This is a genomic window from Micromonospora sp. NBS 11-29, assembly GCF_002140155.1.
GTDB lineage: Bacteria > Actinomycetota > Actinomycetes > Mycobacteriales > Micromonosporaceae > Micromonospora.
The window spans coordinates 58,861-105,341 of record NZ_NAPR01000007.1 but is presented as its reverse complement, the minus strand read 5'-3'; the positions used below and the strand labels follow the sequence as shown (position 1 = coordinate 105,341).

Here is a 46,481-nt window from a genome sequence, read left to right as displayed (position 1 = left end):
AACGGCACCAAACTCATCCTCTGGGCCTGCAACGGCCAGACCAACCAGCGGTGGAGCCTGCGCGGCTGACCCGGACGGCCTGAAGGGGGCAAACCGTGAAGGTGACCGGCTACCGCAGCCTCACCACCACGCACGACTGGGGACGGCTGATCGGCGACGCCAACGGGGTGATGCCCGAGCCCCGTACCGAGGTGCCGGTGCTGATCGTGGAGACGGACAGCGGCCTGGAGGGGGTCGGCGTCGGCGCGCACGACGACGTCGACCGGGTCTTCCGGGCGATCGAGGGCGAGGACCCCCGGGCCGCCCCGGCGCTCTACGACCGGATGCTCGCCCAGGTCTTCAAGACCGGTCACGCGGGCGCCACGTTCGGGGCGATCGGCGCGATCGACATGGCGCTGTGGGATCTGAAGGCGAAGGCGGCCGACGAGCCGCTGTGGCGCACCGTCGGCGCCACGGACCGGTTCGTCCCCGGGTACGCCTCCGGGCTGGACATCGCGCTCGACGACGACGCGCTCGCGGGGCTGTACGAGCGCTTCGCCGACCGCGGCTTCGGCGCCGCCAAGCTCAAGGGCGGCCACGACGTCGAGTCGGACCGGCGCCGGCTGGAGGCGGTCCGGGAGATCCTCGGCCGCAACACCACCCGGCCGGCGCTGATGATCGACGCCAACGAGTCGTGGAACCGCGCGCAGGCGATCCGCTACGTCGACGCCCTGGAACGCACGGTCGACCTGGCCTGGGTCGAGGAGCCGGTCCGCCGGTGGGACGCGGCCGGCCTCGCGGCGGTGCGCCACGGCGTCCGGGCGGCGGTCGCCACCGGTGAGAACCTCACCGGGCTCGAACAGTACCGGCCGCTGCTGGACGCGGACGCCGTCGACGTGGTCCAGGTGGGCAGCGTGTGGGGCATCACCCACTTCCTGCGGGTGGCCGTCGTGGCGCACGGACGGGACCTGCCGGTGAGCCCGGTGGCGTACCACGCCAACCCGCTCGCGCACGCGGCCGCCGCGGTGCCCAACCACCTGGCGTGCGAGGTCCAGGACCTCTCCTGGCCGATCGGGATCGAGGTGGACCAGGAGATCGCGGACGGCGGCATCGTCCTCGGCGACCTGCCGGGGCTCGGCATCCGGGTCGACGAGCGCCGCATCGAGGCCACCCGGGCGTCCAGCCCGCCGGCCGCCGCGCCGGGCGGACCCCACATCCGGCCCGACCGCGCCGGGCTGCGCCTCGTGCCCGGCACCCGTCCGGACGCCCGGTCGACCGCGCCACCGCCCCGCTGACCGGCCGGACCAACGGGCCGGGGGAGCTACTCCCGCTCGCCGCCGCCGGGGCCCGGCTCGTCGGGTGGGCCGGCCAACCGGCGGCGCTGCCAGGATCCGATGATGTGGTCCCGCATGGCGCGTTCGGCACCCACCACGTCCTGGCGGGAGATCGCGTCGACCACCAGCGCGTGCTCGTCCAAGGTGGACTCGAACGCGTGCTCGTACGTCAGGCCGTGAAACCGGTTGCTTTCCATCGCCCGCCGGTAGAGGCGCTTGCAGATGTTCTCCGCCAGCCGGTTGCCGGACAGCTCCATGACCGTGAAGTGGAAGACCACGTCCGCCTGCCGGAAGGAGTCGGTCTCGTGCTGGATCTCGCGCATCGCCGCGAGCGCGTGCTCGACCCGGGCCAGTTCGCCCGGCGTACGCCGGCTCGCCAACGTGCCCGCCATGGCCGCCTCCAGGCTGCCCCGGACGACCGTCAGCTCGTCCAGGACGCCCAGCGACTCGTCGTTGTCGATGAGCGCGGACAGCACCACCGGATCCAGCATGTTCCACGAGCCGGTCCGGGCCACCTGGGTGCCTCGGCCCTGGGCGACCACCACCAGGCCCTTCTCCTCCAGTCGCTTCACCGACTCCCGGATGACCGTGCGGCTCACGCCGAAGTGCTCACTGAGCGGCCCTTCCGGAGGAAGGAGCTGCCCCTCGGCGAGCTGGCCGGTGACGATGAGCTCGACCAGGTCACGCACCACCGCCACACCCAACCGCTGCGCGGGGCGGCGGGGAGGAAGGGTGAACCCAGCCGCGCGAGCCGTCATGCCCCCACACCCTAGTGCAGCGCGGCCCCGGCCCCGGCGGTGAGCAGACGCGCGATCCGCGCGTACTCGGCGGCCATCTCCGGTGTGGCCAGGAAGTCGTCGAGATCGGCCGGCACCTGGTGGTCGATCTGCTCGACGGCCCGGACGGCAAGCTCGTAGATCTCGCCGCGCCGGCCCGTCTCCAGATAGGTCGTCCAGTGTTCGAGCGCCGAGACGACGATCAGGAGTGCGGGATCCATGTCGCCGTCGGTGAGGACCCCGTCGTCGATGCGCGTCAGCAACGCCCGCAGGTCGTCCGCGCCGGCCGTCGGGGCGTTCGCGCAGGCGAGCCGGAACGCCGCCGCCGCGTCCTCGTCCAGCTCGCCCTCGGCCGCGACCTCGCTCAGCTCGTCGTCGCGGACGAGCCGGGCCACCGTCTCGACGCCGAAGACGCGCAGGTCCGCCTCGCCGGCCCCGTCCACCAGCCCGCGGATCGCGGCTTCCAGTTCGTGGTATCGCACCGCCGCAGTCTAGGGAAGCGGTCCGACACCTCGACCGCCCTCGGGGGAACCGGTGGCGTCCACGACCGTGACCGGGGTGCCGAGTTCGACGGTGCGGGAGACGGTGCAGAGCCGGTCGTGCGACTGCCGCAGCGATCGGGGCAGCGCGTCGCGCGCCCGGTCCCCGTCGGGCCCGTCCGGGAAGGTCACGGCGAACTCCACCCGCAGGTTCCGCATCCGGTTCCCGCCCTCGTCGTCGCGTACCTTGTCGCCGGAGACCGTCACGACGAACCGGTCCGGTTCGGCGCGACGGCTGGTGATGTGGTCGACGTCGACGGCCGTGCACCCGCCGATGGCGGCCAGCAGCAGTTCCACCGGCGTGAAGCTGTCGTCCTGGCCGAAGCCCACGGAGATCGACCCGCCGCGCGTGTTCCGGACGGCGTAGGTCCCCAGGCCGGTCCGCTCGATCTCGACCGAGCGGAAGGTGTCGTCACTCATGACGACGAACCTACCGAGTGCCGGGTCCGCGCGGCGGCGGTGACCCGATGTGTACGGTCTGTTGTTCAACCGTCGATCGCCGTGCCGGCGGAGCACGGGTGCGGAGGAGGCGACATGTCGCGCAGGAAGCGTCGGGCGAATCCCCGGCCGCCAGAGCCACCTCGACTCGCACGACCCGGCGAACCGGAGCGCCCCGCACCCTGGTGGCGGCGCTTGCGCACGTCGGCGCTCGGATGGACCGCCGGGGTGACGGCCGCCGTCGTCGCCGGCGCCGGCAGCGCCGTGCTGCTCTGGGCGGGGCCCGAGATCGTCGACGGCCCGGCCGCCAAGGACGCCGTCCGCGAGGTGACGCGGTCGGAAGCCGACCTCCGGTACACCATCTCGCACGAGAACGGGGGCTGGGTGATCGCGCTCCCCCGGGGTGTGGAGCTGACCCCCCCGGCAGGAGAAGTTCCTGCGGAGCTGGTCGCTCGATCACGCCAGCTCCGACGGGTACGACATCGAGCGGCTCGCCCGCGACCTGCGCGCCGCGGGGGGTGCCGAGGTCCCCGAGCAGATCTTGCGGCTGGCCGTCGAAGGCCGCCGCAACCAACCGCTTCATGTGGACAGCATCAAGCCCGTCAACATCCGCCGCGCGAAGCCGTACAACGGAACGCTCCTGCTCGTCCCGCCCCAGGATTCCGGTAACGCGGTCGAGATGATGTTCGACTTCGACGAGACGGAACCTCGGGCCCGGGTCGCGGTCGGCGGCGAGGACGGCGCGGCCCCGCAGCCGGGCGAGCCGTTCTTCCAGAAGAAGACCCTCACCATCGAGGACGCGGTCGAGGACGTCCTCGTCATCCGGTCGACCGCCACCCGATGGGCGGTGTCGTTCGAGATCCGCATCGACTACCGCCTCGGTGACCAGGCGAAGCACGTCGTCATCGACGACGGCGGTCACCCGTTCGCGCTCAGCCCGCCGAACTGCACCGACCGCAGCCGGCGGTCCGCCGACGGATCCGGCGACGACGGGCACGCCAGCTACGAGCGGATCTGGGAGTTGAGCGGAGACTTCCAGGCCATCAAGGAGGTGTCCGGTCCGGACCGCTTCCCACTCGGGGCCCCGTACTGCTGATCCCGAGAGATTCCGGCGGTCCGGCCGGTGTCAGCCCATGTGCGGGTACCGGTGGTCGGTGGCCGGCACGAACGTCTCCTTGATCGAACGGGCGCTGGTCCAGCGCAGAAGGTTCTGCGGGGAGCCGGCCTTGTCGTTCGTCCCGCTGGCCCGGCCGCCGCCGAACGGCTGCTGGCCGACGACCGCCCCGGTCGGCTTGTCGTTGACGTAGAAGTTGCCCGCGGCGAACTCCAGCGCCTCGGTGGTCCGCGCGATCACCGCGCGGTCCTGGGCGATGACCGCGCCGGTGAGGGCGTACCGGGAGCCGGACCGGATCAGGTCGAGGATCTCGCCGTACGCGCCGTCCTCGTAGACGTGCACGGCGAGGATCGGCCCGAAGTACTCCGTGGTGAAGACCTCGTCGTCCGGGTCGTCGCACTCGATGACGGTGGGGCGGACGAACCAGCCCTCGCCGTCGTCGCACGTCCCGCCGGCGACGACCTTCGCGGTCGTGGTCGACCGCGCGCGTTCGATCGCCTCCCGGTGCCGGGTGAACGCGCGCTCGTCGATCACCGCGCCCATGAAGTTGGACAGGTCGGTGACGTCACCCATGGTCAGCGACTCCACCTCGGCGAGGAAGTCGGCGCGCATCCGCGACCACAGCGAACGCGGCACGTACGCCCGGGACGCGGCCGAGCACTTCTGCCCCTGGTACTCGAAGGCGCCGCGGATCAGGGCGGTGCGCAGGACGTCCGGGTCGGCCGAGGGGTGGGCGACCACGAAATCCTTGCCGCCGGTCTCGCCGACCAGGCGCGGATAGGTGCGGTAGGTGTCGATCCGCTCCCCCACCCGCCGCCACAGGTGCTGGAAGGTCCGGGTCGAGCCGGTGAAGTGGATGCCGGCGAGGTCCGGGTCGGCGAGCGCGACATCGGAGACGGCCAGGCCGTCGCCGGTCACCATGTTGATCACACCGGCCGGCAGGCCCGCCGCCTCCAGCAGCCGCATCGTCCACCACGCGCTGAGCTGTTGGGTCGGCGACGGTTTCCACACCACCGTGTTGCCCATCAACGCGGGCGCGGTCGGCAGGTTGCCGGCGATCGCGGTGAAGTTGAACGGCGTGATGGCGTAGACGAAGCCCTCCAGCGACCGGTAGCCGGTGCGGTTCCAGACGCCGGGCGACGACTGCGGCTGCTCGGCGAGGATCTGCCGGGCGAAGTGCACGTTGAAGCGCCAGAAGTCGATCAGCTCGCAGGCCGCGTCGATCTCCGCCTGGAACGCGGTCTTCGACTGTCCCAGCATGGTGGCGGCGTTCAACGTCTCCCGCCACGGGCCGGCGAGGAGGTCCGCGGCCTTGAGGAACACCGCGGCACGGTCGTCGAACGACAGCGAGCGCCATCCGGGGGCGGCCCGCCGCGCCGCCGCCACCGCCTCCGCCGCGTCGTCGCGGCTGGCGTTGCCGAGCGTGCCCAGCACATGGTGGCGGCGGTGCGGCTGCACCACGTCGATCCGGTCGCCGGCGCCCATGCGGCGGCGGCCGTCGATGGTCATGNCCCGGCGAGCCGGGTCAGCTTCTCGACGAGGCGGGCGCGGTCGGGGTCGCCCGGGGCGTAGGTCCGGTTCGGCTCGTTGACGGGGGTCGGTGCGGTGGTGATCGCGTCCATCGGTGGCGCCTGGCTCCTGGTCAGTTGCGGCTGGTGAGGGCACGGAGGAAGAACAGCAGGTTGGCGGGACGCTCGGCGAGACGCCGCATCAGGTACCCGTACCACTCCTCGCCGAACGGCACGTACACCCGGACCTGGTGGCCCTCGTCGGCGAGGCGTCGCTGCTCGCCGGGNGCGCCGCCGGCGCGGCCGGCGGCGAGCCGGGTGCCGGCCTCGACGAGCGCGGGGTCGTGCGTCGCCAGCATCGGGTAGCCGGGGCCGGCCATGAGGATCTCCGCGCAGCGCAGGTACGCCTGGGTCACCTCGGCCCGGGACTGGTACGCCACACTCGCCGGCTCCCGGTACGCGCCCTTGCACAGCCGTACCCGGGAACCGGCCGTCGCCAGGTCGCGACAGTCACCCTCGGTGCGGTGCAGGTACGCCTGGAGCACGGCCCCGGTCTGCGGGAAGTCGCGCCGCAGTGCCGAGACGATGCCGAGGGTGGAGTCGGTGGTGGTGTGGTCCTCCATGTCCACGGTGACCGTCGACCCGGCCCGCTGCGCGGCCGCGCAGATCCGTGCCGCGTTCTCCAGCGCCACCGCCCCGCCGTCGACGGGCAGGGCCTGCCCCAGCGCGGACAGTTTGATGGAGACCTCGGCGCGGTCGGTGAGCCCGGCCGCGCCCAGTGCGTCGAGCAGGAGCACGTACTGGTCCGTGACGTGCGCGGCGTGCGCCCGGTCGGTGGTGTCCTCGCCCAGGTAGTCGAGGGTGGCCGAGCAGCCGGCGGTCCGGAGCCGGTCCGACGCCCGCACGGCGGCGGGGACGTCCTCCCCGGCGACGAAGCGGTCGACCACCGACCGGGTGAGCGGCGTGGCCTCGATGGTGCGCCGCGCCCGGTGGCTGGCCGCGGTCTTCAGGATGGCCTGGCGGAGCAAGAGAGGGGCCCTTCCGTGGGAGGGGGACGGTTCAGCGGGCCGAGCCGGGCGGGACGGCCGCGGGCCGGTCGGTGGGTGCGTACAGGTCGGTCGCGATGATCGGGCCGTAGAGGTCCGGACGCCGGTCCTGGAGCAGGTTCAGGCCGAAGAAACCCTCGGTACGACTGCTGAGCGTGGTCGCGTCGAGGTCGGCGGTGTGCGTGACGAGGCCCTCCTCGTCGGTCAGCATCGCGACGACCTTGCCGTACGGGTCGACGATCTGGCTGTGCCCCCAGTAGTCGAGGCCGGCGCTGTACGCGCCCTTCTCGCAGTGGTTGGAGACGACCAGCCACATCTGGTTGAAGAACGCGTTCGCCTGCGCGGAGAGGTCCATCGCGAACCCGTGGTAGTCGTCGGCCGGGTCGTGGCCCTTCATCGGCCACGCGGTCGACATCAGCGCCAGCGTCGCGCCCTTCAGCGCGAAGACCCGCATCAGCTCCGGGAAAGCCAGGTCGTAGCAGATCAGGCTGGCGGCGCGGGCGAACGGCAGATCGAACACCGGGGTGGACTGACCGGCGTTGAAGTGTGGGAACTCGAACGTGTTGTGGGTCTTGCGGTAGACGCCGACCACCCCGTCCGGGCCGATCAGCGCGGTCGCGTTGAGGATGACGTTGCCGTGCGCGGCCCGCTCGGCGAGCCCGAGCTGGACGAACATGCCGTGCTCGGCGGCCTTGGCGCGGATGGCCTCGGTGGCCGGGCCGGGCACCGGCTCCGACTCGCGGAAGTAGTACTGCTTCTGCGCGGCGACGCCCTTGTCACCGAGGCCGAAGCCGAAGTCGGCGTAGCCCTGCAGGCCGACCTCCGGCAGCACCAGCACGTCCACGCCCCTGGTGGCGGCCTCGTCGATCATCTCCAGGAACTTCGCCAGGTTGCGCGCCTTGTCGTGCTCGACCCGCACGTTGGCGGCGGCGAGGGTCACGGGGGCCATGTAGTTGCTCCTTCTCGTCGGGATGTCGGGGCCGGCGTCAGGCCAGCTCGTGCTTGACCAGCTCGCCGCCCTTGACGACCACGGGCACGGCGGTCGGCCGGGCGAACACGTCGATGTCCTCCCAGGGGCGCCCGTCGACGACGATCAGGTCGGCGAGCTTGCCGGCCTCGACGGTGCCGAGCCGGTCGGCCAGGCCGAACAGCTCCGCGTTGACGCGGGTGGTGGCGATCAGCACGTCCGCCGCCGGCATGATCTCGGCCTTGAGCGACAGCTCCCGGTGCTTGTGCTCGAACATCGGGCCGAGCAGGTCGGAGCCGCTGGCGATGCGCACGCCGGCGCGGTACGCGTACTCCAACGAGCGTAGGCCCTGCTCGTGGGCCATCCGGATCTTTTCCAGAGGTTCCGGGGCGACGCCGTGCTCGGCGCCCTGGCGGTGCAGCAGCTCGTAGGTGGACAGCGTCGGCACGAGGTAGGTGCCGGCCTCGGCGAGCAGCGCGGCGGTCGCCTCGTCCATCAGGTTGCCGTGCTCGATGGACCGGACGCCGGCCTCCACACAGTTGCGGATCGCCAGCGAGGAGTAGGCGTGGGCGAGGACGTACTTGCCGGCGGCCTCGGCGGTCCGCACCGCCATCAGCAGCTCCTCCGGGGTGTACTGGATGGTGTCCAGCTCGTCGGCCGGTGACATCGCGCCGCCGCTGGCCATCACCTTGATCTGGTCGGCGCCGGTGCGGATGTTCTCCCGTACGCCCTTGCGGATCTCCTCGGGCCCGTCCGCCACGATCGCGTTCATGCCCACCTGGGAGCAGCACTCGACGGCCTTGCCGCGTTCGGTGGGGCGTCGCCAGTCGGCGTGACCACCCGTCATCGACAGCGGCGCGTTCGACACCAGCAGGCGGGGGCCGAGGATGTCGCCCTGCTCGACCGCCAGCCGGAAACCCGCGTCGCAGCCGCCCGCGTCCCGCACCGTGGTGTAGCCCTGCATGAGGGTACGGGTCAGGATGCGCCCCATCTTCAGCGCGGCCTGGCTGGTCTGGTAGTTGCGGTGCTGTTCGAGGATGTTGACGTCGATCGCGCCGATGTGCACGTGCGCGTCCATCAGGCCGGGCATCACCGTCCGGCCGCCGCAGTCGATCACCCGGTCGGCGCTCGCGGGCACCGCGCCACCGGCGGCGACCTCGACGATGACCTCGCCGTCCACCACGACGGTGGCACCCTCGACGGGCTCCGCGCCGGTGGCGTCGAACACGGTGGCGTTGGTCAGTGCGATGGTGCTCAAAGGAAGATCCTCCGTAGTCAGTGGTGGACGCCGAACGCGTCGGCGACGAGTTGGTCGACCTGCGCGTGGTCGCCAGTGCCGACCACCCGGTCGACGGCGCCGACCCGCAGCAGCACGAGTTCGTCGGCCACGCCGGCGGCCCGGGTGACGCTCTGCTCCACGAGCAGCACGCCCATGCCCCGCGAGCACAGCTCGGCGATGTAGCCGTAGATCTCGTCGATCACGACCGGCGCGAGACCGAGTCCCGGCTCGTCCAGCAGCAGGTACTTCGGGTCGCGCAGCAGCGCCCGGCCGAGGGCGACCATCTGCTGCTGGCCGCCGGAGAGCAGGGACACCTTCTGCTGGGTGCGGTCGCGCAGCACCGGGAACAGGTCCAGCACCTCGCCGATGCGGGCCCGCTGGGCGCGGTTGGCGCCGACCGTCAGGTTCTCCAGCACGGTGAGCTGGGACAGCAGGCCGCGTCCCTCGTGCACGATCGCAATGCGGTGCTCGGCGACCCGCCGGTGCGTCGGTTTCGCGGAGACGTCCTCGCCGTCGACCCGTACCGCGCCCTCGGTGCGGACCGCGCCGAGGATCGCCCGCAGCGTGGTGGTCTTGCCCGCGCCGTTCGTGCCGACCAGCGCCACGGTCTGGCCGGGCGCCACGGTCAGGTCGACCCCGAACAGCGCCTGGGTACGCCCGTACCAGGCCTTCATCGAATCAAGCGTCAACACCGGCGGCCCTCCCGAAGTACGCGAGCTGCACCTGCCGGTCACCGAACACCTTCGCCGGGGTGCCGTCGCACAGGAAGGCGCCGGAGTCCAGGGCGATGACGTAGGAGCAGAGGGTCTTGACCAGGTCCACGTCGTGCTCGACGACGACCATGGTCGACGGATGGTTGTCGTGCACCCGGGTGAGCACCGCGGCCAGTTCCTGCCGCCCCTCCTGGTCGAGGCCGGCGGCCGGCTCGTCCAGCAGGATCACCGACGGCGAGGAGACGAGCACCCGGGCGACCTCGACCAGGCGGCGGCTGGCGAACGGCAGCTCGTCCACCCGGCGGTGGGCGTGCCGGCGCAGCCCCAGCAGGTCGAGCACCTCGGCCGCCGCCGCCGTGGCCCGGCGGTGGGCCCGCCACTGCGCCGGCAGCGCGAAGAACTGGCTCAGCGCGGACGGCTGCGCGAACCGCTCGGTGCCGATCAGCACGTTGTCCCACACGGACTCGCGTTCCAGCAGCCGTACCGTCTGGAAGCCGCGGACGACGCCGGCGAGCGCCCGGCGGCGGACACCGAGAGCGGTGATGTCCCGGTCGCCGACGTGGACCCGCCCCTCGGCGATCGGGGTGAAGCCGCTGATCGCGTTGAGCAGGGTGGTCTTGCCCGCGCCGTTCGGTCCGATCAGGCCGCTGATCCTGCCCGCCGGCAGGCTCACCGTGACGTCGCGCAGCGCGTGGAAGGCGCCGTAGCGGACCGTCAGCCCGTCGATCCGGACGACCGGCGGGGCGCCGGTCTCGACGGATGCGCTCATGTCGCTCCCTCCTGCGCGTCGCGGACGCGTCTGGCTCGTCGCCAGGCGCCGCGTCCCAACCCGACGATGCCGTCGGGCACGAGCAGCGCCACGATCGCCAGCAGGGCGCCGCCGACGATCGGGTAGAGGTTGGGCTGGCCGGCGAGCGTGAACAGCTCGGGCACCAGCACGACGTAGGCCGCGCCGAGCCAGGCCCCGACCACCGTCCCCGCTCCCCCGATCACCACGGCGACGAACAGGTACACCGAGGCGAACAGGTCGAAGTCGGGCGGGGAGATGAACCCGGTGATCGCCGCGTACAGCCAGCCGGCGACGCCGGCGTAGACGGCGCTGATCAGGAACGCGGTGATCTTGGTGCGCGACACGGCGACGCCGACGGACTCGGCGGCGAGTTCGGTGTCCCGCACGGCGAGCATCCGGCGGCCGAGCTGCGTGCGACCCAGATGCGCCGCGAGGGCGGTCGCGATCGCCGCGGGGACCAGGGCGATCAGGTACGCGTGCAGCGGCTCGCTGGAGTCGAGCTGCCCGATGATCAGCGGGTCGACCGACGCGCCCTGGGTCCCGCCGGTCAGGTCGGTGGTGTTCCGGACGACCCAGGCCAGCAGCTCGCCGAACGCGAGGGTCACCAGCGCCAGCCGCAGGCCGGACAGTCGCAGCGTGGGTACGGCGACGACCAGCGCGGCGATCAGCGACACGACCGCCACGGCGGCGAGCTGCACCGCCAGCCCGTAGCCGAGGGACGAGACGAGGTAGGTGGTGTAGGCGCCCACCCCCATGAAGGAGGCGTGCGCCAGCGACATCTGCCCGGTGCGCCCGTACAGGACGTCCAGTCCGAGCGTGGCGATCGCGAACGCGAGCACCTGCGCGGACATGAACACCCAGTAGTCGTCGAACAGCAGCGGCGGGACCGCGGCGATCACGGCGAAGACGGCGACGCGGGTCAGCAGGCGTCGGGGTCCCTGCTTCCGCTCCCCGGTGGCGTTCCCCGCCTCGCCGCGGGGCCGCCTCAGGATGGCGCTTGTCATGCCCGCACCTCGTTCCGCTCGTTGACGAACCGCTTCGGCACCAGCGCCAGGACCACGATGATCAGCAGGAAGACGGCCGGGGTGCCGGCGCTCGCGCCGAGCCAGAACACGGCCAGCGACTCGTACACGCCGAGCGCCACGGCGACCGACAGCGGCAGCCAGAAGCGGTCGAGGCCGCCGATCATTCCGGCGACGAATGCCTTGATCAGGAACGGCGTCATGTAGAACGCGTCGACGGAGAGCCGGCTGGCCACCAGCACCGCGACGATCGCGCCCAGCGCGCCCGCCACGGCCCAGGTGGCGGTACGCAGGGCGCGGACGTTCACGCCGGCCGCCTGGGCGATGCCCGCGTCCTCGGCGCTCGCCCGCAGCGACGTCCCGAGGCTGGTGCGGTTGAGCAGCAGGTACGCCGCCGCGATGACCACCGCGGTCAGGCCGACGACGACGCCGTCGTTCACGCTGACCACCACCCCCGCGACCTCGGTGCGGGTGTCCGCGCCGAGCGGGACGAAGGTGTGCGCGTTCGCGTCGATGAGCTGCTGCATGACGGCCGTGATGAGCAGGAAGATGCCGAGCGTCACGACCAGGTCCAGCCCCGGCCGCCCGGCCGGGATCCGGCGGATGGCGACGTAGTCGATCGCGCTGTTGACGGCCACGGCGAGCAGCACGCCCACCACCAGCGCCACCGGGACCGGCAGGCCCTGCTCCGAGTAGAGGAACCACGCGCTGAAGGCGGCGATCATGCCGACCTGGCCGTAGGCGAAGTTGATGCTCTTGCTGACCTGGAAGACGATCAGCACGCCCAGCAGGAACAGCGCGTAGAGGCTGCCGGTCGTGACGCCGCCGACGAGGATCTGACCGAGGTCACCCATGTGGACTCCTGGTCTCGGACGGGGCTGAGGGTGGGGCGGGGCGGGGCGGCCCCACCCTCAGCGGGGATCAGTTCTGCAGGGACTGCGTCTCTTCGAGGACGACGAGTTCGGTGCCCTTGATCTGGCCGATCCCGACCGCGTCGACACCGGCGCGGTCACCCTCGCCCCAGGTCACCGGCGGCAGGATGCNCGAGCTCGTTGAACTTGCTCGGCGCCTTGCCGGTCTGCTTGGTGAAGTCGGCGATGAACTGCTTCACCTGGGCGTTGTCGCTGCTCAGGGACGCGGTCTCCAGCGCCACCAGCATGTTCTGCGACAGCGCGCCGAACTCCTTGATGTAGGAGTCGTCGCTCATCCCGGCCCAGGCGGCCGTCTTCGGCGAGTACCCGACGCGGGACATGGCCTGGAGCAGGCCACCGGTGTCGGCGTTGGTGAGGATGAGGAAGACGTGCTCGGCGTTGGCCTGCTTGAGCTGGGTGGCGATCGGGGTGAAGTCGGTGGTGCCCGGTGTCTCCGGGACGTAGAGCAGCTCGACGCCCTTGTCCTTGAGCGCCTTCTCCATGCCCGCCTTGGCGTTGTCGCCGACGTTGCCGGAGACGCCGACCAGCGCCATCTTCTTCGGCGTCTCCTGCTGGAGCACGTAGTTGGTCAGGATCTCGAATTCCTGGATGTAGTCCACCGTCGCCATGAAGACGTGCGGGTTCTTGTCGCCGCCGAGCTCGTCGCTGGGTGCGTACGGCGCGACGGCCGGCACCTTCTTGCGTTCGAGGTACGGCACGGCGCCGAGGAAGTTCGGCGTGCCCTCGCCACCGGAGACGACGAGGATCTCCTCCTTCTCGACGAGCTGGCGCATCTGCTTCTGCGCCGTCGAGGGGTCGTACGCGTCGTCCAGGATGATGGGTTTGATCTTGCGGCCCTGGACCCCGCCCTCGGCGTTCAGCTTGGCGTAGTAGGCCTCCTGGCCCTCCTTGGTGCCGATGCCGCCCGCGGCGCCGGACCCGGACAGCGGCATGGTGGTGCCGACCCGGATCTCGGTGTCCGTGACGCCCGGACCGGTGTCCTCCGGGTCGCATCCGCTCGCTGCCGACGAACCCGAACCGCCGGTCGAGCCACCGCACCCGGCGAACAGCATGCTGGCGCCCGCCAGCGTGACGGCTGCCACCGCCCTCTTCAACCGCATGTCATCTCCCTTGAGCCGCAACGTGATCATGGGCGCACCTCAGCCGTGCGCGAGTTGTCGGTGTTCCTGCGGACGCGGACCCGCGCGGCGATGGCCAGGGTCGTGTCCACCACGGACCGGGTACTGTGGACGGCGACGCCGGTGGGGTCGGTGCACAGCAGTTGGTACTCTCCGGCGACCTCGGCGAACTGCAGGGTTCCGTCGGGCACGGCGGTCCGCGCCCAGGGCCGGACCTCGTCGTCCAGGCCCGGGGTCCAGTGCAGCCCGACGGAGTAGCCCGCCTCGATGGGGAGGATCCCCACATGCAAGTCCCAGAAGGACCGGCCGGTGAAGCCCACCGCCACCCACTGCCAGCTCGCCCCCGCGGTTCGTAGTGCGGCCGCGGCGGTGGCCGGGTCGTCGGCCAGTTCCGGGCCCCACACCGCGTGGGCGTCGGGGCATCCGGCGAGGGCTGCCCGCACGGCGTCGTGCACGGCGCGCAGGTCCGCTCCGGCTCCCGTCTCCGACATGGTTCCCTCCCCTCCACTCCGACCGACCAGTCGGTCCGTGTGGCTGGGGACGCTACCGGACCGACCGGTCGGTCCGGTAGGCTGAAATCGAAACGTAACCCGCCTTTTCCAGGCGGGTCGCAGCACGAAAGGGACGAGCAATGCGTACGAGGAGCGAAGACACCCGGGCGCGCATCCTCACCGCCAGCGCCGACCTGTTCGCGCGCCAGGGCTACCACGGCACCGGCCTGGCCGAGCTGCTCGACGCCGTCGGCCTGCAGAAGGGCGGCTTCTACCACCACATCGCCAGCAAGGAACAGCTACTGCTGGAGATCATGCTCGACCCGATCGACCGCGTCCTCGCCAGCAGCGACCGCATTCTGGGCAGCGACGCCGACGCCACCACGAAGTTCCAGCGGCTCGGCACCGACCTCGGCCAGGCGATGGCCGCGGACCTCGCCGCCTGGACCGTCTTCCTGCGCGAGTACAGCGCGCTCGGCGACGAGGGCAAGAAGCAGGTCCTCCAGCGTCGCCAGCAGTACCTCAACCGGTGGCGGCGCGTCCTGGAGGACGGCACGGCCACCGGCGAGTTCCGGAAGCTCGACCTCGCCTTCGTCGAGTCCGTCCTGGGGCTGTTCATCTACACGTTCGTCTGGGCCCGGGCCGCCACGCCGCCGGAGGAGCTGACCGCCTCGATCATGGGCGTGCTGACGCACGGCGTCTGCGTCGCTCCGGTGTCGGTGAACCGCTAGGGCGGCGCGGGTCCGTACAGTGCGGGAGCATCGCCCGCCGCGAAGAGGAGACCCATGTCGAAGCCGCCGCTGCCCGAGCCCGCCGTCGCCATGCTGGCCAGGCCGAACCCCGCCGTGATCGCCACGCTGCGCCCGGACGGCCAGCCGGTCTCCGCGGCCACCTGGTACCTGTGGGACGACGGCCGGATCCTGGTGAACATGGACGAGGGCCGACGCCGGCTGGCCCACCTGCGCAACGACCCCCGGGTCACCCTGACCGTGCTCGACGAGCAGGGGTGGTACACCCACCTGAGCATCATCGGGCACGTCGCCGAGCTGCGGGACGACGAGGGCCTGGCGGACATCGACCGGCTCGCCCGGCACTACACCGGCGGGCCGTACCCCCGGCGGGACCGCGCGCGGGTCAGCGCGCTGATCGACGTCGACCGCTGGCACGGCTGGGGCGCGCTGAAGGACAGCAGCCAGATCGGCTGACCCCTCGGCGCGGCCTCCTTGTTAGCGCTCATCGTGGTGCCGACGCGTCCTCCCGGGTGACGTTTTCCGGAAAGGGGAGGGCGCGTTTCGGCGTTCCGACGTGGGCATCGACCCGGCCCGCCGACTCGTTCCCGGCCGCAAGTTCCGTAACACGTCCGGTTGAACCTGTTATCGATAACCTGCTATCTTTCGGCGCGGGGGCGAAGGGCACGCTCCCGGTCATCCCGGTCACTCACCGACCGGTGGGTGACCAGTCCGGGCCGCTCCGCCGATGTCACGCCGACCGCAGGTGGTCGCCGGACGGATCCCGACCCGGCCCATGCCCACCCTCCACGCCACTCGCGGGCGGCCATCGGCACCAGACGACCCATGGCAAGGAGGCAAGCAAGGTGAAACGTACCCAGCTTCTGTCCACCGTCGCCGCCGCCGCCGTTCTGCTCACGGCGACCGCCGGTGGCGTGCTGACCAGCGGCCTGCGCGGCGCGGCCGAGGCCGCGACGAACGGCACGCTCGCGGCGACCGCCGGCTGCGGCAAGGCCCCCACCCTCACCAGCGGAACCCGCACGATCTCCAGCGGCGGACAGAACCGCAGCTACATCCTGCGCATCCCGGACGGGTACGACCGCAACCGCCAGTACCGGCTGATCTTCGGATTCCACTGGCTGAACGGCTCGGCGAACAACGTCGCCTCCGCCGGCTACTACGGGCTGCTGCCGCTGTCGAACAACAGCACGATCTTCGTCGCGCCGCAGGGCATCGACAACGGATGGGCCAACACCAACGGCCGGGACCTGACCCTCTTCGACGACATCTCCCGGCAGGTCGAGAACGACCTCTGCGTCGACACCACCCAGCGCTTCGCGCTCGGCTGGAGCTACGGCGGGGCGATGAGCTACGCGGTGGCCTGCGCCCGGCCGACCGTCATCCGGGCGGTCAGCGTCCTGTCCGGCGCCAACCTCAGCGGCTGCAACGGCGGCACCCAGCCCGTCCCCTACTTCGGCATCCACGGCACCCACGACAGCGTGCTGAACATCTCCGCCGGCCGGTCGCTGCGCGACACGTTCGTGCGCAACAACGGCTGCACCGCGCAGACCCCGCGCGAGCCGGCGTTGAACAGCTTCACCCACATCACCACGACCTACTCCGGCTGCCGCGCCGGCTACCCCGTGCAGTGGGCCGCGTTCGACGGGGACCACACCCCCAGCCCGGTCGACGGGTCGGGCAGCCCCAACGACTCCCGCACCTGGACCTCAGGCGAGATCTGGCGGTTCTTCTCCCAGTTCCAGTCCACCACTCCCCCCACCACCACGCCGCCGACGACCACCCCGCCGACGACGACCCCGCCCACCACCGCGCCGCCCACGACCGCGCCGCCGACCACGCCGCCGCCCACCGGTGAGCCGGGCACCTGCGTCGCCACCTACCGCACCGTCAACACCTGGCCCGGCGGCTTCCAGGGTGAGGTCACCGTCGCCAACAACACCGCCGCCACCCTCAACGGCTGGACCGTACGCCTGACCCTGGCCTCCGGCCAGGCCATCAGCAGCCTCTGGAGCGGCGTCAACACCGGCACCACCGGCACGGTCAGCGTCCAGAACGCCGCCTACAACGGCGCCCTGGGCGCGAACGCCTCGACGACGTTCGGGTTCACCGCCACCGGCAACGGCGCCACCGCCCCCGGCAACCTCACCTGCACCAGCCCCTGACCGGGGTCGCCCACCCGGGCCCGGAGCCACCCGGCTCCGGGCCCGGTCCGCCGGGGAGCGCGGGGGCTACCGCCCGGCGGCCCAGAAGACGTAGACCGCGCCGTACGGCACGGCCGTCGTCGTGCCGTCGACGCAGGCGCCGGACGGCGCGACGCCGCCCGAGGTGAGCAGGCGACTGATGTACGCGACGCCGCCGAGGGCGCCGACGCCGGCGTGGGTGTCCACCGTCAACAGCAGTTCGGGGATCGTCCCCGCGCGCGGGCTCTCGGCGGTCTTCTTCGCCGTGACCAGCGAGCCGTCCCGCTCGGACTGCCAGCTCGGGCCCTTGAAGTGGTGCACCCGGCCACCCGTGCCGAACAACTGGGCCTCGGGCACGGAGGCGCCGGTGAACACGCCGCCGGCGCAGGTGTAGGTCTGCGTCCCGCGGGTGACGGCGTACGCGCCGACCGGGCGGGANGGCGGCCCCCCGCCGGCGGCCTGATCGCCGGGGCGACGCGCGGGACCTCGACCCGGCGGGCGTCGGCGCGCTCGGCGGCCGGCGCGGCCACCTCGGCGGCGGACGCCTGGTGGACGATCCCACCGATCACCGCCAGGACACCGGTCATGCCGACGACCGAGAGCGCTCGGATCCGGGAGCTGGAGGTACTGGCCATGCGATTCCTCCGTTCGGGGGCGGGCGCACACCGCACCCACCGAAGTCCTTAACGGATCCGAGGCCCGCACCGATCAACGCCCGGCGGATCTTTCTTCGAGCAGCCCGCGCCCGGCCAGGAAGACACGTAGCGTCTCGGCGTCCTCGGTGGACATCAAGCCGCGCGGGATGACGGTCGCCGGCATCCGGCCGACGTACACGATCCAGAACTCCGGGGTGTCGCCGACCTTCGTGACCCCGTCCCAGGCGATGCCGCCGGACTCCGAGCCGCTGCGCATCATGATGTTGTCGTCGGTGATGTCGTAGGCGCCCTCGACGGCGTAGTGACCGGACCGACGCCGGGCACGCCACCGCACCCACGGGGCGTACAGCATCGACAGCACGCCACCCACGATCATCGCGAGCCACAGCGACGTGAACCGGTCGCCCCCCGCGAGGGCCCGGGAGACGGCGAGACCGGCCACGCCGATCGCCGCCAGAACCGCCCCGATCCAGCCGAACCTGCGCAGCCGGACACCGCTGAGCACGGCGGCCACGCGGCCGGGGTAGGCGGGGTNTGACTGGGCGCGGCGGGACAGCGGTAAATGGAAGGCGCGGGTCGTTCGTCGGATTCTAGAATGGCTCCATGTCGGGCCGCCGGGAACGCCTACGCCGGGAGCTGGGTGGCTTCCTGAAGGAATACGGCCGCAGTTCCCGATCGCGCAACGGCATGGATCCCAACGACCGCTCGTACAGTCGAAAGCTGGAGACCGAGATCAAGCGGATGCGTNGGCCGGCACGCGATTCGCGTGCCGGCCCGGTCGCCGGATCGGGTGTCGCACCCGACCACCCTCAGCCCAGCACCACCCCCGAGGCGCCGACGCCGGACATGCCGGAGAAGATGTCCTCGTAGTACATCCGCCAGGCGCAGACCCGTCCGGTGGGGACGTACCCGGTGCAGGCCGTCGCCGTGTTCGTGTCGTCGATGGCGGTGTTGGTGCCGGTGGCGAAGACCTGGTTGGTGTTCGCCCCGTTCACGATCTCCACCGAGCCGCCGCTGTCGCCCTGACCGACCGCGTTGGTGCGGGTGGTGTTCTCCGCCTGCACCTGTCCGCAGACCGTGCCGAAGTTGCGCACGTTGATGCACAGGTCGCGGGCCCTGACCTGGATCGAGCAGCGGGTGCCGGAGTAGGCCCCCGAGGTGCACACGAAGTTGCCGACCTGGCTGGCCTGCGCGCCGATCACCGGGTTGCTGAACTCGCTGACCACCGCGCCGGCCGCGTCGGTGCTGTTGTTGAAGACCCGACCCGCCGAACTGCCCGCGATGATCAGCGTGTCGCTGCCGACGTTGCGGGTGGTGACGGTGCCGATCGTCTGCCCGGTCGGGTCGGTCGCGACGTTGTTCAGGTTGGCGCAGTGCGCGGCGGAGAGCATCCGCGCCACCCCGGCCTGGAAGACCGCGAAGCCGGTCGAGCAGCCGCCGCCGGTGGCGGAGTTGCGCCACGCGCCACCGCCCCACCACGGCGTCGTGTCGTCCCACCGGGTCGCGGGCGCGGCGGCGACGCCGGTCTGCACGGTCACCGGAACGCCGGCGAGGCTCGCCGCGCCGAGCAGCCCGTGCTGCGTACCGACGAGCAGGCCGGCGCCGTCGGCGCGCGGTCCGACCGTGGTGATCTCGCTGCCGGCCGCGGCGCGCAGCCGGCTGGCAGCCACCGCCAGCTCCCGCTGGGAGTACGCGGCGGGCAGCACCCGGGTCGGCACGACGCGTCGGGCGGCAGCCAGCAGACCGGCCGGCGCGGTGCCCTTCCAGTAGACCTGCAACTGCCGGGCGGTGGGGTCGGCGACGATGCCGGCGAACCCGGAGTCCGGCCCGCGTCGCGCCGCCCGTTCGATCCGCTCGGCGGCGGTGTTCATCCGCTGCTGCACGGTGAACAGCTCCGCCCAGGACGCGAAGCCGGCCGGCACGCCCACGCCGTCGACGAACGATCGGGTGGTGGTCGCCTTGCCGGCCGGCGCGGCGACGGCCGGCGCGGCGGACACGCCCGTGACGACCAGCGTCAGGCCGATCGCCGCGACGGCGGCCCGGCGCAGCAGTCCGCCGCCCCCTCCCGCGGCCAACTGTCGGTGACTCATGTGGTGCTCCTTCCCCCAGGGCGCGTGGCTCGGGTCGAGCCCGCCCCGGGACGGTGGCACGGGCCACCGGTGCGGTGCGGCGCATCCTGGACGGGGCTGGACAGCGCCGGACACCACCGGCCGCATCCGATCCACGACTGTCGGACATGTGCGTCGGCCTATGGACGCCTCCGATTCCGGCCCTACCCTCCCCCTGTCGGCTCCCCCGCGTCGCCGGGAGGGGTCGGCGGGGAGGCCGCATGTCCGACCGGGTGGGGCTTCGCGGCGCCGGCGTCACGCCGCCGGCCGCGAGCACGACCGACCGCTCCGCGCGTCCGCTGCTGCGCGCCGTCGATGCGACGCGGACCGTGCCCGAGCTGGCCGGCCTGCTGCGGGAGCTGCGCCGGCGGGAGGCCCGGCAGCAGGGCGAGACCCAGCTGACGTACCGGCAGTTGGCCGCGAAGACCGGCTGGTCGCGAGGGGTGATCGGGGAGTACTTCGCCGGGAACATCCTGCCGCCGACGGAGCGGTTCGACGTCCTGATCCGGCTGCTCGGGGCAACCGTGTCCGAACAGGGGGCGCTGGCCACCGCGCGGGACCGGGTGGAGGAGGCGCGACGACGACCCGACCCGGACGGAGCCGCCACCGTACGCACCGGCGGCGGGCGGGGCCGGGGCCGGCCGGCACCGCTGCCGGTCCCGCGTCAGTTGCCTCCGGCGCTGCCCGGCTTCGTCGGTCGGGCGGAGCAGTTGGCGCAGTTGGACGCCGGCGGTGATCCCGCCTCGACGGTCGTGGTGCTGTCGGGGACGGCCGGGGTGGGCAAGACGACGCTGGCGGTGCACTGGGCGCACCGCGCCGCCGACCGGTTCCCGGACGGCCAGCTCTACGTCGACCTGCGGGGCTTCGACTCCACCGGCGCGGTGGTGACACCGGCGGAGGCGGTCCACGGCTTCCTGGAGGTGCTCGGGGTGCCACCGGAGCGGATGCCCGTCCACCTGTCCGCGCAGGTCGGCCTCTACCGCAGCCTGCTGGCCGAACGCCGGGTCCTCGTGCTGCTGGACAACGCCCACGACGTCGAGCAGGTCCGGCCCCTGCTGCCGGGCAGCCCGGGCTGCCGGGTCCTGGTCACCAGCCGCAACCGGCTCGCCGGCCTGATCGCCGCCGAGGGCGCCCGGTCGATCACCGTCGGGCTGCTCAGCAGCGCCGAGTCCTGGCAGTTGCTGGCCCGGCGCCTCGGCGCGCACCGGTTGACGGTCGAGCCGCAGGTCGTCGACGAGATGGTCGAGCGGTGCGCGCGGCTGCCGTTGGCGCTGGCGGTGCTCGCCGCCCGGGGCGCGGCGCACCCCACGTTTCCGCTGGCCACCCTCGCCGCCGACCTGCGGGAGTCGGCACGGCTGTCGGACGCGTTCGACACCGGGGACGCCGGCACCGACGTACACGCGGTCTTCTCCTGGTCCTATCGGAGCCTGACCCCGGCGGCGGCGCGGCTGTTCCGGCTGATCGGCTGCCACCCGGGCCCGGAGGTGGGAATCCCGGCGGCGGCCAGCCTGGCCGGCCTGCCCCGGGCCCGGCTGCCCCGGCTGTTGGCCGAGCTGGCTGACGCGCACCTGGTCGCCGAGCACGCGCCCGGCCGGTTCGGCGCGCACGACCTGCTGCGGGCGTACGCGACCGAGCTGACCGAGCGGCTGGACCCGGACGACCAACGGCAGGCGGCGGTCCGCCGTGGACTGGACCACTACCTGCACTCCGCGCACGCCGCCGCGGTGCTGTTGCAGCCGGGCTGGGACCCGACCGCCCTGAGCGACGCCCTGCCCGGCGTGGTGCCCGAGCGGATCACCGACCAGGGGCAGGCGCTGGCCTGGTTCACCGCCGAGCACCGGGTGCTCCTGGCGGCGGTGGTCCACGCGGGGCGCACCCGCTGCGACGGTCACGCCTGGCGGCTGGCCCGTACCCTGGTGGACTTCCTGCAACGCCAGGGACGCTGGTCGGACCTGGCCGACGCGCAGCGGGTCGCGCTGGCCGCCGCCGGGCGGGCGGGCGAACCCGCCGGCCAGGCCAACGCCCACCGCGACCTCGCCCGCGCCCTGGTGCGGCTGGGCCGGGAGGAGGAGGCCGCCGGTCACTACCGCAGCGCGCTGGCCCTCTTCGCGGAGCTGGGAGATCACAGCGGCCAGGCCCGCACCCACCGCGCGTTCGGCGCGATGCTGGACGCGCTGGGCCGGTACGAGGAGTCGCTGCACCACGCGACGCGGGCGTTGGCGCTCTACGAGCACACCGGCCATCCGGCCGGCCAGGCCAGCGCCCGCAACGCGGTGGGCTGGGCGTACGCCCGACTCGGCCGGTACGGCGCGGCGCGCGAGCACTGCGAGCAGGCGTTGGCGTTGCTGCGCCGGACCGACGACCGGCACGGTGAGGCGAACACCTGGGACAGCCTCGGCTTCATCCACGACCGGCTCGGGCACCACCGCCGGGCGACCCGGTGCTACGGCCGGGCGCTGACGCTCTACCAGCGCATCGGCGACCGGTACGACGAGGCGGACACCCTGACCCGGCTCGGTGAGAGCCGGCACGCCGCCGGGGACCGGCCCGGTGCGCTCCGCACCTGGCGGCGTGCCCTGGCCATCCTCGACGGCCTCGGTCATCCGGACGCCGAGCGGGTACGCGAACGGCTGGCCGTCGCATGACCCCCGCGGCCGGTGCGGTGGTGCCAGCACCACCGGATCCCGGGAGTGGGCACCGCTGACCGGACGGCACGGGGCGGCGCATCGTTTCCCCAAACCGGATCGACGCAGGGAGACGACATGCCCACCAGGACCGACGGCCCGCGATCCGCGCCCGCCACCGGCGCTCCGACCAGCCCGGCGGGGCGGCAACTGCGCTGGGTGGTGCCGCTCCTGCTGGTCGCCGTCGCGTTCGTCGGCTACGCGCTGCCGCCCTATCTGTCGCTGGACCCGAGCCGGTCCCGGTTACCGGTCCAGGAGGCGCACCCGCAGTACTACCCGCTGCTGGTGGCGCACATCCTGTTCGGCTCGGTGGCCCTGCTCGCCGGCTGTTTCCAGGTGTGGCCGTGGTTCCGCCGCCGCTACCCGGCCGCCCACCGATGGACGGGTCGGGTGTACCTGTTCGGCGGGGTCCTGCCCGGCGGCGTCGCGGTGCTGGGCGTGGCGCCGCTGAGCAGCACCGGCTTCGTCTCCCAGGTCGGCAACACCATGCTGGCGGTCCTCTGGCTGGTCACCGCGGTCGCCGGGTACCGCGCGGCGCGGCGACGCCGGTTCGTCGAGCATCGCCGGTGGATGGTGCGCAGCTACGCGTTGACCCTGTCGATCGTGGTGAACCGGCTCTGGGTCGTGCTCTTCGTCGTCCTGCTCCTGCCCCAGGTCGACACGACCTACGGCGGCGACCAGGACGCCATGATCCGGGCCGCGGCCGGCGCCAGCGTCTGGATGAGCTGGGTGGTCAACCTGATCGTCGCGCAGTGGTGGCTGGATCGGGGTCGTCCCCGGCCGGCTCAGGGAGCCGCGACGGCGGCCACGGTGGCGGCGGTGAGTTCGGCGATCCGGCCGAAGTCCCCCGCCGCGACGGCGGCCCGGGGAACCATCCAGCTTCCCCCCACGGCCAGCACCGACGGCAGGGCGAGGTAGTCGGCGGCCGAGGCCGCGTCGATGCCGCCCGTGGGCACGAACCGGACCTGGCCGAACGGAGCGGCCAGCGCGGAGATCGCCGCGGGACCGCCGGAGGTGCCGGCGGGGAAGAACTTCAACACCGAGACGCCCTCCTCCAGGGCGGCCATCACCTCGGTCGCGGTGACCGCGCCGGGCAGGGCGAAGACGCCGTGCTCGGCGCAGCGGCGGAGCACCGTCGCGCTGAACCCGGGCGAGACCACGAACCGGGCGCCGGCCTCGACCGCCGCGTCGACCTGGGCGACGGTGGTCACCGTGCCGGCGCCGACCGTCACCCCGCCGTGGGCGGACATCCGGGCGATCGCCTCGGCCGCCGCCGGCGTACGGAAGGTCACCTCGGCGACCGGCAGGCCGGCGCCGGCCAGCGCGTCGGCCAGGGGTTCGGCGTGGGCGGCGTCGTCGAGGACGACGACCGGCACGATCCGGTGCCGGCCCAGCAGGTCAGCGATGCTCATCGGTGGTGGTCTCCTCGTTCTCGGCGGTGATCAGGTGGGCGGGCAGGTCGGCGCTGCCGGTGGCGCCGAGCTGCGCGAGGACGGCCACCCCGAGCACGGTCGGCTCGGGTTCGGCGACGAAGCGCAGCCGACGGTCGGTGGCCTCCTGCCGCAGCCGACGCCAGGTCGGCCAGGCTGCGGCGACGCCGCCGATGGTGACGTCGGCGATCGCGGTGTCGGCGAGCTGACCCAGCCGCGCGGTGGTGGTCTCGGCCTCCACCGCGAGGCCCTTGAGCAGGCTGGCCATGGCGTGCCCGCGGGTGATCTCCATGGGCAGGGCGGCGAGCTGGGCCCGTCGGTGGTCCGCGTCGATCACCGCCGGGTCGGTCTCGTCGGCGACTCCGGCCAGCTCGTCCCACATGGTCGCGTCATCGACGCCAGGGTAGAGCAGGTCCCGCCAGGCCCGGTAGTACCGGCCCGAGGGCGTGGCCCGGTGCACGAACCGCAGCCCGCCGGCGACGAAGACGCCCGCGTCCACGCCGGGGGCGAGGGTCGCCGGCAGGTGCTCCAGGAGCAGGAGCTGGGCCTCGGAGGTGCCGGCCGAGACGTACACGTCGCCGGGACGACGGACGCCGCTGCCGAACGCGCCGCACATGTGGTCGTGCCCGCCGGTGACCACCGGGACCCCGGCCGGGAGCACCCCGGCCCCCGAGGTCCGTCCCACCACGGTCGCGCTGCCCACCAGCTCGGGGGCGGCCAGGCCGGGCAGCCCCAGCTCGGCCAGGGCGCCGTCGTGCAGGACGCCGGCCCGCAGGTCCAGCAGCCCGGTGCGGGAGGCGTGCGAGATGTTGAGGAAGACCGGCGCGGCGCGGTCCGCCAGCAGGTCCCGGGCGACGTGGTCGGCGAGCGAGGTGAACGTCCGCGCGGCGGCGACCGTCTCCGGCAGGTGCCGGGCCAACCAGCGGAGCTTGAACACCGAGAACGTGTCGTCGGTGTCCGCCCACCGGCCGGCGAGCGGTTCGGTCTCCCGCTCCGACCAGCCGTGCCCGGCGTGCCAGACCAGCACCGGGGCGGTCACCCGACCGTCACCCGAGAGGAGTACGACCTCCTCGCCCACCGAGCCGACCGACACCCCGGCCAGCGCGGCCGGGCGCACCGCCGGATCGGCCAGGAGCTGGCGCAGCAGCTCGGCGACCATGCCGGTGACCTGCCCGGCGTCCCGCCGCCCACCCCACGGGTCGGCCTCGGCCGGGGTGGGGGTGGCGCGCAGGGCGACCAACCGGCCGGTGCCGGCGTCGTAGCAGCCGACCTTGGTCCGGGTGGTGCCGATGTCGACGCCGATGAACTGGCTCATCGCCGCACCGGCCCGACCTGTTCGACGGTGACCACCTGCCGGAGCCGGGCGACCAGTTCCGGGTCGATGTCGGGGGTGAGCGAGGCGGCGTTGGCCGCGCCCATCGCGGCGGCCAGGGTCAGCGCGGTGGCCGGCGGCTCGCCGCCACCCAGGGCGACCGCCAGGCCGGCCAAAAACGAGTCCCCGGAGCCGGTGGCGTTGACCGTCTCCACCGTCGGCGTGTCGGCCAGCAGCTCGACCGCGCCGTCGAAGAAGACCGCCCCGTCCGCGCCGAGCGTCACCACCAGGGTCGCGCCGGTGTCGGCGTGCAGCTCCCGGATCGCGTCGCCGGTGGCGACCCGGTCCGGCAGCGGGCGGCCGAGCACCCCGGCGAGTTCCTCGGCGTTGGGTTTGACCACGAACCGCCCGGCGGCGGGCTCGGCCCGCAGGTCGTCGAGCACCCCGGCCAGCGCGTCGCCGTGCGCGTCGACCAAAACCGTCGCGCCCCGGGCGAGCGCCGTGCGGGCGATCCGGGCGTGCAGGTCGGCCCCGCTGCCCGGCGGGAGGCTGCCGGTGCTGACCAGCACGTCACCGGGCTCCACCTCGGACGCCAGGACGGCCAGCAGGCGGTCGGTGTCGAGCGCGGTGACCTCCGGGCCGCGCTCGTTGAGCACGGTCGAGCGCCCGGTGCTGCGTTCGATCACCACCGGGGTCACCCGGGTCTCGCCGGTGACCTCGACGTGCCGGTCCGAGATGCCGAGGTCGGCGCAGCCCCGCCGGATCACCTCGCCGCTGGCGCCGCCGAGGAAGCCGTACGCGGCGACCGTGGCGCCGAGTCGACGGGCACCCCGAGCGACGATCATGCCCTTCCCGCCGGGCAGGGTACGCACCGTCGTGACCCGGTTGACCTCGAAGGGGTGGAACTGCTCCACCACCTGGAGCCGGTCCAGCGCCGGGTTGGGGCAGACCACGTGCAGGGTGAACGACGACATGGGTTACTCGGACTCGATCTGGTAGAGCGCGTACAGCTCCTCGTCGGTGGCGGCCAGCACCTCGTCCTCCCGCTCCCGGAAGGTACGGGCGGTGACGCCGACCAGCTCGTCGAGGCGCTCCGGCTCCGGCGGCAGGTTCATCGCCGCGTACGGGTTGCCGCCGGCGCCGAGGGGTTCGGCCGAGCAGTAGTTGTCGCCGCGCTGGTAGCCGACGGCGTACAGCGCCATGATCACCACGTCGAGGTCGAGCAGGCCGTGCCCGAGGGCCCGCCGGTTGGTGTCGGCCAGGTGCAGGTTGAGCATCCGGTGGCCGTGCTCCAGGATGGTCGCGCCGATGTGCAGCTCGCCGCTGAGCATGTGGTAGAGNCCTCGGCGAAGGTGTGCACGATGCTGGTCTCCTCGGGCCGGATCGGCTCCACCGCGCCCCGGATCCCGGCGGCGGCGAAGTCGTCGGCGACCAGGCGCATGGTCGCCGCCGAGCGCTCCGTCTCGTAGGAGTCGAACGCGCCGGGGCGACCCACCGAGGCCGCGCCGAAGAGCAGGTAGCTCCCGCCGACCGCCTGGGTGAACTGGGCCTGGCGGCGGAAGTACTCGATCGCCCGGGCCCGTACGTGCGGCAGCTTGTGCGCGAACTCCTGGTCCGGGGTGACCATGCCGCACACGCCGGAGACGGTGATGCCGTGGTCGCCGAGCACCCGGAGGGTCTCCTCGGGCCGGTAGCCGAGGTCGGGCGAGTAGAGGTTGCCGTGCAGCTCGATGTGGCGCACGCCGTGGCGCTCCAGCCGGGCCGCCGAGACGGCCAGTTCCTCCGTGCCGAAGCCCCAGTTGCTCCAGCCGAACTTCAGGCGCGGCTCGTTGTCGGTGTGCGCGCGGCGGGCCTCGACGAAGGCCCGGACGACGCGCTGGTCGTGCTCGCGGAAGGGTTGTGGCTTCACGGTGTGTCCTTAGCGGTCGAGGGTGGTGGTCAGGCCTTCTTCTGCCGGGCGACGAGCCGCTGGCGCAGCCGGGCCGGGCTCAGGTGCCGCAGGTTGCCCTGCCGCCACTGGTCGAACAGCGCGGCCAGCACGATGACCAGACCGATGCTGAGCTGCTGGAGGAAGGGCGAGAGCGCGAGCAGGATGAAGGCGTTACGCAGCACGCCGAGCAGACAGGCGCCGAGGAAGGCGCCGATGATCGAGCCCCGGCCACCGGAGAGGCTGGCCCCACCGATCACGGCCGCGGCGATGACGTCCAGCTCGTACCCCATGCCGGCCTGGGCCTCGGCCACGCCGACCTGGGTGGCGAAGACGATGCCGGCGACGCCGGCCAGGGTGCCGATCAGGACGAAGGTGAGGATCCGGGTACGGCCCACCGGGATGCCGCCGGTGCGTGCGGCCGCGTCGTTGTCACCGATGGCGGTGACCCGCAGGCCGAAGACGGTCCGGGTGAGCAGGAGCTGACCGAGCACGACCAGCACCAGGAAGATGATCACGCTGACCGGGATGCCGCCGAAGACCCGGCCCTGCCCGATGAAGGACAGCTCGCTGGGCATGGACTGGGGCAGCCCGCCGGTGAGCAACTGGGTCAGTCCTCGGGCGATGGAGAGCATGCCGAGGGTGACGATGAACGAGCTCACCCGGCCGAGCACCACGACGCTGCCGACCGCGAAGCCGGCGAGCGCGCCGACGCCGATGCCGATGGCCATCGCGAGCCACGGGTTGACCCCGTTGCCGTAGGCCGCGCCGGCGCTGACCGCCGAGAGGGCCAGCACCGAGCCGACCGAGAGGTCGATCTCCTTGGAGATGAGCACGAACGTCTGGCCGACGGCGATGATGCCGACCACGACGACGGTCTGCAGGACGTTGTAGAGGTTGTCCGTACGCAGGAAGTTCTCGTTGGCCAGACTGACCAGGAGGGCGAGCACGATGATGACACCGAGCAGCCCGGTTTCCTGCCGTTTGACCAGGGACAGGGCGCCGTCCTTCCAGGAACGGTCCTGCCGCTGCGCGACTGTGGCCTTCATTCTGTTCCTTCGGTAGCGCCCATGGCGGCGGCGACGATGGGAGTGGGTCCGGCGGTGTTCGGGGCGTCCAGGGTCAGCCGGCCGTTCCGGACGACGACGACCCGGTCGGCCAGCTCGACGACCTCCTCCAACTCGGAGGAGATGAACCAGACGGCGAGGCCCTCGTCGTGGGCCAGCGCCCGGAGGGTGGCGTAGATCTCGGCCTTGGTGCCGACGTCGACGCCCCGGGTCGGCTCGTCGAGGATCAGCACTCTGGGCCGGGCGGCCAGCGCCCGGGCCAGCAGCACCTTCTGTTGGTTGCCGCCGGAGAGCGAGGTGATCGGCGCCTGGGTGGAGGCGGCCTTGACGCCGAAGCGCTGCGCCAGTTCCCGGGCCTGGTTGGCGGCCCGGCGGCCGGATACCCAGCCGAGGCGGCCCAGGTTGGACAGGATGCGGACGACGAGGTTGTAGCCGACGTCCTGGGCGTGGAAGACCTCGGTGCGGCGTTCCTCGGCGACGTAGGCGACGCCGAGGCGCTGGGCCCGACCGGGGTTGCCGATGTGCACCGGTCGGTCGCCGAGGGAGATCCGGCCCCGGTTGACCGGACGCAGCCCGATGACCGCCTCGGCGATCTCGGTACGCCCCGCGCCCACCAGCCCGGCCATCCCGACGATCTCGCCCTTGTGGACGGCGAAGCTGACGTCGGTGAAGCCCTCGCCGGTCAGGCCGGCCAGTTCGAGGGCGACCTCGGCCTGACGGGAGGCCGGGGTACGGTCGGCGACCACCTCGGAGACGACCTTGCTCTTGCGTTCGCCGGCCATCAGGGCCACCGCCCGCTGCTGGTCGATCTCGGCGGGCGGGCCGGCCGCGACGAAGGCGCCGTCGCGGAGCACGATCACGTTGTCGACGATCGAGTAGACCTCCGCAAGACGGTGGCTGACCAGCACCACCGCCACGCCCTCGTCCCGCAGCCGACCCATCACCGCGAAGAGCCGCTCGGACTCCTCGTGGGTGAGGCTGGAGTTCGGCTCGTCCAGGAAGAGCACCTTCGGCTGCCGGGACAGCGCCCGGACGATGTCGACCATCTGCCGGGAGGCGGCCGAGAGGTTCCGGCAGATGGTCGACGGGTCGGGCAGGTAGTCGGCCATCTGGAGCCGGGCCAGCAGTTCCCGGGCCCGTTGCACGTTGCGTCCCCGCTGGGCGCGGCCGTACGCGGGCCGCTCACCGAGGTCGTAGAGGAACAGGTTGTCGGCGATGGTCAGCTCGCTGATCAACAGCGGTTCCTGGTTCACCACCACGACACCGGCGGCGATCGCCTCCAACGGCGAGCCGAAGGAGACCTCGCGGCCGTCGAGGACGAGCCGACCGCTGTCCGGCTGCATCTGCCCGGAGCAGAGTCGGATCAGGGTGGACTTGCCGGCGCCGTTCTCGCCGAGCAGTCCGGTCACCTGGCCGGCCGGGAACTCCAGCGACACGTCGCGCAGAGCCCGGACCGCGCCGAAGGACTTCGCCAGGCCGGCGGCCACCAGGGCCGCCGGCCGGACGTCGCCCACGGGGGACGTGGATGTCATGAAGGGATCCCGATCAGGAGGCGCCGGGGGCACCGGTGGGCAGTACCGACGGGTCGTGCTCAGAGAGGTTCTCCTTGGTCACGAACGGCGCCGTGGCCTCCTGGAGGACCGGGCTCGGCTTGTTGCCGGTCACCGCGGCGTTGTACAGCTCGATCGCCACGTTGTAGCCCTGCCCGAAGGCGTCCTGGCCGATCACGCCGTACATCGAGCCGTTCTTGATCGCCTCGATGTTCTCCGCGGTGATGTCGTAGCCGATGACCTTGACGGTCTCCTGCTTGTTGGCCGCGGCGACGGCCTGGGCCGCGCCGAACGGACCACCGGCGGTGGCGTAGATGCCGACCAGGTCGGCGTTGGACTGGAGGTAGTTCTGCGCGGCGGAGAAGGTGTTCGACGCGGAGTCCCGGGCCTCGACGCCCTGGTTGACCGGGGTCAGCGAGGAGCCCTTCAGGCCGTCGACGAAGCCCTGCCGACGCTGCTCGGAACCGGGCGCGGTGAACTGGCTGACGATGATGCCGACCTTGCCGGCCCGGCCGTTGGCCGCCTTGACCATTTCCTGGGCGGCGAGCTGCCCGGCCTTGAACTGCTCCTGGGCGTAGGCGACGGTGCCACCGGAGGTCTCCACGCACTCGAACAGCGTGTTGTAGGCGCCCATCTGCTTGCCCTTGGCCGACAGCGTCTTCACGTCGGTGCAGTTGCCCTCACCGGCGATGAAGAAGCCCACGCCGTCGTAGCCCTGGGCGTCGGCGGCGCGGATGGCGCTGGAGACGGTCTGCACGTCGATGTTGTCGCCGGCGACGATCCAGTCGACCTTGCCCTTGCGGTCGGCCAGCACCCGGTTGGCGTAGTCGGCACCGCTCTTGACCGACACCCAGTACGGGTTGTTGGCGAAGCCGATCATGGCGATCCGGACGTCGTCGTCCGGTGCCTGGTCGGTCGNCCCTCGATCGGGTCGGTCGGCTCGCCGCTGGCGGCGTTGTCACCGCCGCCGCCGCAGGCCGCGGTGGCGAGGGTGACGGCGAGAAGGGCGGCGACACTGCGGCTGACTGCCCTGCCGCGGGTCCGGTATTTCACTGTTCCTCCAGGGGGGTGGGGCGAGGGGTGGTGCGAACATCGGCGGCGGGCGGCTCGGCGAGACGGACGGAGACCCCTCGGGTACGCAGGTCGGCCAGGCTCGCGTCGTCGACGCNCGTCGCCCTCGCCGTATCGGCAGGCGGCCCGGAGGCCGAACTTGGTGTGGTCGACCATCAGCACCGCCTTCTGCGCGGAGGCGAGCACCGCTGCCTTGACGGCGGCCTCGGCCGGGTCCGGCGTGGAGAGCCCCCAGCCGGGGTCGATGGCGTTCGTGCCGACGAAGGCGACGTCGAAGCGCAGGTCGGCCAGCCGGCCGAGGGCCCAGCCGTCGACCTCGGCGTAGCTGGCCGGGCGCACCCGACCGCCGATGGTCATCACGGTGGAGCGCGACCGGTCGGTCAGTTCCAGGGCGATCTGCAGGCCGTTGGTGACGATCAGCAGGTCTCCCCGGTCCGGGAGCAGCCCGGCGAGGTGACCGGTGGTGGAGCCGGCCTCGATGAAGACGGCGCCGAACGGGGGAATCTCGGCCAGGGCCGCCCGGGCGACGGCCCGCTTCTCCGCGCGTTGCTGGGAGAGCCGGCCGGCGATCCGGTCCTCGACGGCGAGGCTGCCGTGCGCGACCGCGCCACCGTGGATCCGGCGCAGCTCACCGGCGCTCTCCAGGGCACGCAGGTCACGCCGGATGGTCTCGGAGTTCACCGCGAAGCGCGCGGAGAGTGTGGCCGCGTCCACACGGCCGGCGGCACGCACCAGTTCCGTGATCTCGAGGCGTCGGGTAGCCGGGTTCATGCGACGCCTCCTTCCGGCGAGCGCGGTGGACTCCCACATGGATTTCCCACATCCGCTGTGCGTTCCGGCGACCGTCACGCCCAGCTTGGGGAGCAACACTACATCCGGGTTTCGCAAAGTCAACGGCATGTTTCCGGCCGGGTCCCATGATCGGAAACTTTCGGTAGCGCGGCTACTCCGATTTAGGGTTTTTGCTCCTTATTCCTGGCGTGAACCCTGACCCTCACCGCGCGCTTGCTGCCCGGATGGGAGGTTTACTACATGCCGCAGAGGGCCGCATTGCGGGAGGGTGACAAATTCTTGTAGCTTTGCTACAAAGCAATCCGGGAGGCGCGCCACTTCGGGCTGGCGTCTCCGGCGAGCAGGAGGAACACGGTGACGAAACCGCTGCCCGGCCCCGGCCTGGTGATCACCCCCGAGGGCATGACCGGCCGCACCGGCCGGTACGAGAAGCGCCTCGCCGACCTCGGTGGGCTCTTCGCCGACGACGAGGCGTTCGCCGCCCGACTGACCGCCGAGGCCGACCGGGTGATCTACCACGTCGACGAATACCGGCCCTCGACCGCCGCGGGTGACCTGATCACCGGCATCTCGACGCTCTCACCCGGTCGCGTCGGCACGGAGTTCCACATGACCCGGGGCCACATCCACGCCCAGCACGACCGCACCGAGATCTACCACTGCCTGTCCGGCCACGGGCTGATGCTGATGGAGACGCTCGACGGGCAGACCGTGGTGACCGAGCTGCGGCCGGGCGTCGTCGCGTACGTGCCGCCGGTGCACATCCACCGCAGCGTCAACCTCGGCGACACCGACCTGGTCACCCTCTTCTGCTACCCGGCCGACGCCGGGCAGGACTACGACATCATCGCCCGCGCCGGCGGGATGCGGCACCGGGCGGTCGTCGACGGCGACGGCTGGCGGCTGACGGAGAACGACGGCTATGTCGCCCGCTGAGCTGACCGGGCACGCGCTGGCCCGCATGGTCGACATCAGCGCCGTACAGGCCCAGCACGGGCGGGCCGACATCGAGGAACTGGCCCGGCACGCGCTGGCCGGTGACTTCGTCGCCGCCCACGTGCTCCCCTCCTGGCTCCCCCTGCTCCGTGAGCTGCTGGCCGGGTCGACCACCAACGCCGGCTCCCCGGTCGGCTTCCCCTCCGGTGGCTCGGCCACCCCGGTCAAGGTGGCCGAGGCGCGCTGGCTGCTCGACGCCGGCGTGCAGGAGATGGACGTGGTGATGAACATCGGCCTGCTCCGCTCCGGCGAGCTGGCCGCCGCCACCCGGGACGTCGCCGCCGTGCTCGACGCGGTCGACGGGCGGGTGCCGGTGAAGGTCATCCTGGAGGTCGGTCTGCTCGACGACGCCCAGCTCCGGGCCGCCGCCGAGGCGGCCGTCGCGGCCGGCGCCCAGTCACTCAAGACCGGCACCGGCTGGCAGGGCGTGGCCACCACCGAGGCGCACGTACGGGTGCTGCGCGAGGTCGGCGGGCCGGACCGGGAGATCAAGGCCTCCGGCGGCATCCGGTCGCTGGACCAGATCCAGGCGTTGCGCGCCGCCGGGGCCACCCGGTTCGGCATCAACACCGCCCACGCCGTACGGCTGGTCGGCGAGGCCGGGAAGGCGGCACGGTGACCCGCGAGACCCTGACCCCGGACACGCTGCGGCCGGCGCGGCGACCCACGATGTACTTCATCGGGGTCAGCACCGGTTCCTCGGCGGTGCACCGGGTCTTCGCCGCCTGGCGTCCCCTGCTCGGCCTGGACGACGTCGACCTGGTCGGCATCGACGTGCCGGTCGGCGCCGACCCGGAGACCTACCGGCGGGTGGTCGCGCACCTGCGCGACGACGAGCTGTCCCGGGGCGCGCTGGTCACCACCCACAAGATCGACCTCTACACCTCCTGCCGGGACCTGCTGCGCACCGTCAACGACGACGCCGCCCGGCTGGGCGAGGTCAGCGCCCTGGTCGCCCGCGACGGCAGCATCGACGGGCTGGCCCTGGACACGATCACCAGCCGGCTGGCACTGGAGGCGATCGTCGCCGACCTGGCCGGACGCGAGGTGCTGGTGATGGGCGCCGGCGGTGCGGCGCTGGCGCTCTGCGACTACTTCGCCCACCGGGCCGGCGCCGCCGCGCCCGCGCGGGTGGTGGTCACCGACATCTCCGCCGACCGGTTGGCCGCCCTCGCCGAGGGCGTCGGCGCCGGCGACCCGGCGATCACCTGGCAGACCCGTCGACTCGCCCCCGGCGAGGTGCACGACGCGCTCCTGGCCGACCTGGCCCCGGGCGCCCTGGTGGTCAACGCCACCGGGATGGGCAAGGACCGTCCCGGCTCACCGCTGAGCGACGCCGCCCGGTTCCCGCACGGCGGGTACGCCTGGGAGTTCAACTACCGGGGCGAGCTGGACTTCCTGCGCCAGGCACGGGCCCGCGCCGAGGCCGACGCGCTGACCGTCAGCGACGGCTGGCACTACTTCGTGCACGGCTGGACCCGGGCCATCGACGCGGTCTTCGACCTGGGCCTGCCGACCAGCGGACCCGGGTTCGACCGGCTCGACGACGCGGCGCAGGGGGTGCGGTGACCCTGCGGGCACGCTGGCTGGGGCAGGCCGGCTTCTGGCTCACCCTGGCCGGCGCCGCCGGCCGGGAGCCGGGCTCCGACGCGCACCTGCTCGTCGACCCGTACCTGTCGGACTCGCTGGCCGTCAAGTACGCCGGCACCGTCTTCCCGCACCTGCGGCTGCGCCCGGCCCCGGTCGACGTGGCCGGGCTGCCGGCGCTGGCCGGCGTGCTCTGCTCACACGCGCACACCGACCACATGGACCCGGACACGCTCACCCCGCTGCTGGGCGCCCAGCCCCGGCTCCGGGTGGCCTGCCCGCGACCGGTGCTGGCCGAGGCCGCCCGCCGCAGCGGCGCGACCCCGGACCGCCTCGACGGGCTGGCCGACGGCGACCAGGTCCGGTACGGCCCGTTCACGGTCACCGCCGTGCCGGCCGCGCACGAGCAGCGGCGGCGCGACGCCGACGGCGCCGACCACTTCCTCGGCTACGTCGTCGAGGCCGGCGGCGTACGCGTCTACCACTCCGGGGACTGCGCGCCCTGGCCCGGTCAGGACGACCGGCTGCGCGGCCTCGGCATCGACGTGGCGCTGCTGCCGGTGAACGGCCGCGACGCCCACCGACTGGCCAACGGGGTGCCCGGCAACTTCACCTTCGCCGAGGCCGTGGACCTGTGCGCCCGTACCGGCATCCGAACCCTCGTCCCACATCATTGGGGCATGTTTGCCTTCAACACCGTCGATCCGAGCACCTTCGACCACGATGACGCCGCGCGGCGCGGGGTGACCGTGCGCGTACCCGAGCACGGCGGCGACCTCGACCTGACCGGCGCGCGGGCGGGTGCGCGATGAGCGACGGACCCGTCCTGGCCAAGATCAGCAGCAGTCTGGAGAGCCTGCGCCGCTCGGAGCGGAAGGTCGCCGACGTGGTGCTGGCCGACCCGCACGCGGTGGTCCGGATGACCCTGGCCGAACTCGCCGAGGCGGTCGGGGTCAGCCAGCCCACCATCGTCCGGTTCGCCAACGCGATCGGCTGCGACGGCTTCCACGACTTCCGCATCGCGCTGGCCCAGAGCGTCGCCCTCGGCATCCCGGCGACCCAGTCGGTGATCGAGTCCCGGGACGACACCGCCACCACGGTCAGCAAGATCTTCGACTTCTCCATCACCTCGCTCGACCACGTCCGCCGTCACCTGGACCTGGCCGCGCTGGAGGCGGCGGCGGAGGCCCTGGCCGCCGCCGACCGGATCGTCTTCATCGGCCTGGGCGCCTCCGGCATCGTGGCGATGGACGCCGAGCAGAAGTTCCCGCTCTTCGGCGCCGCCTGTTCCGCGCCGATCGACACCCACCAGCAGTTCCTCGCCGCGTCGGTGAGCACCCCGTCGACCGTGCTGGTGGCCATCTCCAACACCGGCCGCACCGTCTCCATCCTGGACACCGTGCGGGTGGCCCGGGAACGGGGCGCCACCGTCGTCGGGATCACCGGCGGCCCGTCACCGCTGGCCGAGCTGAGCACCGTCGCGCTGGTGGTGGAGTCGCTGGACAACACCGACGTCTACACCCCGACCATCTCCCGGCTGGCGCAACTCGTCGTCGTCGACGCGCTGGCCACCATGGTGCTGCTGCGCCGCGGCGAGCCCGCGCTGTCCGACATCCGGACCATGAAGGCCCGGCTGTCGCAGATGCGCTCCGGGCTGCACCACGAGATGATCCTCGACCCGAACCGGCGGGGGCGGTCATGACCGACGTCGCGCTCGCCTTCGACCTCGGCACCGGCGGCTGCAAGGCGGCCCTGGTCGACCTGGACGCCCGCGTGTTGCGGACGACGTTCACCGCGTACCCGACGTCCTATCCGGCGCCGGGCCGGCACGAGCAGCGCCCGGCCGACTGGTGGGACGCGGTCGTCGCCTCCACCCGCGAACTGCTGGCCGGCGACGCCGGCCGGCACCGGGTGGTCGCGGTCGGGCTCTCCGGGCACAGCCTGGCCATGGTGCCGGTGGACGCGGCCGGCGAACCGCTGCTGGCGGCGGTGCCGATCTGGTCGGACACCCGGGGCGAGTCGGCCGCCGCCGACTACTTCGCCGCCGTCGACGAGACGCACTGGTACACCCGCACCGGCAACGGCTTCCCCCGCGGCATGTACACCGTGTTCAAGGCCGCCTGGCTGCGCGCGACGCAGCCGGACGTCGCCGGCCGGACCACCCGGGTGCTGGGCAGCAAGGACTGGATCAACGCGCGGCTCACCGGCGCCCTGGTGACCGACGCCAGCTACGCCTCCGGCAGCGGCGCCTACGACCTGCACGAGCGCCGGATGCTCCCGGAGGTGCTGAACGCCCTCGACCTGCCGGCCGGCTGGTGGCCGGAGGTCGTGCCGGCCACCACGGTGATCGGGCGGGTCACGCCCGAGGCGGCCGCCGCCACCGGGCTGCCGGCCGGAGTGCCGGTGGTCGCCGGCGGGGTGGACAACTCCTGCATGGCGCTCGGCGCCGGGCTGGACCGCGCCGGCGGGGCGTACCTCTCCCTGGGCTCCTCGAACTGGGTCACCGTGGCCGGCACCGAGCCGGTGCTCGACCCGGTCGCCCGGCCGTTCGTCTTCGACCACGTCCTGCCCGACCTCTACGTCTCGGCGCTGTCCACCTTCGGCGGGGGCAGCAGCCTGACCTGGCTGGCCGGGCTGCTCGGCCGGGACGGCGACCTCGACGCGCTGCTCGACGCCGCCGCCGCCGCGCCGGTCGGCGCGAACGGACTGACCTGCGTACCCACCCTGGCCGGCGGCACCGTCGCCGAGGGCGGACCGACGGTACGCGGGGCGTACCTCGGGCTCGACCTCGGGCACACCCACGGTGACCTGGCCCGCGCGCTGGTCGAGGGGATCGGGTTCAGCCTGGCCGACGCCGCCGCCACGATGCTCGCCCCGGCACCCGCCGGGACGTCGATCAGCGCCACCGGCGGCGGGGCCCGCGCCGGCCTGCTGCTCCAGGTCCTGGCCGACCTGATCGGCCGGCCGGTGCACCGCCCGGACGACGCCCAGCACGGCGCCGCCCTCGGCGCCGCCACCCTGGCGCTGCTGGGCGTGGGCGCGTGGTCGGACACCACCGCCCTGCACACCACCCGGCCCTCGGCCGTGCGGATGTCGCCCCGGCCCGAGCTGGCCGACGCGTACGCCCTGCCCCGGGCCCGCTTCGACGCCGCCCGCGCGGCCACCCGGGCGCACGCCGCGGCCACCCCGACCAACCACGAAACGCCTCACCGAACACCCTAGGGAGACACACCATGCCCCTCGCCGACCCACGACCCATCCTCGCTGCCGCGCGTTCCGCGCGGCACGGCGTCGGGGCCTTCAACACCACCCTGTTGGAACACACCGAGGCGCTGGTGGCCGGCGCCGAGGCGGCCGACGCGCCGCTGGTGGTGCAGATCAGTGAGAACGCCGTCCGCTACCACGGTGGGCTGCGCCCGCTGGCGCTGGCCTCGCTCGCCCTGGCCGAGTCGGCGACCGTGCCGGTGGTGCTGCACCTCGACCACGCGGAGAGCGTCGAACTGGTGCACCAGGCGGTCGACCTCGGCTTCACCTCGGTGATGTTCGACGGCTCCCGGCTGCCCGACGACGAGAACCGGGCCACCACCGCGCAGGTGGTGTCCTTCTGCCACGCGCACGGGGTCGCCGTCGAGGCCGAGCTGGGCGAGATCGGCGGCAAGGACGGGGTGCACGCCCCCGGGGTACGCACCGACCCCGCCCAGGCCCGCCGGTTCTGCGCCGACACCGGGGTGGACTCGCTGGCCGTGGCCGTCGGCACCGCGCACGCCATGGCCTCCCGCGACGCGGTCCTCGACCTGGACCTCGTCGCCGCCATCGCCGAGGTGGTCCCGGTGCCGCTGGTGCTGCACGGTTCCTCCGGGGTGGACGACGACACGCTGCGCACCGTGGTCACCCGGGGCATGACGAAGATCAACATCGCCACCCACCTGAACAAGGTCTTCACCCGCGAGATCCGCGAACGCCTCGACGCCGACCCGAAACTGCTGGACGCCCGCGCCTACGTCGCCCCGGCCCGGGACGCGATGGCCGCCGAGGTCGAGCGGCTGCTGCGCCTGCTCGGCCCGCAGACCGCGGCGGTTGGTTCGTGACCGCGCCCCGGGTACTGGTCACCCCCCGCTCGATGTCGGTGGCCGACGCACCCGCCGTACGCCGGCTCCGGGCCGCCGGCTACACCGTCGTCACCCCCGCACCTGGCCGCCAGCCGACCCCCGCGGAACTGGCCGCCGCCGTGCCGGGCGTCGTCGGATGGATCGCCGGGGTGGAACCGATCGGCGCCGACGTGCTGGCGCACGCCGACGCGCTGCGGGCGATCAGCCGTAACGGCGCCGGCAGCGACGCCATCGACACCGCCGCCGCCGAGGCCGCCGGGATCACGGTGCTCACCGCCCGGGGCGCCAACGCCCAGGGGGTGGCCGAACTCGCCCTGGCCCTGGCCCTGATGGGACTGCGCGGTCTGCCCGAGGCCGCCGACGCGCTACGCGCCGGGCAGTGGCGACGCCACACCGGGCGGGAGGCCGCCGGCCGTACCCTCGGGGTGGTCGGCTTCGGCGCGATCGGCCGCCGCCTCGCGGACCTGGCCCGGGGCCTGGGCATGCGGGTGGTGGCGCACGACCCGTTCGTCACCGACGGCCAGGGCGTGGCGCTGCTCCCGCTGGCCGAGGTGCTGCGCACCAGCGAGGTGGTGTCGCTGCACGTACCCCCGAACCCGGCGGGCCCGCTGCTCGGCGCGGCCGAACTGGCCCTGCTCCGCGACGACGCCGTACTGCTCAACACCGCCCGGTCCACGCTTGTCGACGAGGCGGCGCTGCTGGCCGAGCTGACCGCCGGCCGGATCGCGCTCTACTCGGTGGACGCCTTCGACCGTGAGCCGCCGGAGCCGTCCGACCTGCTGCGACACCCCCGGGTGGTGGCCACGCCGCACCTGGGGGCGGCCACCACGGAGAGCGTCCGGCGGGCCTCGGAGGCGGCGGTGGAGAACCTGCTCGCCGCGCTCGGCACTCCCGCCGTCGGCGGCTGACCACGGGACCGCGGCCCGGCACCCGCCACCGGCGGCGCCGGGCCCGCTCCCCCGCCGGTCAACCCAGCTCGATCTCCACCAGCGGGCTTCCGGCGAGCCAGCTCTCCAGGGTGCCGGCCCAGTCCAGGGTCGGGACGATCTCACCGAACACGAGCGCCCGCTCCGCCGGGTCGGTCACGGGGCGTCCCCGTACCCGAAGGTCGAGATCGGCCAGGTGCAGGGTGAACTCGGGATGCGCGAGCAGGTTCGCGTACCAGTCACGCGAGCCCGGACTCCCGGTCAGCCAGTAGCGGCCGGCGGCCCGATAGCGCCACGTCTCGATCCTCCTGGGCCGCCCGCTCCGTCGCCCGACCGTGGTGATCTCCACCGTTCGCTGCCGATCCAACGCCCGCCGCGCCTCGTCCGTCACCGTCATGCCCCCATGGTCCGACCTCATCCGCGCTTCAGGTCAAGGTTTCGCCGGCTGTCGATTCCGGGTAGCGACCGCTCGTGAACCGCGATCTCCTGAAGGCGCTACAGGTTGCGTGGGGGCTGCCCGAGTTCCGTAGCGGGCTGCGCCACCTGATCGACCTCGACGAGGTGTCGGCGCTGCTGGCCACGCTGTCCGTCGCGGAGCACGACCGCGACGTCGAGCGCAGCCTGGTGGGCCTGCTGCGGTCCGCTCTGGACACGGTCGAGATCCGGGAAGCCGTGTTGCTGCTGCTGGAGCGGCACGAGGTCCGTCGGCCGCTGGTCGCCGCGCTGGTGGAACCGCTGGCCGATCGACCGGGCGCGGCCGCCGCCGTCGCTTCCGCCGCCGAGGACCCCACGGTACGACGCGAGGTCCGGGCGGTGCTGGACAATGCCAAGGTACGCGAGCTGGTGTGGCAGGCCGTCGACGACCAGGCCAACGACGACCGGCTCGGACTGATCCGCCGAGCGCTGGTCCTGGTCGTGCGCCACCCGAGCGTCGCACGCCTCGCGTGGGCGCTGCGACGACACGGGGTGTTCCGCGAACTGCGTCGCAAGCCGCGATGAGGGAAGGGACGGGCAGATGAGCGACGACCAGTACGCCGCCGCGGCGAGATTCATCTTCGAGGCCGGGGTGCTCAAGCGGGCCGCTCGTACGGGCTGGTGGTTCGCCGGGGTCAGGCACCCTGAGACCGTCGCCGAGCACTCCCACCGCACCGCCCTGATCGGCATGATCCTGGCCGCTCTGGAGGGAGCCGATCCCGCCCGGGTCACCATGCTCTGCGTCCTGCACGACACGCAGGAAACCCGCACCACCGACCTGCCCCACATCGCCAAGCGCTACCTCGGCGCCGCACCGAACACCACGATCACCGCAGACCAGGTCGCGGGCTGCCCACCCGCCGTCGCTGACACCATCACCTCCGCCGTCGCCGAGTACGAGGCGGGCGAGACCCTGGAGTCCAAAGTGGCCCGCGACGCCGACAAGCTCGAATGCCTCGTCCAAGCGGTCGAATACCGCCATCAGGGCATCGACGACGTCCAGCGCTGGATCGACAGCAGCCGCGCCGCACTCACCACCGTCTCGCCGACTCGGCACTGACCGGTCAGCCCCTCGCCTGGCTCGCCCCGCCATCGGGCCCGCAGAGCTGATCCGTCGACGTCGGCGCAGCCCCCGGAGCGGCGAACAGGTGACAGGATGAACCAGTCAGCTCGGTCAGGGGGATCGATGAGTTACCCGCGTCAGCCGCTCGGGGTCGAGGCGCTGCGTGCCGCCGAACGGCGTCTGCAACAGGCCCAGCTTCGCTCCGACGTCGCGGAGCTGGATCGGTTGATCGACGACCGGCTCGTGTTCACCGGGCCGGACGGCAGTCTCTATGCCAAGCAGGACGACCTGCATGCGCACCGGTCCGGCCGGCAGACGATGACCCGGGTGGACGAGGAGGATCTGGCCGCGCTCGTGGTCGGCGGCACCGGCGTGACGTGGTTCCTCGGCACGCTGGCAGGCACCCTTGCCGGCGAGCCCTTCGTCGCCCGGGTCCGCTACACCCGGACCTGGATCCTCGACGAGGACACGGGCTGGCGTCTGATCGCGGCACATGTCAGCCCCGCCGAGCCGGACGCCGGCACGCCCGGGTGAACCGGCTGCCCGCGAGCACGGCAGTGAGGGCTACGGGCCGGGGGTGGGGCAGGCGGTGACCGGGATGACGTCCCGGACGACGCCGACCGGTCTGCCGTCGACGGTGAGCCGGCCACCGGCGGCGCGTCCGATCGCCCCACACCTGGCGGTGCCGGTCTCGTCGACGACGACCGCCGTGGAGGGCGTCCTCGTGGGCTGGGCGGCGACGCTGACCAGGCCGATGAGCCCGATGGCGAAGACGGTGAGCGCGGCGGCCAGCCCGGTCCATCGGGCCCACCGCAGCCAGCGGAGCGCGTCGTCGGTGTTCCTGACGACGGCCGCCCGGTAGGCGCTGCCGGACCAGTTGTCGGAGGTCCGGAGGCTGGCGCCGTGCGCGGCCCGTACCCCGGTCACGACCGACGCGCCGGCCAGCGCCCCACCGGCCGCGACCATGCCGACGATCACCCAACGCAACGTCGGGCTCGGCACGTCGGCGAGCTTGGTGGTGCCGCCGATGACGGCGACGGCGCCGAACAGGCCGAGCAGCGTGCCGACGGTGCCGATCCAGGCGGTCGCGGACGCCCGGGCCCGGGTGAGCTGTTCGGTCGCGAACGTCACCGCGGCCCGGTCCCACTCGGCCCCGTCCGGCGGGCCGGGCTCGTGCGGCCGCGACTGCGGCTCCGGCCGCGACTGTTCGGTCACGACGACGCCGCCCGGATGTCGGCCTGCTGCCCGCAGCCCTGGACGGGATCGTCGGTCGGCCGACCCTCGTGGGGATGTCCGCAGTTGCACCGGGCGTGCTTCCAGTCGCCGGGCGAGGCGTAGCGCTGTCTGGTCTGGTACACGGTCATCGGGTGCCGGCAGTGGGGACAGTCGCCGCTCTTGCGCCAGCCGAGTTGAACGTCGTGCTCCACCCAGGGTTGCCACGGCCAGGACGCGACGGTGTCACCCCAGCCGGGGACCGGTTCGGATCGGTACGGCGTGCTGGTCATGGTGCTCCCGTGGGCGGGCCCAGCCGGGCGATGAGTTGGTGGACCTCCTCGACGGCAGCGGCCGCGCCGGCGCCGTAGGGCGCGTAGTCGGCCAGGGCGGCCTGCGCGTACAGCAGCGCGTCGCTGGTCCGGCCCGCGCGGGCGAAGAGGATCGCGACCGTGTGGCGGGTCTGCCCCGCGCCGTAGCGGTTGCCGGACGCCTCCTCGAGGCGGATGGACTGCTGGTAGTGGTTCAACGCGGTGTCGTACTCGCCGGCCAGGGTGTAGATGACGCCGAGCTGGTGGTGGACGGTGGCGAGTTCCGGTTTCGCGTCGGCGGGCAGCAGGCCCAGGGCGTCCCGGTACGCGGTGGCGGCATCGTTCAGGTGCCTTAGCAGCACCGACTCCGGCTGCCCAGCGGCGCGGGCGTCGACCAGGCGCCCGTACGCCACCCGGCCGAGCTGCCCGACGGTACGCGCCCGACCGAGGAGGTCCTGTTCGTCCATCAACTCCAGGTCGCGGCGGTACCAGTGCTCGGCCTGGTCCAGGTCCCGCAGGGACGGGATGTTCACATAGGCGTGGCCCAGGTTGAACGCGATCGTGCCCTCCCCGCGGCGGTCGCCGATGGCGCGCAGCAGCTCGACGGCCCGGTGGTAGTGGGCCACGCAGGCGGGGTCCTGCTGCTCGCGGAAGACGTGCCCGAGCGCCTGCTCACCGACGGCGACGTCGCGGATGCGGTGGCGGTCCGTGTCGGTGCGCTGGTCCGGTGCGGTGGCCAGCGCGGCGGCGGCCTCCCGCTCGTAGTGGCCGACGAGGGTCTGTTGCAGCTGCAGCGCCGAGGTCCAGTCCCGGCCGCCCAGGGCGATCGCGACCCGATAGGTGGTGAACAGCGCCCACTCCTCGGCGAGGCCGGGTCGGGCTGCGCCGGTGTCCGGGTCGACGATGTCCGGCACGAGTTCGTCGACGAGGCGGGCCCACTCCGCGCCGCGCCCGGTGTGCTCGTACAGGATCCGCAGCCCCTGCATGCAGCCCATCATCTCGCGTCGTCGCCCGGCGGCGCGGGCCAGCGACCGGGCGCGGAGCAGGTTCGCCTCCTCCAGTTGCAGCAGATTCACCACATCGGCTCGGCCCTGTTCGTACCAGTTGTGGTAGGTGTCGCCGAAGTTGGCGATGACGGCGATGTAGGCGGCCCGGACCGGCACCGTCGTGTCCCGGTCCGTGCCGACGGGGTAGAGCTGGCGAAAGAACCACGGCAGCGCCGGATGGATCGCGAAGTAGCCACCGCCGATGGCGGTGAGCAGCCCGATCTCGGCCGCCCGGCCGAGCAGGTCGAGCCCCGTCTCCCGGGTGAGCCCGGCCAGCGCCGGCACCGCCCACGGGTTGCGCGCGTCGCCCATCGCCACCAGGGCGTCGACGTCGACGGTGTCCTGGAACACGCCGAGCACCGCCAGTTGGGCGCGCTCCGCCTCGGTGAACGCGGCCGTCAGCCCGTACGTCAGCGAGGCGGCCAGCGACCGGGACCGGCCCTGCGCCTCGTCGGCGTCGTCCAGGTCGGCCTCGCCGGCCCGCAGCCGGGCCACGAACCCCTCGATCTGCGCGCTGGTCCGGTAGCCGGCGCGCAGCGCCTGACCGACCACGACGGTGATGGTGAGCGGGTTGCCGTCGCTGTAGCGCAGCAGCGGCCGCCAGTCCGCCACGTCGGTGATCCGGTGGCCGTGCCGGGCGGCCAGGCCCTGGGTGAACTGGATGCGTTCCCGCATCGGCATCCTGGGCAGCCGGATCCGGGTGGGCAGGCCACCGAGCCATCCGCGTTCGTCGCGTCGCGAGGTCAGCAGCACCCGCGCCCGCGTCCGCGACATCGCGTGCAGGAAGTCACGCAGCTCGCGCTGCTCCTCGACGGTCCACGCCGACGGTGTCCCGGCCGGGAACCCGGCGACCGGNCCTGCCGCCGCTCGTCGTCCGAGAGGCTCAACCATTGGAACCCGTTGGCCTGCAACACCGGATCGAACGCGGCGCCGATCTGGTTGAGCAGCGCCACCAGCGGTGTGTGGTGCTCCAACGACGAGAAGAGCACCGGCCCGCGTACGCCGGTAGCCGGATCGGTCAACCCGCCGGTCGCGGTGTACCAGTGGGCGAACTCCGCCGCCGTGGACGTCTTGCCGCTGCCCGCGTAGGCGTGCAGCAGCACGATCCGGTCGGTGTCGAACGCCCGATCCAGCGCCAGCAGGGTCTCGTCGCGGCCGAAGAAACCGACCTCGGGGGCCGGTGGCAGCCCGGCGGCGCCGAGGTCGGCCGGGCCGGCGCCCTGCCGTCCCATGGTGATCCGCACCGCGCCCCGCGTCGCGTCCGGCACCGCCCGCAGCAGCGTCACCGGCGCCGTCTCGTAGACCACCGGCACCGACCAGTCCTGCAACGGGCGCGGGTCGAACGCGATCGACCGGTTCGGTTGGGCGGCCAACTGACGCCGGCCCATCGACACCGCGCCGCCGAGCGACCGCCCGGCCAGCAACGCGGCGTAGAGGTCCGCGACGAACTGCGCCGCGGTGACGACGTAGACGCTGTACCGCATCGCCACGACCCCGGCCACCCCGGCGTCGCTGACCTCCAACGCCAACGACCCGTACCCGCGCACCAGCGCGTGCACGTCGTCGCCCTGGTCGGTGCGTGGGCGGTCCGCCGCCTCGGCGTACGCCGAGCGGCAGGCGTTCAACACCAGCACCCCCACCCCGGTACGCGCCAGCAACGCGCCCAGCGCCGGGCCGTCGACCAGTTGCTGGTTGTCCCTCGTGGTGGGGTCCTCGAAGAGGAGGTACCCGTGGGTGCCCTCGCGCAGCGGGGACAGCAACCCGTACATGGCCGCGCCGGTCGGCACGCCACCGCCGGCCCGCAGCAGGCTCGCCGGCAGGTAGGTGCCGTGCCCGTCGAAGTGCACCACATGGAACGGCCGGCCCGCGGCGTGTGCCTGCTCCAGCACCACCGACAGCGCGGCGAACGTCGGCGGTCGGAGCACCGTCAGATCGAGTACGTCCCAGGACTGCGCGGTCTTGAGCAGCAGCGCCCCGACCGAGCGGAACGGCACGTCGTCGCCCCCGCCCGGCCGGCAGATCACCAGCAGCACGCGTAGCCGTTCCGCGTCGTCCGCCGCCGGCAGCGGCACCCGCTTGGCGGGCTGGGCGTTGACCCGCACGTACTCGGCGGCCTCCAGCACGACCGGCCGGTCGGTACGCGGGTCGCGCAGCAGCTCCCACGGCAGCATCGCCGCGGCGTCGACCTCGCAGGCGACCTCGACCCGCACCGTGTGCAGCACGCCGCGCAGGCCGGCCCACAGCTCGCGGCCCTCCGCACCGGCGAAGACCAGCTCGAACAGCCGGGTCCCGATCTCGGCGAGCCGCCCCTCCACCCCGGCCGCGATCTCCGGCGCCGGGTCGAGCGGGTACTCCAGGAAGTCCTCCAGGTACCACCGGATCCGCTCCCGGTCCTCGGCGGTGATCGACAGCTCGAACCGGCTCATCGCCGACGCCTCCGCGTACCCCGGTAGTCCCGTCACGCGCGTCGTCACCACATGCTGGCCGTCACCCGCCATGGCCTGGGTCAACCGCAGTACGACACCCACCCGCGTCAGCCTCCCGCCCACAACGGTGACCATTCGCGCTCAGCCCAGCACCATCCGATGATCATTCGCAATCATGAAGCCGACAGACCGGCCGTCCGATCGGGCGGAGAAGCGCGTCTACGTGACAGCGGTGCGGCGGATGTCATGCGGGGAGGTGCCCGGTGGCACGCAGCAGCGCCCGGGCCCGGCCAGCACGAGCCGGCCCGGCCCCCGCATCGACAGGCCCGTGGCGTCGGCCAGGTAGGCGGCCTGGCCCGGGCCGAGTTCGAGCCGGTCCGCGCCGTCGACGAGTTCGACCGGCCCCTCGACGCAGAGCGCGATCTGCTGCCCGGCCAGCGAGAGCGGCACCGGCTCCGGGCTCGCCGCCGAGGCGTCCAGGAGCGCGAACTCCCGCACCGCGGGGGCGTAGAGCCGACCCGCGCCGTGGCGTCGTGCCACCTCGACTTCGGCCTCGCTGTCGAAGTCGACACACCGCATGAGCGCGTCCACGTCGACGAGCTTGGTGGTCAGCCCGGCCCGCAGCACCGTGTCGGAGTTGGCCATGACCTCCAGTGCCAGGCCCGAGGAATAGGCGTGGATCATGCCGGAGGGCACGAAGACCGCCTCGCCGGGTGCCAGGACGAACCGGCGCAGCAGGACCGCCGCGGCGACCCCGGC

Annotated in this window: 46 protein-coding genes and 3 pseudogenes (1 of these 49 running past the window's edge); 18 read left to right on the top strand and 31 right to left on the bottom strand. The window is 72.9% G+C overall.

What is annotated here, in order from left to right:
• The first annotated feature begins 95 nt into the window (after positions 1-95).
• Positions 96-1,274, top strand: a complete 1,179-nt coding sequence (locus tag B1205_RS10775; protein ID WP_089155487.1) for a mandelate racemase/muconate lactonizing enzyme family protein — start codon at positions 96-98, stop codon at positions 1,272-1,274.
• Positions 1,275-1,300: 26 nt separating this feature from the next.
• Here B1205_RS10775 and B1205_RS10770 read toward each other — a convergent pair whose 3' ends face one another.
• Genes B1205_RS10770 through B1205_RS10760 form a run of 3 tightly spaced genes read right to left on the bottom strand, consistent with a single transcriptional unit; the run spans position 1,301 to position 3,048 of the window.
• A complete protein-coding gene (locus B1205_RS10770) occupies positions 1,301-2,071 on the bottom strand; it encodes a FadR/GntR family transcriptional regulator (protein ID WP_089155486.1) in 771 nt (256 codons plus the stop codon).
• A gap of 11 nt (positions 2,072-2,082) precedes the next feature.
• On the bottom strand, positions 2,083-2,571 hold the full coding sequence (locus B1205_RS10765) for a hypothetical protein (protein ID WP_089155485.1): 489 nt from the start codon (positions 2,569-2,571) through the stop codon (positions 2,083-2,085).
• Positions 2,572-2,580: 9 nt separating this feature from the next.
• On the bottom strand, positions 2,581-3,048 hold the full coding sequence (locus B1205_RS10760) for an OsmC family protein (RefSeq protein WP_089155484.1): 468 nt from the start codon (positions 3,046-3,048) through the stop codon (positions 2,581-2,583).
• A gap of 601 nt (positions 3,049-3,649) precedes the next feature.
• Here B1205_RS10760 and B1205_RS10755 point away from each other — a divergent pair.
• Complete coding sequence (locus B1205_RS10755) at positions 3,650-4,162, top strand: hypothetical protein (protein ID WP_089155483.1); 513 nt, start codon at positions 3,650-3,652, stop codon at positions 4,160-4,162.
• A gap of 30 nt (positions 4,163-4,192) precedes the next feature.
• On the opposite strand, the pseudogene pruA reads toward B1205_RS10755, so the two are convergent.
• The 10 genes and pseudogenes from pruA to B1205_RS10705 form a co-directional block, all read right to left on the bottom strand.
• Positions 4,193-5,802, bottom strand: a pseudogene (gene pruA, locus B1205_RS10750) (L-glutamate gamma-semialdehyde dehydrogenase).
• 20 nt (positions 5,803-5,822) lie between these two features.
• Entirely contained in the window at positions 5,823-6,716 is an 894-nt protein-coding gene (locus B1205_RS10745; protein WP_089155482.1) for a proline dehydrogenase family protein, read from the bottom strand.
• A 31-nt stretch (positions 6,717-6,747) separates the two neighbouring features.
• Positions 6,748-7,683: a carbon-nitrogen hydrolase family protein gene (locus tag B1205_RS10740; RefSeq protein ID WP_089155481.1), complete on the bottom strand. Its 936-nt coding sequence runs from the start codon at positions 7,681-7,683 to the stop codon at positions 6,748-6,750.
• A 37-nt stretch (positions 7,684-7,720) separates the two neighbouring features.
• Positions 7,721-8,959, bottom strand: a complete 1,239-nt coding sequence (locus B1205_RS10735; protein WP_089155480.1) for a metal-dependent hydrolase family protein — start codon at positions 8,957-8,959, stop codon at positions 7,721-7,723.
• A 17-nt stretch (positions 8,960-8,976) separates the two neighbouring features.
• Complete coding sequence (locus B1205_RS10730) at positions 8,977-9,654, bottom strand: ABC transporter ATP-binding protein (protein ID WP_254909842.1); 678 nt, start codon at positions 9,652-9,654, stop codon at positions 8,977-8,979.
• A gap of 4 nt (positions 9,655-9,658) precedes the next feature.
• Positions 9,659-10,462: an ABC transporter ATP-binding protein gene (locus tag B1205_RS10725; protein ID WP_089155478.1), complete on the bottom strand. Its 804-nt coding sequence runs from the start codon at positions 10,460-10,462 to the stop codon at positions 9,659-9,661.
• Complete coding sequence (locus B1205_RS10720) at positions 10,459-11,487, bottom strand: branched-chain amino acid ABC transporter permease (RefSeq protein WP_089155477.1); 1,029 nt, start codon at positions 11,485-11,487, stop codon at positions 10,459-10,461. Before B1205_RS10720 ends, B1205_RS10725 begins: the two co-directional genes overlap by 4 nt.
• The gene (locus B1205_RS10715) at positions 11,484-12,359 is read right to left on the bottom strand and encodes a branched-chain amino acid ABC transporter permease (protein ID WP_089155476.1); all 876 of its coding nucleotides are present in this window, start codon (positions 12,357-12,359) and stop codon (positions 11,484-11,486) included. Before B1205_RS10715 ends, B1205_RS10720 begins: the two co-directional genes overlap by 4 nt.
• A 155-nt stretch (positions 12,360-12,514) precedes the next feature.
• A complete protein-coding gene (locus B1205_RS10710) occupies positions 12,515-13,489 on the bottom strand; it encodes an ABC transporter substrate-binding protein (RefSeq protein ID WP_441338477.1) in 975 nt (324 codons plus the stop codon).
• Positions 13,490-13,563: 74 nt separating this feature from the next.
• Positions 13,564-14,046 (bottom strand): hypothetical protein, encoded by a 483-nt coding sequence (locus B1205_RS10705; protein ID WP_089155474.1) that lies wholly within the window; start codon positions 14,044-14,046, stop codon positions 13,564-13,566.
• A gap of 140 nt (positions 14,047-14,186) precedes the next feature.
• On the opposite strand from B1205_RS10705, the gene B1205_RS10700 reads away from it, so the two are divergent.
• From B1205_RS10700 to B1205_RS10690, 3 genes are all read left to right on the top strand, one after another.
• The gene (locus tag B1205_RS10700) at positions 14,187-14,777 is read left to right on the top strand and encodes a TetR/AcrR family transcriptional regulator (RefSeq protein WP_089155473.1); all 591 of its coding nucleotides are present in this window, start codon (positions 14,187-14,189) and stop codon (positions 14,775-14,777) included.
• A gap of 54 nt (positions 14,778-14,831) precedes the next feature.
• A complete protein-coding gene (locus tag B1205_RS10695; RefSeq protein ID WP_089155472.1) occupies positions 14,832-15,251 on the top strand; it encodes a PPOX class F420-dependent oxidoreductase in 420 nt (139 codons plus the stop codon).
• 389 nt (positions 15,252-15,640) lie between these two features.
• Positions 15,641-16,957: a cellulose binding domain-containing protein gene (locus B1205_RS10690; protein WP_089155471.1), complete on the top strand. Its 1,317-nt coding sequence runs from the start codon at positions 15,641-15,643 to the stop codon at positions 16,955-16,957.
• 66 nt (positions 16,958-17,023) lie between these two features.
• Here B1205_RS10690 and B1205_RS31205 read toward each other — a convergent pair whose 3' ends face one another.
• From B1205_RS31205 to B1205_RS10675, 3 genes are all read right to left on the bottom strand, one after another.
• Positions 17,024-17,350 (bottom strand): DUF3455 domain-containing protein, encoded by a 327-nt coding sequence (locus tag B1205_RS31205; RefSeq protein WP_254909841.1) that lies wholly within the window; start codon positions 17,348-17,350, stop codon positions 17,024-17,026.
• Positions 17,351-17,683: 333 nt separating this feature from the next.
• Positions 17,684-18,187, bottom strand: coding sequence for a YcxB family protein (locus tag B1205_RS10680; protein WP_089155470.1), 504 nt, complete (start codon positions 18,185-18,187; stop codon positions 17,684-17,686).
• 253 nt (positions 18,188-18,440) lie between these two features.
• Positions 18,441-19,721 carry a hypothetical protein gene (locus tag B1205_RS10675; protein WP_089155469.1) on the bottom strand — a complete coding sequence of 427 codons (1,281 nt, stop codon included), beginning with the start codon at positions 19,719-19,721 and terminating at the stop codon, positions 18,441-18,443.
• Positions 19,722-19,960: 239 nt separating this feature from the next.
• Here B1205_RS10675 and B1205_RS10670 point away from each other — a divergent pair, with 239 nt between their 5' ends.
• Entirely contained in the window at positions 19,961-22,384 is a 2,424-nt protein-coding gene (locus B1205_RS10670; protein WP_089155468.1) for a helix-turn-helix domain-containing protein, read from the top strand.
• Between the two features lie 117 nt (positions 22,385-22,501).
• A pseudogene (locus B1205_RS31200) lies at positions 22,502-23,170 on the top strand (DUF2306 domain-containing protein); the annotation flags it as partial.
• Positions 23,171-23,208: 38 nt separating this feature from the next.
• Here B1205_RS31200 and eda read toward each other — a convergent pair.
• The 9 genes from eda to B1205_RS10620 all read right to left on the bottom strand — a co-directional run bounded on the left by eda (position 23,209) and on the right by B1205_RS10620 (position 31,551).
• Complete coding sequence (eda, locus tag B1205_RS10660) at positions 23,209-23,835, bottom strand: bifunctional 4-hydroxy-2-oxoglutarate aldolase/2-dehydro-3-deoxy-phosphogluconate aldolase (protein ID WP_089155467.1); 627 nt, start codon at positions 23,833-23,835, stop codon at positions 23,209-23,211.
• The gene (locus B1205_RS10655) at positions 23,822-25,168 is read right to left on the bottom strand and encodes an FGGY-family carbohydrate kinase (RefSeq protein ID WP_089155466.1); all 1,347 of its coding nucleotides are present in this window, start codon (positions 25,166-25,168) and stop codon (positions 23,822-23,824) included. Before B1205_RS10655 ends, eda begins: the two co-directional genes overlap by 14 nt.
• Positions 25,165-26,139 (bottom strand): 1-phosphofructokinase family hexose kinase, encoded by a 975-nt coding sequence (locus tag B1205_RS10650; protein ID WP_089155465.1) that lies wholly within the window; start codon positions 26,137-26,139, stop codon positions 25,165-25,167. Before B1205_RS10650 ends, B1205_RS10655 begins: the two co-directional genes overlap by 4 nt.
• A gap of 3 nt (positions 26,140-26,142) precedes the next feature.
• Positions 26,143-26,442: a hypothetical protein gene (locus B1205_RS10645; protein WP_089155464.1), complete on the bottom strand. Its 300-nt coding sequence runs from the start codon at positions 26,440-26,442 to the stop codon at positions 26,143-26,145.
• A complete protein-coding gene (locus B1205_RS10640; RefSeq protein ID WP_089155463.1) occupies positions 26,370-27,074 on the bottom strand; it encodes a sugar phosphate isomerase/epimerase family protein in 705 nt (234 codons plus the stop codon). Before B1205_RS10640 ends, B1205_RS10645 begins: the two co-directional genes overlap by 73 nt.
• A 29-nt stretch (positions 27,075-27,103) precedes the next feature.
• Positions 27,104-28,141, bottom strand: a complete 1,038-nt coding sequence (locus tag B1205_RS10635) for an ABC transporter permease (protein WP_089155462.1) — start codon at positions 28,139-28,141, stop codon at positions 27,104-27,106.
• The gene (locus tag B1205_RS10630) at positions 28,138-29,691 is read right to left on the bottom strand and encodes a sugar ABC transporter ATP-binding protein (RefSeq protein WP_089155461.1); all 1,554 of its coding nucleotides are present in this window, start codon (positions 29,689-29,691) and stop codon (positions 28,138-28,140) included. Before B1205_RS10630 ends, B1205_RS10635 begins: the two co-directional genes overlap by 4 nt.
• A 13-nt stretch (positions 29,692-29,704) precedes the next feature.
• On the bottom strand, positions 29,705-30,589 hold the full coding sequence (locus B1205_RS10625; protein ID WP_089155460.1) for a sugar ABC transporter substrate-binding protein: 885 nt from the start codon (positions 30,587-30,589) through the stop codon (positions 29,705-29,707).
• Positions 30,586-31,551, bottom strand: a complete 966-nt coding sequence (locus B1205_RS10620) for a DeoR/GlpR family DNA-binding transcription regulator (protein ID WP_176308537.1) — start codon at positions 31,549-31,551, stop codon at positions 30,586-30,588. The genes B1205_RS10625 and B1205_RS10620 overlap by 4 nt, the downstream gene beginning before the upstream one ends.
• Positions 31,552-31,926: 375 nt before the next feature.
• Here B1205_RS10620 and B1205_RS10615 point away from each other — a divergent pair, with 375 nt between their 5' ends.
• From B1205_RS10615 to B1205_RS10580, 8 genes are read left to right on the top strand one after another with little or no spacing between them, the layout of a single operon-like run.
• The gene (locus B1205_RS10615) at positions 31,927-32,508 is read left to right on the top strand and encodes a glucose-6-phosphate isomerase family protein (protein ID WP_217809775.1); all 582 of its coding nucleotides are present in this window, start codon (positions 31,927-31,929) and stop codon (positions 32,506-32,508) included.
• Positions 32,495-33,187: a deoxyribose-phosphate aldolase gene (deoC, locus tag B1205_RS10610; RefSeq protein ID WP_089155458.1), complete on the top strand. Its 693-nt coding sequence runs from the start codon at positions 32,495-32,497 to the stop codon at positions 33,185-33,187. Before B1205_RS10615 ends, deoC begins: the two co-directional genes overlap by 14 nt.
• Positions 33,184-34,137: a shikimate dehydrogenase family protein gene (locus B1205_RS10605; RefSeq protein ID WP_217809774.1), complete on the top strand. Its 954-nt coding sequence runs from the start codon at positions 33,184-33,186 to the stop codon at positions 34,135-34,137. Before deoC ends, B1205_RS10605 begins: the two co-directional genes overlap by 4 nt.
• Positions 34,134-34,967: an MBL fold metallo-hydrolase gene (locus B1205_RS10600; RefSeq protein ID WP_176308536.1), complete on the top strand. Its 834-nt coding sequence runs from the start codon at positions 34,134-34,136 to the stop codon at positions 34,965-34,967. The genes B1205_RS10605 and B1205_RS10600 overlap by 4 nt, the downstream gene beginning before the upstream one ends.
• Positions 34,964-35,857: an SIS domain-containing protein gene (locus B1205_RS10595; RefSeq protein WP_089155456.1), complete on the top strand. Its 894-nt coding sequence runs from the start codon at positions 34,964-34,966 to the stop codon at positions 35,855-35,857. The genes B1205_RS10600 and B1205_RS10595 overlap by 4 nt, the downstream gene beginning before the upstream one ends.
• Complete coding sequence (locus tag B1205_RS10590; RefSeq protein WP_089155455.1) at positions 35,854-37,377, top strand: xylulokinase; 1,524 nt, start codon at positions 35,854-35,856, stop codon at positions 37,375-37,377. The genes B1205_RS10595 and B1205_RS10590 overlap by 4 nt, the downstream gene beginning before the upstream one ends.
• A gap of 11 nt (positions 37,378-37,388) precedes the next feature.
• Positions 37,389-38,243: a class II fructose-bisphosphate aldolase gene (locus B1205_RS10585; RefSeq protein WP_089155454.1), complete on the top strand. Its 855-nt coding sequence runs from the start codon at positions 37,389-37,391 to the stop codon at positions 38,241-38,243.
• On the top strand, positions 38,240-39,172 hold the full coding sequence (locus B1205_RS10580) for an NAD(P)-dependent oxidoreductase (protein ID WP_217809773.1): 933 nt from the start codon (positions 38,240-38,242) through the stop codon (positions 39,170-39,172). Before B1205_RS10585 ends, B1205_RS10580 begins: the two co-directional genes overlap by 4 nt.
• A 58-nt stretch (positions 39,173-39,230) precedes the next feature.
• On the opposite strand, the gene B1205_RS10575 is transcribed toward B1205_RS10580, so the two are convergent.
• Positions 39,231-39,587 carry a nitroreductase/quinone reductase family protein gene (locus B1205_RS10575; protein ID WP_089155453.1) on the bottom strand — a complete coding sequence of 119 codons (357 nt, stop codon included), beginning with the start codon at positions 39,585-39,587 and terminating at the stop codon, positions 39,231-39,233.
• A 74-nt stretch (positions 39,588-39,661) separates the two neighbouring features.
• On the opposite strand from B1205_RS10575, the gene B1205_RS10570 reads away from it, so the two are divergent.
• The 3 genes and pseudogenes from B1205_RS10570 (at position 39,662) to B1205_RS10560 (ending at position 41,261) form a co-directional block, all read left to right on the top strand.
• Positions 39,662-40,189 (top strand): hypothetical protein, encoded by a 528-nt coding sequence (locus B1205_RS10570; RefSeq protein WP_089155452.1) that lies wholly within the window; start codon positions 39,662-39,664, stop codon positions 40,187-40,189.
• Between the two features lie 16 nt (positions 40,190-40,205).
• A pseudogene (locus B1205_RS10565) lies at positions 40,206-40,774 on the top strand (HD domain-containing protein).
• Between the two features lie 76 nt (positions 40,775-40,850).
• Positions 40,851-41,261, top strand: a complete 411-nt coding sequence (locus tag B1205_RS10560) for a nuclear transport factor 2 family protein (protein ID WP_089155451.1) — start codon at positions 40,851-40,853, stop codon at positions 41,259-41,261.
• Between the two features lie 30 nt (positions 41,262-41,291).
• Here B1205_RS10560 and B1205_RS10555 read toward each other — a convergent pair whose 3' ends face one another.
• From B1205_RS10555 to manA, 5 genes are all read right to left on the bottom strand, one after another.
• Positions 41,292-41,942 (bottom strand): hypothetical protein, encoded by a 651-nt coding sequence (locus B1205_RS10555; protein ID WP_089155450.1) that lies wholly within the window; start codon positions 41,940-41,942, stop codon positions 41,292-41,294.
• Positions 41,939-42,232 (bottom strand): hypothetical protein, encoded by a 294-nt coding sequence (locus B1205_RS10550; RefSeq protein ID WP_089155449.1) that lies wholly within the window; start codon positions 42,230-42,232, stop codon positions 41,939-41,941. Before B1205_RS10550 ends, B1205_RS10555 begins: the two co-directional genes overlap by 4 nt.
• Positions 42,229-44,070 carry a tetratricopeptide repeat protein gene (locus tag B1205_RS10545; protein WP_176308535.1) on the bottom strand — a complete coding sequence of 614 codons (1,842 nt, stop codon included), beginning with the start codon at positions 44,068-44,070 and terminating at the stop codon, positions 42,229-42,231. The genes B1205_RS10550 and B1205_RS10545 overlap by 4 nt, the downstream gene beginning before the upstream one ends.
• Positions 44,040-45,467, bottom strand: a complete 1,428-nt coding sequence (locus B1205_RS10540; RefSeq protein WP_441338476.1) for a CHAT domain-containing protein — start codon at positions 45,465-45,467, stop codon at positions 44,040-44,042. The genes B1205_RS10545 and B1205_RS10540 overlap by 31 nt, the downstream gene beginning before the upstream one ends.
• Positions 45,468-45,941: 474 nt before the next feature.
• A protein-coding gene (gene manA, locus B1205_RS10535; protein WP_176308533.1) for a mannose-6-phosphate isomerase, class I crosses the window boundary here: on the bottom strand, positions 45,942-46,481 show its 3' portion. Its footprint extends 603 nt past the window's final position; only the last 540 of its 1,143 coding nucleotides appear in the window; its start codon lies off the right edge, out of view — the gene reads right to left on this strand; the stop codon is at positions 45,942-45,944.

What these genes read in the sequence shown, in the direction of transcription:
- B1205_RS10770 (WP_089155486.1), bottom strand. Translation starts at nt 2,071, where the DNA reads ATGACGGCTCGCGCGGCTGGGTTCACCCTTCCTCCCCGCCGCCCCGCG.
- B1205_RS10760 (WP_089155484.1), bottom strand. Translation starts at nt 3,048, where the DNA reads ATGAGTGACGACACCTTCCGCTCGGTCGAGATCGAGCGGACCGGCCTG.
- B1205_RS10740 (WP_089155481.1), bottom strand. Translation starts at nt 7,683, where the DNA reads ATGGCCCCCGTGACCCTCGCCGCCGCCAACGTGCGGGTCGAGCACGAC.
- B1205_RS10730 (WP_254909842.1), bottom strand. Translation starts at nt 9,654, where the DNA reads ATGAAGGCCTGGTACGGGCGTACCCAGGCGCTGTTCGGGGTCGACCTG.
- B1205_RS10725 (WP_089155478.1), bottom strand. Translation starts at nt 10,462, where the DNA reads ATGAGCGCATCCGTCGAGACCGGCGCCCCGCCGGTCGTCCGGATCGAC.
- B1205_RS10720 (WP_089155477.1), bottom strand. Translation starts at nt 11,487, where the DNA reads ATGACAAGCGCCATCCTGAGGCGGCCCCGCGGCGAGGCGGGGAACGCC.
- B1205_RS10715 (WP_089155476.1), bottom strand. Translation starts at nt 12,359, where the DNA reads ATGGGTGACCTCGGTCAGATCCTCGTCGGCGGCGTCACGACCGGCAGC.
- B1205_RS10705 (WP_089155474.1), bottom strand. Translation starts at nt 14,046, where the DNA reads ATGTCGGAGACGGGAGCCGGAGCGGACCTGCGCGCCGTGCACGACGCC.
- B1205_RS10700 (WP_089155473.1), top strand. Translation starts at nt 14,187, where the DNA reads ATGCGTACGAGGAGCGAAGACACCCGGGCGCGCATCCTCACCGCCAGC.
- B1205_RS10695 (WP_089155472.1), top strand. Translation starts at nt 14,832, where the DNA reads ATGTCGAAGCCGCCGCTGCCCGAGCCCGCCGTCGCCATGCTGGCCAGG.
- B1205_RS10675 (WP_089155469.1), bottom strand. Translation starts at nt 19,721, where the DNA reads ATGAGTCACCGACAGTTGGCCGCGGGAGGGGGCGGCGGACTGCTGCGC.
- B1205_RS10670 (WP_089155468.1), top strand. Translation starts at nt 19,961, where the DNA reads ATGTCCGACCGGGTGGGGCTTCGCGGCGCCGGCGTCACGCCGCCGGCC.
- eda (WP_089155467.1), bottom strand. Translation starts at nt 23,835, where the DNA reads ATGAGCATCGCTGACCTGCTGGGCCGGCACCGGATCGTGCCGGTCGTC.
- B1205_RS10655 (WP_089155466.1), bottom strand. Translation starts at nt 25,168, where the DNA reads ATGAGCCAGTTCATCGGCGTCGACATCGGCACCACCCGGACCAAGGTC.
- B1205_RS10650 (WP_089155465.1), bottom strand. Translation starts at nt 26,139, where the DNA reads ATGTCGTCGTTCACCCTGCACGTGGTCTGCCCCAACCCGGCGCTGGAC.
- B1205_RS10645 (WP_089155464.1), bottom strand. Translation starts at nt 26,442, where the DNA reads ATGCTCAACCTGCACCTGGCCGACACCAACCGGCGGGCCCTCGGGCAC.
- B1205_RS10635 (WP_089155462.1), bottom strand. Translation starts at nt 28,141, where the DNA reads ATGAAGGCCACAGTCGCGCAGCGGCAGGACCGTTCCTGGAAGGACGGC.
- B1205_RS10630 (WP_089155461.1), bottom strand. Translation starts at nt 29,691, where the DNA reads ATGACATCCACGTCCCCCGTGGGCGACGTCCGGCCGGCGGCCCTGGTG.
- B1205_RS10625 (WP_089155460.1), bottom strand. Translation starts at nt 30,589, where the DNA reads ATGATCGGCTTCGCCAACAACCCGTACTGGGTGTCGGTCAAGAGCGGT.
- deoC (WP_089155458.1), top strand. Translation starts at nt 32,495, where the DNA reads ATGTCGCCCGCTGAGCTGACCGGGCACGCGCTGGCCCGCATGGTCGAC.
- B1205_RS10595 (WP_089155456.1), top strand. Translation starts at nt 34,964, where the DNA reads ATGAGCGACGGACCCGTCCTGGCCAAGATCAGCAGCAGTCTGGAGAGC.
- B1205_RS10590 (WP_089155455.1), top strand. Translation starts at nt 35,854, where the DNA reads ATGACCGACGTCGCGCTCGCCTTCGACCTCGGCACCGGCGGCTGCAAG.
- B1205_RS10585 (WP_089155454.1), top strand. Translation starts at nt 37,389, where the DNA reads ATGCCCCTCGCCGACCCACGACCCATCCTCGCTGCCGCGCGTTCCGCG.
- B1205_RS10575 (WP_089155453.1), bottom strand. Translation starts at nt 39,587, where the DNA reads ATGACGGTGACGGACGAGGCGCGGCGGGCGTTGGATCGGCAGCGAACG.
- B1205_RS10560 (WP_089155451.1), top strand. Translation starts at nt 40,851, where the DNA reads ATGAGTTACCCGCGTCAGCCGCTCGGGGTCGAGGCGCTGCGTGCCGCC.
- B1205_RS10550 (WP_089155449.1), bottom strand. Translation starts at nt 42,232, where the DNA reads ATGACCAGCACGCCGTACCGATCCGAACCGGTCCCCGGCTGGGGTGAC.
- B1205_RS10545 (WP_176308535.1), bottom strand. Translation starts at nt 44,070, where the DNA reads ATGTCGCGGACGCGGGCGCGGGTGCTGCTGACCTCGCGACGCGACGAA.